The organism is Aminobacter sp. SR38 (assembly GCF_014843375.1).
Lineage (GTDB): Bacteria > Pseudomonadota > Alphaproteobacteria > Rhizobiales > Rhizobiaceae > Aminobacter > Aminobacter ciceronei.
The window spans coordinates 1580612-1635126 of sequence record NZ_CP062112.1; the positions used below are offsets into that span (position 1 = coordinate 1580612).

Annotated in this window: 61 protein-coding genes (2 of these 61 running past the window's edge); 22 read left to right on the forward strand and 39 right to left on the reverse strand. The window is 64.6% G+C overall.

What is annotated here, in order from left to right; genetic code table 11:
- Window positions 1–520 carry the start of a cytochrome c oxidase subunit I gene (ctaD, locus tag IG197_RS07715; protein ID WP_067964581.1) on the reverse strand. Its footprint begins 1130 nt before the window's first position, so only the first 520 of its 1650 coding nucleotides appear in the window; it begins with the start codon at window positions 518–520; its stop codon lies beyond the left edge, outside the window.
- Between the two features lie 37 nt (window positions 521–557).
- The gene (gene coxB / locus IG197_RS07720; RefSeq protein ID WP_067964583.1) at window positions 558–1424 is read right to left on the reverse strand and encodes a cytochrome c oxidase subunit II; all 867 of its coding nucleotides are present in this window, start codon (window positions 1422–1424) and stop codon (window positions 558–560) included.
- A gap of 414 nt (window positions 1425–1838) precedes the next feature.
- Between coxB and IG197_RS07725 the strand changes: the two genes are divergently transcribed.
- The 3 genes from IG197_RS07725 (at window position 1839) to IG197_RS07735 (ending at window position 4547) form a co-directional block, all read left to right on the forward strand.
- Entirely contained in the window at window positions 1839–2318 is a 480-nt protein-coding gene (locus tag IG197_RS07725) for an invasion associated locus B family protein (RefSeq protein ID WP_245432147.1), read from the forward strand.
- Window positions 2319–2406: 88 nt separating this feature from the next.
- The gene (gene tldD / locus IG197_RS07730; RefSeq protein WP_192318056.1) at window positions 2407–3819 is read left to right on the forward strand and encodes a metalloprotease TldD; all 1413 of its coding nucleotides are present in this window, start codon (window positions 2407–2409) and stop codon (window positions 3817–3819) included.
- Window positions 3820–3845: 26 nt separating this feature from the next.
- Complete coding sequence (locus IG197_RS07735) at window positions 3846–4547, forward strand: NAD-dependent deacylase (RefSeq protein ID WP_210346902.1); 702 nt, start codon at window positions 3846–3848, stop codon at window positions 4545–4547.
- Window positions 4548–4588: 41 nt separating this feature from the next.
- Here the strand turns inward: IG197_RS07735 and IG197_RS07740 are convergent, their stop codons facing one another.
- From IG197_RS07740 to IG197_RS07765, 6 genes are all read right to left on the reverse strand, one after another.
- On the reverse strand, window positions 4589–5830 hold the full coding sequence (locus tag IG197_RS07740) for a class I SAM-dependent RNA methyltransferase (RefSeq protein ID WP_192318060.1): 1242 nt from the start codon (window positions 5828–5830) through the stop codon (window positions 4589–4591).
- Entirely contained in the window at window positions 5830–6561 is a 732-nt protein-coding gene (locus IG197_RS07745; RefSeq protein WP_246670874.1) for a TlyA family RNA methyltransferase, read from the reverse strand. The genes IG197_RS07740 and IG197_RS07745 overlap by 1 nt, the downstream gene beginning before the upstream one ends.
- A 180-nt stretch (window positions 6562–6741) precedes the next feature.
- Window positions 6742–8655 carry a 1-deoxy-D-xylulose-5-phosphate synthase gene (gene dxs, locus IG197_RS07750; protein WP_067964591.1) on the reverse strand — a complete coding sequence of 638 codons (1914 nt, stop codon included), beginning with the start codon at window positions 8653–8655 and terminating at the stop codon, window positions 6742–6744.
- Between the two features lie 97 nt (window positions 8656–8752).
- A complete protein-coding gene (locus IG197_RS07755) occupies window positions 8753–9673 on the reverse strand; it encodes a pirin family protein (protein ID WP_067964594.1) in 921 nt (306 codons plus the stop codon).
- Window positions 9674–9721: 48 nt separating this feature from the next.
- Window positions 9722–9988: a DUF2277 domain-containing protein gene (locus IG197_RS07760; protein ID WP_154386776.1), complete on the reverse strand. Its 267-nt coding sequence runs from the start codon at window positions 9986–9988 to the stop codon at window positions 9722–9724.
- A gap of 126 nt (window positions 9989–10114) precedes the next feature.
- Complete coding sequence (locus tag IG197_RS07765; RefSeq protein ID WP_083948650.1) at window positions 10115–10486, reverse strand: MAPEG family protein; 372 nt, start codon at window positions 10484–10486, stop codon at window positions 10115–10117.
- 81 nt (window positions 10487–10567) lie between these two features.
- Here IG197_RS07765 and IG197_RS07770 point away from each other — a divergent pair, with 81 nt between their 5' ends.
- Entirely contained in the window at window positions 10568–10960 is a 393-nt protein-coding gene (locus IG197_RS07770) for a helix-turn-helix domain-containing protein (protein ID WP_192318064.1), read from the forward strand.
- Between the two features lie 11 nt (window positions 10961–10971).
- On the opposite strand, the gene IG197_RS07775 is transcribed toward IG197_RS07770, so the two are convergent.
- The 3 genes from IG197_RS07775 to IG197_RS07785 form a co-directional block, all read right to left on the reverse strand.
- Window positions 10972–11223 carry an exodeoxyribonuclease VII small subunit gene (locus tag IG197_RS07775; RefSeq protein WP_067964602.1) on the reverse strand — a complete coding sequence of 84 codons (252 nt, stop codon included), beginning with the start codon at window positions 11221–11223 and terminating at the stop codon, window positions 10972–10974.
- 3 nt (window positions 11224–11226) lie between these two features.
- Window positions 11227–12153: a histone deacetylase family protein gene (locus IG197_RS07780; RefSeq protein ID WP_182575256.1), complete on the reverse strand. Its 927-nt coding sequence runs from the start codon at window positions 12151–12153 to the stop codon at window positions 11227–11229.
- A gap of 149 nt (window positions 12154–12302) precedes the next feature.
- A complete protein-coding gene (locus tag IG197_RS07785; RefSeq protein ID WP_246765334.1) occupies window positions 12303–12914 on the reverse strand; it encodes a TetR/AcrR family transcriptional regulator in 612 nt (203 codons plus the stop codon).
- A 155-nt stretch (window positions 12915–13069) separates the two neighbouring features.
- On the opposite strand from IG197_RS07785, the gene IG197_RS07790 reads away from it, so the two are divergent.
- Complete coding sequence (locus IG197_RS07790) at window positions 13070–14290, forward strand: MFS transporter (RefSeq protein WP_192318066.1); 1221 nt, start codon at window positions 13070–13072, stop codon at window positions 14288–14290.
- Window positions 14291–14397: 107 nt separating this feature from the next.
- Complete coding sequence (locus IG197_RS07795; RefSeq protein WP_192318068.1) at window positions 14398–15606, forward strand: MFS transporter; 1209 nt, start codon at window positions 14398–14400, stop codon at window positions 15604–15606.
- Between the two features lie 45 nt (window positions 15607–15651).
- Here the strand turns inward: IG197_RS07795 and IG197_RS07800 are convergent, their stop codons facing one another.
- The 3 genes from IG197_RS07800 to aroC form a co-directional block, all read right to left on the reverse strand.
- A complete protein-coding gene (locus IG197_RS07800; RefSeq protein ID WP_154386780.1) occupies window positions 15652–16635 on the reverse strand; it encodes a hypothetical protein in 984 nt (327 codons plus the stop codon).
- 120 nt (window positions 16636–16755) lie between these two features.
- On the reverse strand, window positions 16756–17853 hold the full coding sequence (gene ribB / locus IG197_RS07805) for a 3,4-dihydroxy-2-butanone-4-phosphate synthase (RefSeq protein WP_067964613.1): 1098 nt from the start codon (window positions 17851–17853) through the stop codon (window positions 16756–16758).
- A 118-nt stretch (window positions 17854–17971) separates the two neighbouring features.
- A complete protein-coding gene (gene aroC, locus IG197_RS07810; protein WP_192318070.1) occupies window positions 17972–19072 on the reverse strand; it encodes a chorismate synthase in 1101 nt (366 codons plus the stop codon).
- Between the two features lie 262 nt (window positions 19073–19334).
- On the opposite strand from aroC, the gene IG197_RS07815 reads away from it, so the two are divergent.
- Window positions 19335–19583: a DUF1344 domain-containing protein gene (locus IG197_RS07815; RefSeq protein ID WP_067964618.1), complete on the forward strand. Its 249-nt coding sequence runs from the start codon at window positions 19335–19337 to the stop codon at window positions 19581–19583.
- 20 nt (window positions 19584–19603) lie between these two features.
- Here the strand turns inward: IG197_RS07815 and IG197_RS07820 are convergent, their stop codons facing one another.
- From IG197_RS07820 to IG197_RS07835, 4 genes are all read right to left on the reverse strand, one after another.
- Window positions 19604–20191, reverse strand: a complete 588-nt coding sequence (locus tag IG197_RS07820; protein ID WP_067964620.1) for a histidine phosphatase family protein — start codon at window positions 20189–20191, stop codon at window positions 19604–19606.
- A 21-nt stretch (window positions 20192–20212) separates the two neighbouring features.
- Window positions 20213–21031: an enoyl-ACP reductase FabI gene (gene fabI, locus IG197_RS07825; RefSeq protein ID WP_067964622.1), complete on the reverse strand. Its 819-nt coding sequence runs from the start codon at window positions 21029–21031 to the stop codon at window positions 20213–20215.
- 156 nt (window positions 21032–21187) lie between these two features.
- A complete protein-coding gene (locus tag IG197_RS07830; RefSeq protein ID WP_192318072.1) occupies window positions 21188–22138 on the reverse strand; it encodes a DnaJ C-terminal domain-containing protein in 951 nt (316 codons plus the stop codon).
- Window positions 22139–22226: 88 nt separating this feature from the next.
- A complete protein-coding gene (locus tag IG197_RS07835; protein WP_246765335.1) occupies window positions 22227–22625 on the reverse strand; it encodes an RT0821/Lpp0805 family surface protein in 399 nt (132 codons plus the stop codon).
- Window positions 22626–22733: 108 nt separating this feature from the next.
- On the opposite strand from IG197_RS07835, the gene pdxH reads away from it, so the two are divergent.
- The gene (gene pdxH, locus IG197_RS07840; protein WP_192318073.1) at window positions 22734–23351 is read left to right on the forward strand and encodes a pyridoxamine 5'-phosphate oxidase; all 618 of its coding nucleotides are present in this window, start codon (window positions 22734–22736) and stop codon (window positions 23349–23351) included.
- An 18-nt stretch (window positions 23352–23369) separates the two neighbouring features.
- Here pdxH and IG197_RS07845 read toward each other — a convergent pair whose 3' ends face one another.
- From IG197_RS07845 to IG197_RS07855, 3 genes are all read right to left on the reverse strand, one after another.
- The gene (locus IG197_RS07845) at window positions 23370–23717 is read right to left on the reverse strand and encodes an NUDIX hydrolase (RefSeq protein WP_192318075.1); all 348 of its coding nucleotides are present in this window, start codon (window positions 23715–23717) and stop codon (window positions 23370–23372) included.
- Between the two features lie 108 nt (window positions 23718–23825).
- The gene (locus tag IG197_RS07850; RefSeq protein WP_067964629.1) at window positions 23826–24578 is read right to left on the reverse strand and encodes a crotonase/enoyl-CoA hydratase family protein; all 753 of its coding nucleotides are present in this window, start codon (window positions 24576–24578) and stop codon (window positions 23826–23828) included.
- A gap of 20 nt (window positions 24579–24598) precedes the next feature.
- The gene (locus IG197_RS07855) at window positions 24599–26377 is read right to left on the reverse strand and encodes an acyl-CoA dehydrogenase (RefSeq protein ID WP_192318077.1); all 1779 of its coding nucleotides are present in this window, start codon (window positions 26375–26377) and stop codon (window positions 24599–24601) included.
- A 174-nt stretch (window positions 26378–26551) separates the two neighbouring features.
- Between IG197_RS07855 and IG197_RS07860 the strand changes: the two genes are divergently transcribed.
- Both IG197_RS07860 and IG197_RS07865 read left to right on the forward strand, forming a co-directional pair.
- The gene (locus IG197_RS07860; protein WP_154386820.1) at window positions 26552–26767 is read left to right on the forward strand and encodes a hypothetical protein; all 216 of its coding nucleotides are present in this window, start codon (window positions 26552–26554) and stop codon (window positions 26765–26767) included.
- A gap of 72 nt (window positions 26768–26839) precedes the next feature.
- Window positions 26840–28045, forward strand: coding sequence for a glycoside hydrolase family 25 protein (locus IG197_RS07865; protein ID WP_182575250.1), 1206 nt, complete (start codon window positions 26840–26842; stop codon window positions 28043–28045).
- Window positions 28046–28069: 24 nt separating this feature from the next.
- On the opposite strand, the gene purD is transcribed toward IG197_RS07865, so the two are convergent.
- Complete coding sequence (gene purD / locus IG197_RS07870; RefSeq protein WP_192318079.1) at window positions 28070–29347, reverse strand: phosphoribosylamine--glycine ligase; 1278 nt, start codon at window positions 29345–29347, stop codon at window positions 28070–28072.
- 135 nt (window positions 29348–29482) lie between these two features.
- Here purD and ubiA point away from each other — a divergent pair, with 135 nt between their 5' ends.
- The gene (gene ubiA / locus IG197_RS07875; protein ID WP_192318081.1) at window positions 29483–30466 is read left to right on the forward strand and encodes a 4-hydroxybenzoate octaprenyltransferase; all 984 of its coding nucleotides are present in this window, start codon (window positions 29483–29485) and stop codon (window positions 30464–30466) included.
- Window positions 30467–30476: 10 nt separating this feature from the next.
- On the opposite strand, the gene IG197_RS07880 is transcribed toward ubiA, so the two are convergent.
- The 3 genes from IG197_RS07880 to IG197_RS07890 form a co-directional block, all read right to left on the reverse strand.
- A complete protein-coding gene (locus IG197_RS07880) occupies window positions 30477–31043 on the reverse strand; it encodes a DUF6101 family protein (protein ID WP_067964634.1) in 567 nt (188 codons plus the stop codon).
- Between the two features lie 168 nt (window positions 31044–31211).
- A complete protein-coding gene (locus IG197_RS07885) occupies window positions 31212–32642 on the reverse strand; it encodes an FAD-binding oxidoreductase (protein ID WP_192318083.1) in 1431 nt (476 codons plus the stop codon).
- Window positions 32643–32658: 16 nt separating this feature from the next.
- Window positions 32659–33597, reverse strand: coding sequence for an L-threonylcarbamoyladenylate synthase (locus tag IG197_RS07890; protein WP_182575287.1), 939 nt, complete (start codon window positions 33595–33597; stop codon window positions 32659–32661).
- 201 nt (window positions 33598–33798) lie between these two features.
- Here IG197_RS07890 and IG197_RS07895 point away from each other — a divergent pair, with 201 nt between their 5' ends.
- Together IG197_RS07895 and IG197_RS07900 are read left to right on the forward strand one after the other, a co-directional pair.
- Complete coding sequence (locus IG197_RS07895; RefSeq protein WP_192318085.1) at window positions 33799–34212, forward strand: hypothetical protein; 414 nt, start codon at window positions 33799–33801, stop codon at window positions 34210–34212.
- A gap of 74 nt (window positions 34213–34286) precedes the next feature.
- Entirely contained in the window at window positions 34287–34670 is a 384-nt protein-coding gene (locus IG197_RS07900) for a hypothetical protein (protein WP_067964642.1), read from the forward strand.
- Between the two features lie 30 nt (window positions 34671–34700).
- On the opposite strand, the gene glyS is transcribed toward IG197_RS07900, so the two are convergent.
- Window positions 34701–36992 carry a glycine--tRNA ligase subunit beta gene (glyS, locus tag IG197_RS07905; protein WP_192318087.1) on the reverse strand — a complete coding sequence of 764 codons (2292 nt, stop codon included), beginning with the start codon at window positions 36990–36992 and terminating at the stop codon, window positions 34701–34703.
- Window positions 36993–37206: 214 nt separating this feature from the next.
- Here glyS and IG197_RS07910 point away from each other — a divergent pair, with 214 nt between their 5' ends.
- Window positions 37207–37380 carry a hypothetical protein gene (locus IG197_RS07910; protein ID WP_154386783.1) on the forward strand — a complete coding sequence of 58 codons (174 nt, stop codon included), beginning with the start codon at window positions 37207–37209 and terminating at the stop codon, window positions 37378–37380.
- Window positions 37381–37425: 45 nt separating this feature from the next.
- On the opposite strand, the gene IG197_RS07915 is transcribed toward IG197_RS07910, so the two are convergent.
- From IG197_RS07915 to IG197_RS07925, 3 genes are all read right to left on the reverse strand, one after another.
- On the reverse strand, window positions 37426–38370 hold the full coding sequence (locus IG197_RS07915) for a glycine--tRNA ligase subunit alpha (RefSeq protein WP_192318088.1): 945 nt from the start codon (window positions 38368–38370) through the stop codon (window positions 37426–37428).
- Window positions 38371–38491: 121 nt separating this feature from the next.
- On the reverse strand, window positions 38492–40495 hold the full coding sequence (locus IG197_RS07920) for a tetratricopeptide repeat protein (RefSeq protein ID WP_192318090.1): 2004 nt from the start codon (window positions 40493–40495) through the stop codon (window positions 38492–38494).
- A gap of 175 nt (window positions 40496–40670) precedes the next feature.
- Entirely contained in the window at window positions 40671–41687 is a 1017-nt protein-coding gene (locus IG197_RS07925) for a polyprenyl synthetase family protein (RefSeq protein WP_192318092.1), read from the reverse strand.
- 150 nt (window positions 41688–41837) lie between these two features.
- On the opposite strand from IG197_RS07925, the gene IG197_RS07930 reads away from it, so the two are divergent.
- The 6 genes from IG197_RS07930 to moaB all read left to right on the forward strand — a co-directional run bounded on the left by IG197_RS07930 (window position 41838) and on the right by moaB (window position 45512).
- A complete protein-coding gene (locus IG197_RS07930; protein ID WP_067964652.1) occupies window positions 41838–42062 on the forward strand; it encodes a DUF2007 domain-containing protein in 225 nt (74 codons plus the stop codon).
- Window positions 42063–42088: 26 nt separating this feature from the next.
- Complete coding sequence (locus IG197_RS07935) at window positions 42089–42859, forward strand: tRNA1(Val) (adenine(37)-N6)-methyltransferase (protein ID WP_246765427.1); 771 nt, start codon at window positions 42089–42091, stop codon at window positions 42857–42859.
- A gap of 86 nt (window positions 42860–42945) precedes the next feature.
- The gene (locus IG197_RS07940) at window positions 42946–43809 is read left to right on the forward strand and encodes a S49 family peptidase (RefSeq protein WP_192318094.1); all 864 of its coding nucleotides are present in this window, start codon (window positions 42946–42948) and stop codon (window positions 43807–43809) included.
- A 76-nt stretch (window positions 43810–43885) separates the two neighbouring features.
- A complete protein-coding gene (locus IG197_RS07945) occupies window positions 43886–44071 on the forward strand; it encodes an NfeD family protein (RefSeq protein WP_067964658.1) in 186 nt (61 codons plus the stop codon).
- Between the two features lie 10 nt (window positions 44072–44081).
- The gene (locus IG197_RS07950; RefSeq protein WP_192318096.1) at window positions 44082–44948 is read left to right on the forward strand and encodes a 4-(cytidine 5'-diphospho)-2-C-methyl-D-erythritol kinase; all 867 of its coding nucleotides are present in this window, start codon (window positions 44082–44084) and stop codon (window positions 44946–44948) included.
- Window positions 44949–44960: 12 nt separating this feature from the next.
- Window positions 44961–45512 carry a molybdenum cofactor biosynthesis protein B gene (gene moaB, locus IG197_RS07955; protein ID WP_192318098.1) on the forward strand — a complete coding sequence of 184 codons (552 nt, stop codon included), beginning with the start codon at window positions 44961–44963 and terminating at the stop codon, window positions 45510–45512.
- Window positions 45513–45563: 51 nt separating this feature from the next.
- Here moaB and IG197_RS07960 read toward each other — a convergent pair whose 3' ends face one another.
- The gene (locus IG197_RS07960) at window positions 45564–46067 is read right to left on the reverse strand and encodes a glycosyltransferase (RefSeq protein WP_067966971.1); all 504 of its coding nucleotides are present in this window, start codon (window positions 46065–46067) and stop codon (window positions 45564–45566) included.
- Window positions 46068–46214: 147 nt separating this feature from the next.
- Between IG197_RS07960 and IG197_RS07965 the strand changes: the two genes are divergently transcribed.
- Window positions 46215–47369: a PA0069 family radical SAM protein gene (locus IG197_RS07965; RefSeq protein WP_192318100.1), complete on the forward strand. Its 1155-nt coding sequence runs from the start codon at window positions 46215–46217 to the stop codon at window positions 47367–47369.
- A 145-nt stretch (window positions 47370–47514) separates the two neighbouring features.
- On the forward strand, window positions 47515–48165 hold the full coding sequence (locus IG197_RS07970) for a ribonuclease HII (protein ID WP_192318102.1): 651 nt from the start codon (window positions 47515–47517) through the stop codon (window positions 48163–48165).
- On the opposite strand, the gene IG197_RS07975 is transcribed toward IG197_RS07970, so the two are convergent.
- From IG197_RS07975 to IG197_RS08015, 9 genes are all read right to left on the reverse strand, one after another.
- A complete protein-coding gene (locus IG197_RS07975; protein WP_192318104.1) occupies window positions 48155–48574 on the reverse strand; it encodes a DUF4180 domain-containing protein in 420 nt (139 codons plus the stop codon). The two genes, IG197_RS07970 and IG197_RS07975, sit on opposite strands and share 11 nt — an antisense overlap.
- 165 nt (window positions 48575–48739) lie before the next feature.
- Complete coding sequence (locus IG197_RS07980; protein WP_192318106.1) at window positions 48740–49219, reverse strand: F0F1 ATP synthase subunit B; 480 nt, start codon at window positions 49217–49219, stop codon at window positions 48740–48742.
- 10 nt (window positions 49220–49229) lie between these two features.
- Entirely contained in the window at window positions 49230–49829 is a 600-nt protein-coding gene (locus tag IG197_RS07985; RefSeq protein WP_067964671.1) for a F0F1 ATP synthase subunit B, read from the reverse strand.
- A 61-nt stretch (window positions 49830–49890) separates the two neighbouring features.
- Window positions 49891–50115 carry a F0F1 ATP synthase subunit C gene (locus IG197_RS07990; RefSeq protein WP_067964673.1) on the reverse strand — a complete coding sequence of 75 codons (225 nt, stop codon included), beginning with the start codon at window positions 50113–50115 and terminating at the stop codon, window positions 49891–49893.
- 64 nt (window positions 50116–50179) lie between these two features.
- Window positions 50180–50929: a F0F1 ATP synthase subunit A gene (locus IG197_RS07995; RefSeq protein ID WP_192318108.1), complete on the reverse strand. Its 750-nt coding sequence runs from the start codon at window positions 50927–50929 to the stop codon at window positions 50180–50182.
- A gap of 39 nt (window positions 50930–50968) precedes the next feature.
- The gene (locus tag IG197_RS08000; RefSeq protein WP_192318110.1) at window positions 50969–51379 is read right to left on the reverse strand and encodes an AtpZ/AtpI family protein; all 411 of its coding nucleotides are present in this window, start codon (window positions 51377–51379) and stop codon (window positions 50969–50971) included.
- Window positions 51380–51618: 239 nt separating this feature from the next.
- Complete coding sequence (locus tag IG197_RS08005) at window positions 51619–52806, reverse strand: cell wall hydrolase (protein WP_192318111.1); 1188 nt, start codon at window positions 52804–52806, stop codon at window positions 51619–51621.
- Between the two features lie 148 nt (window positions 52807–52954).
- A complete protein-coding gene (gene der / locus IG197_RS08010; protein ID WP_192318113.1) occupies window positions 52955–54391 on the reverse strand; it encodes a ribosome biogenesis GTPase Der in 1437 nt (478 codons plus the stop codon).
- 10 nt (window positions 54392–54401) lie between these two features.
- Window positions 54402–54515, reverse strand: the 3' portion of a protein-coding gene (locus IG197_RS08015) for a tetratricopeptide repeat protein (RefSeq protein ID WP_115733153.1). 552 nt of this gene lie beyond the right edge of the window; only the last 114 of its 666 coding nucleotides appear in the window; its start codon lies beyond the right edge, outside the window; the stop codon is at window positions 54402–54404.

Here is a 54515-nt window from a genome sequence, read left to right on the forward strand (position 1 = left end):
GGCCCGAGGTCGAGAGCGGCGGATAGATCGTCCAGCCGCCGCCGACGCCGTGGGCGCCGGGAGCGCTCGGCATGAAGGCCGAGAGGATCAGCAGGATGAAGGCGGGCGGAAGCAGCCAGAACGAGATGTTGTTCATGCGCGGGAACGCCATGTCAGGCGCGCCGATCATGATCGGAACCATCCAGTTGGCGAAGCCGCCGATCAGCGCGGGCATGACCATGAAGAAGATCATGACCAGGCCGTGGGCCGTCGTGAACGCGTTGAACATGCTCTTGCCGGCGTCGATCGCCGAGTCGCCTTCAACGCCGTAGACCATCGAGGCCAGGCCGTGGAAGATCTGGATACCCGGCTCGGCGAGTTCCCAGCGCATCATGACGGACAGGAAGCCGCCGATGCAGCCTGCCATGATCGCGAAGATCAGGTAGAGCGTTCCAATATCCTTGTGGTTGGTCGAGTACACCCACCGAACCCAGCCCTTCGGCTTGTGGTCGTGATGGTCGTGAGCTGCAGCGCCTGCCATGTTCCGCTCCGTTCCCTGATCCCTATTCTACCGCGGCTCAGTTGCCAGCGGCCGCGACCTTGGCCGCACCGTCCGTCTCGGCCATCAGCGCCTTGTTGGCACCCGGCAGATCGGTCTTAGCGGCGGCAAGCCACGTATTGTACTGTGCGTCTGAGACGACGCGGATTGCGATCGGCATGTAGGCGTGGTCCTTGCCGCAAAGCTCGGAGCACTGGCCGTAATAGAGGCCTTCCTTCTCAGCCTTGAACCAGATCTCGTTGATACGACCCGGCACCGCGTCCGTCTTCACGCCGAAGGCCGGCATGGCGAAGGCGTGGATGACGTCGCTGGCGGTGACGAGCACGCGAACCAGCGTGTTAATCGGGACGACGATTTCGTTGTCGACGGCGAGAAGGCGCGGATACGCGGCCCTGTCTTCCTTGCCGGCCGCGGCGCGGTCAGCATCGGCGAGCATCGCCGAGTTGAAGGAGAGCGGCTCGGCGTTCTGGTACTCGTAGTCCCAGTTCCACTGGTTGGCGGTCGCCTTGATCGTCAGCTTGGCGTCTTCCGGCGGCGAATACTGCGCCGTCAGGAGCTGGAACGACGGAATGGCCAGGAACAGCAGGATGACGACCGGACCGACGGTCCAGATGACTTCGATCAGCGTGTTGTGGCTGGTGCGCGACGGCACCGGGTTGGCGCTCGCGCGGAACCTGAAGATGCAATAGGCCAACAGGAAAAGAACGAACAGCGTGATCGGAACGATGAACCACAGCGTGTAGTGCTCGAACCAGGTGATCTGTTCCATGATGCCGGTCGCGGCCGGCTGGAAAGTGGTTTGCCAAGGCGTCGGCTGAGCCGCATAGGCCGCGACGCTGGCAAGGGAAGCAGTCGCCGCGACGGCGCTAGCAAAGATCTTTCTCATCGCCCTCTGTATCTCCCATTTCCGTGCGGGCGTAGCCGCAAGGACATCGTGCCGCTCCGGGACGGGAATCCCAGAGACGTTCGGAGGTTCAAACCATACTCTCTTTATAACCGCAAGGAAGCAGAGGCTTAACCCGTGCGGCATTTTTGCGCGCAGGCGCAAAGGCTGGCGCCGCGACGCGTTTGGCGCTAGGTGAAGAACGCGCAGGCGATAGGGCAATCGCCCCGCTTGTGCTGCCATGCCCTGAAAAGGCGTCGCAATTCGGGCCAAATTGGCTTCGAATGTCTGGAAAACCTGAGATTGCAGGATGGCGAAGGCGCCGTCTTGTTATTTACTTGCTGCCTGCACGGCCTGATAGTCGTGATTCGCAATGGAGCCGTCATGAAGTCTGGGCTTTTCAAAACCGTGGCGAAGATGCTTGTCGCCGCCGCGTGCGTGGTTCCCATGCAAGCCGGCGCGCAGCAGAGCGGCACGGTCAAGTCCACCCATGGCGCATGGTCGATCATCTGCGACACGCCCGCTGGCGCGACCAACGAACAATGCGTGATGATGCAGAACGTGATTGCCGAGGACCGTCCCGAGATGGGGCTTTCGGTGGTCATCCTGCGCACCGCCGACAACAAGGCCGAGATCCTGCGCGTGCTGGCGCCGCTCGGCGTGCTCTTGCCCAACGGCCTCGGCCTCAATGTCGACCAGAAGGACATCGGCCGCGCCTATTTCGTGCGCTGCTTCCAGGATGGCTGCTATGCCGAGGTGATCCTCGACAAGACCCTGCTCGACACGCTGAAGACAGGAAAGTCGGCGACCTTCATCGTCTTCCAGACGCCCGAAGAAGGCATCGGCATCCCCGTCGACCTCAACGGCTTCGGCGAAGGCTTCGCCGCGCTGCCATAAGCGTTTGACGCCGGAGACATTGTCCGGAGCCTCCGTGTCGCCTACATCGGGGTGAATACACTCACCTTGGAATATGAGGCGACGCGCCATGACCAGCCTGCTCAGCCAGTTCGACATTTCGGAAGACCGCGTGCGCAAGATCGTCGCCGAGACGATCGAGGGCGCCGACGACGGCGAGCTGTTCGTCGAATATCGCGAAGGCGAAGCGCTGATGTTCGACAACGGCCGGCTGAAGACGGCGAGCTTCAACACCGACCAGGGTTTCGGTCTGCGCGCCGTATCAGGCGAAGCGACCGGCTATGCGCATTCGAGCGACCTGTCGGAACAGGCCCTTTTGCGCGCCTCCGATGCCGTGTCGGCGGTCAAGGGCGGCTATTCCGGCACGCTGGCCGCCGCCCCTGCCCGCACCAACACGCATCTCTATGGCGAGGAGAACCCGATCTCCTCGCCGTCCTTCGAGGCCAAGGCCAAGCTGCTCCAGGAAATCGACGCCTGGCTGCGCGACAAGGATCCGCGCGTCCGCCAGGTGACGGCATCGCTCGCCTCGTCGTGGCAGCATGTCGAGATCCTGCGCGGCGACGGCCAGGTGGTGCGCGACATCCGCCCGCTGGTGCGGATGAACGTGTCCGTCATCGTCGGCAACGGCGACCGCCAGGAAAGCGGCTCCTATGGTGCCGGCGGCCGCAAGAATTTCGACGAATTCCTGACCGACGAAAGCTGGAAGGGTGCCGCGACCGAGGCCTTGCGCCAGGCGCTGGTCAATCTCGATGCCATCCCCGCTCCTGCCGGCACTTTCGACATCGTGCTGTCGTCCGGCTGGCCGGGCGTGATGCTGCATGAAGCGGTCGGCCACGGCCTCGAAGGCGACTTCAACCGCAAGAAGACTTCGGCCTTCGCCGGTCTTCTCGGCCAGCAGGTCGCCGCCAAGGGCGTCACCGTCGTCGACGACGGCACCATCGCCGAACGCCGCGGCTCGATCACCGTCGACGACGAAGGCACGCCCAGCGCCCGCAACGTGCTGATCGAGGACGGCAAACTTGTCGGCTACATGCAGGACCGCCAGAACGCCCGGCTGATGGGCATGAAGGCGACCGGCAACGGCCGCCGCGAATCCTACGCGCACCAGCCGATGCCGCGCATGACCAACACCTATATGACCTCGGGCGACAAAACGCCGGAAGAGATCATCGCCTCGGTCAAGAGCGGCATCTATGCCGTGTCCTTCGGCGGCGGCCAGGTCGACATCACCTCGGGCAAGTTCGTGTTCGGCTGCACCGAGGCCTACATGATCGAGGACGGCAAGGTGACCCAGCCGATCAAGGGCGCGATGCTGATCGGCAATGGACCCGACGCGATGCATCGCGTCACCATGGTCGGCAACGACATGAAGCTCGACAACGGCATCGGCATGTGCGGCAAAGCCGGCCAGGGCGTGCCCGTCGGCGTCGGCCAGCCGCATCTCAGGATGAACCAGATGACTGTCGGCGGCACACGGGTCTAGGCCGAGCGCCGACAGGACGAATGCCGATGCAACGCCCCACCTCGATCGTCGTGCTCACCGGCGCCGGTATCTCTGCCGAATCAGGTGTCGACACCTTTCGCGACAAGGACGGCATCTGGTCGAAGATCGACTACCGCGACGTGGCGACGCCGGAAGGTTTTGCCCGCAATCCGGAGCTGGTTGACGACTTCTACAACCAGCGCCGCGCAGGTCTTGCCGATGTCGCGCCGAATGCCGCACATGTGGCATTGACGCGGCTCGAACGGCAGTTCCGGGGCAAGTTCCTGCTCGTCACCCAGAACATCGACGACCTGCATGAGCGGGCCGGGTCGCAGCGGCTGATCCACATGCATGGCGAACTGACCAAGGCCTTGTGCGCCCATTGCGGCACAAGGAACCCGTGGCACGGCGACATGCTGCGCACGTCCCGCTGCCCGTCATGCCAGGAGGTCGGCCAGTTACGGCCTGATGTGGTCTGGTTCGGCGAGATGCCTTATCTGATGGACGAGATCGACGAGGCACTGGCAAGTTGCGACCTCTTCGTCTCCATCGGCACCAGCGGCAACGTCTATCCCGCCGCCGGCTTCGTCGAGCAGGCGCGCCATGCAGGCGCCCGTACGGTCGAACTCAACCTCGAACCGTCGGAAGGCTGCGACCTCTTCGAACAGGCCATAAATGGCCGCGCCACCGAAATCGTACCCGAATTCGTCGAGCATATACTGGCCTAGGCACCGGTCCGCCCATCCACGGATGGACCTGACGCGTCCGCCTACCGCCGCTTCTTCGGCTTCTCCAGCAAAGCCACCGCCTCGACATGGTGCGACCAGAGGAACTGGTCAATCGGCACAACACTCTTCAGCGCATAGCCGCCGTCGATGAGGATCCTGAGATCTCGCGCCAGCGTCGCCGGATTGCACGATACGGCTGCGACGTAAGGAACATCGGAGCGGGCGATCTGCTTGGACTGGTCCTCGGCGCCGGCGCGTGGCGGGTCGAAGACGATGCCGTCAAAGGCGTTCAGTTCCTTGAACGTCAGCGGGCGGCGGTCGAGGTCACGGCGCTCGACGGTGACGCGCTTCAGGCCGCTGGCAAAGCGGAAGCCGCGGTCGAGTGCGGCCAGCGCCGGCGCCTCACCTTCAACCGCATGAACCTCCGCCCCCGCGGCAAGCCTGAGCGCGAAGGTGCCGCAGCCCGAAAACAGGTCGGCGACCTTCCTGGCCTTGCGCATATGGCCGATGACGAGCGACACCATCGCGCCCTCCGCCTCGGCCACGGCCTGGACGAAAGCGCCCGGCGGCGGGCTGACCGTCGCCGCGCCAAAGGTCAGCATCGGCTTGACCGGCTCGACGATGATCTCGCCGTCGATGGACAGGCGGGCGATCTTCGACTTGATGGCAAAATCGGTCGCGGCACGGCGGATCGCTTCGGTCGGTTTGCCGCAATCGCTGGCGGCCACGTCGAAGCCCGACTCGGTGGCCGTGACAAGGAAGCGGAACGGCTTCGAGGTATTGGCGATGATGCCGGCAAGGTGCCGCAAGGTGCCTGCCGCTTCTACGATGGCCGGCACCAGGACAGGGCACTCCTCGATGTCGACCAGGGTATGGGAAAACGCCTTGTTGTAGCCGAGATGGAGCCCGGTCTCGGTGTTCCGGGCCGTAAACGCCGCACGCCTGCGGCTGTGCTGCGGGCACGCCACCAGCTCGCCGACTGCAACGTCGATGCCCCTGCCCTTCAGCGCATGGGCGACAAGACCACGCTTCCACTCGCGATAGGCCTGGTCCTCGAGATGCTGGATCGCGCAGCCGCCACATTCGGTGAAATGGCGGCAGGCCGGATCGATGCGCTGCGGCGACGGCTCGAGAACCGAGATCAGCTGGGCGCGATCCTTGTCGCGCGCGGCTGTCACCGTCTCGCCCGGCAGCGCGAACGGGATGAAGATGTGCCCGCCATTGGCATCGACGACACCGTCGCCATGCGCGCCCAGCCGCGCAATTTCGAAACGTGTCGTCATTACTCTTTCACTCCACCGAGCAGGTATTCACGATTTCCGTCGCCGCCTTCGAGCGGCGACGGGCAGATGCCGAGCGCACGCCAGCCTGGAACGGCGTCGAGCCAGGAGCGCAGCTCTTCAGCCATGCGCGGGCCGTCCTCGACATTCCTGAGCAGGCCGCTCTTGCCGATCGCCTCGCGCCCGGCCTCGAACTGCGGCTTGACCAGGAAGACGCCCCTGGCGCCTGGTGCTGCCAGTTCGAGTGCATTGGGCAGAGCCAGCCTGAGCGAGATGAAGCTGACATCGGAGACCAGCAGATCGGGTGTCCGGCCGCCGAGATCATCCGACGTCAGATTGCGGGCGTTGAGGCCCTCCAGGCAGGTGACGCGCGGATCCGACTTCAGCCGCTCGTCCATCTGGCCATGGCCGACATCGATCGCCACGACATGTGCCGCGCCGCGCTCGAGCAGGACCTGGGTGAAGCCGCCGGTCGACGCGCCGATGTCCAGCGCCGTGGCTCCAGCCGGATCGAAGCTGAAATGGTCGAGCCCGGCGATCAGCTTGAGTGCGGCGCGCGAGACATAGGCCTGCGCCGGGTCGTCGACGGCGATTTCGGCGCTCGCCGGCACCATCTGTCCGGGCTTCTTCGCCGGTTGGCCGGCGACGGACACGGCCCCGCGCGCCACCGCGTCGCGGGCCCGCGAACGGCTGGCGAAGAAACCGCGGCTGACGAGCAATTCGTCGAGCCTCAGGCTGGTCCTGGAGCGCTGCGCGTCCGATTGGACGCGTAGCGCTCCAGCTTCTTTTGTTTGCGCATCGTGCTTACCGAAAATCGACTTCGATTTTCGGGCCGATGCGCGGGCTTGCCCAGAGTTGTCCATGGCTTTCAATGGCGAATGCGCGCCTGCAAGGCAAGCGCCCGCACGATAATGTCAGGCGCGGACGGCCTGGGCCGACTTGCCAAGGGCTGCGAAGACGGCGCGCACGATGCCGGCGGAATCGAGCCCGGCGTCGACATGCATCTTGTCGGGGCTGGCATGGTCGACGAAGCTGTCCGGCATGGTCAGTGGCCGCACCTTGAGGCCGTTGTCGAGCAGGCCGTTGCGGGCGAGGAAGTCGAGCACCTGGCTGGTGAAACCGCCGACAGAACCTTCCTCGACCATGACGAGCACTTCGTGCGAGCGCGCCAGGCGACGGATCAGGTCCTCGTCCAGCGGCTTGGCGAAACGGGCGTCGGCGACCGTCGTCGACAGGCCGGCAGCACCAAGTTCCTCGGCGGCGAGCAGGCAGTCCTTGAGGCGTGTGCCGAAGGACAGCAGCGCCACCTTGGTGCCCTCGCGCACGATCCGGCCCTTGCCGATCTCCAGCGCCTGGCCACGCTCGGGCATGTCGACACCGACGCCGTTGCCGCGGGGATAGCGGAAGGAGATCGGTCCGTCGTCATATTCGACGGCGGTGCGCACCATATGGCGCAGTTCCGCCTCGTCGGCCGCCGCCATGACGACGAAACCGGGCAGCGAGGCAAGATAGGCAGTGTCGAAGGCGCCGCAATGGGTGGCGCCGTCCGCGCCGACGAAGCCGGCGCGGTCGATGGGAAAACGCACCGGCAGGTTCTGGATAGCGACGTCGTGCACGACCTGGTCATAGGCGCGCTGCAGGAAGGTCGAGTAGATCGCGACGAACGGCTTGTAGCCTTCGGTCGCGAGGCCCGCGGCAAAGGTCACCGCATGCTGCTCTGCAATGCCGACGTCGAAGCTGCGCGACGGAAACGCTTCGCCGAACAGATCGAGGCCGGTGCCCGACGGCATGGCGGCGGTGACGGCAACGATCTTGTCGTCGTCGCGCGCTTCCTGCATCAGGCTTTCCGCAAACACCTTGGTGTAGGCAGGCGCGTTGGCAGGCGCCTTGGCCTGGGCGCCGGTGATGACGTCGAACTTGTTGACGCCGTGATATTTGTCGGCAGCCGCTTCGGCCGGGGCATAACCCTTGCCCTTCTGAGTCACGACATGGATCAGCACCGGGCCGGTGCCGTTGTCGCGCACGTTCTTCAGCACCGGCACGAGATGCTCGAGATTGTGGCCGTCGATCGGGCCGATATGGAAGAAGCCCATCTCCTCGAACAAAGTGCCGCCGGTGACGAAACCGCGCGCATGCTCGACGGCGCGGGTGATGGCGCGGTCGACGCGGCGGCCGAGATAGGAGGTCAGCTTCTTGCCGAGCTCGCGCACGCCGGCATAGGTGCGGCCCGAGGCAAGGCGCGCCAGATAGGCGCTCATCGCACCGGCCGGCGGAGCGATCGACATGTCGTTGTCATTGAGGATGACGATCAGGCGGGCATCGAGCGCACCGGCATTGTTCATCGCCTCATAGGCCATGCCGGCCGACATGGCGCCGTCGCCGATGACGGCGATGACATTGTTCTTGCCGCCGTCGAGGTCGCGTGCCACCGCCATGCCGAGGCCGGCGGAAATGGAGGTCGAGGAGTGCGCGGCGCCAAACGGGTCGTACTCGCTTTCCGAACGCTTGGTGAAACCGGAGAGCCCGCCTTCCTGGCGCAGCGTGCGCATGCGATCGCGGCGGCCGGTCAGGATCTTGTGCGGATAGGCCTGGTGACCGACATCCCAGATGATGCGGTCGTCGGGCGTATCGAAGACATAATGCAGCGCCACCGTCAGTTCGACGACGCCAAGGCCGGCGCCGAGATGCCCGCCGGTCTGCGACACCACGTCGATAAGCTCGGCGCGCAGTTCGCTTGCCAGCTGCGGCAGCTGGGCCTCGTCGAGCGTGCGCAGGTCGGAGGGCACGCGGACCTTGTCCAGCAGGGGCGTTTCAGGTTTCGCGTTCATCAATCCGCACTAACTCGGTTAACCACCCGGCAGATACGACCGCATGCTTGGAAAGTAAATGCGTGGCGGTGACGCGGGCCGGCCTCACGCCTGCCCGTCAGCTCTCGGGCAACGGAATAAACTCTTCTTCGTCACCGGGAACGATATCGAAGCGGCCGGTCTTCCATTCGTTCTTCGCCTCTTCGATGCGCTCCTTCGACGACGAGACGAAATTCCACCAGATGTAGCGCTTGGAGCCGAGCGAGGCGCCGCCGAACAGCATGAAATGCGCACCCGTCTCCGAACCCACGACGATCTCGTCGCCGGGCCTGAACACCAAAAGCCGCTCGATCGGGAAACGATCGCCAAGTATGTCGATCTCGCCCCCCAGCGTGTAGATGGCACGCTCCTCGGCGTCGGCCGGAATCTTGATCCTTGCACCGGGCGCCAGCCTGATGTCGGCATAAAGCGTGTCGGAGGCCTGGCGCACCGGCGACGTCAGGCCCTTGAACGCGCCGATCACCAGCCGCCCGCTGACCCCGTCGGCCTCGAAGGTCGGCAGCTCGGCCGCAGCCGTGTTCTCGAACAACGGCGCGACCTCTTCCTTGCCGTCGGGCAGCGCCAGCCACGTCTGCAGCCCGGACACCGACATCGGCGCGCCGCGCAGCTCTTCGGGCGTGCGCTCGGAATGGACGATGCCGCGGCCCGCCGTCATCAGGTTCACGTCGCCGGGCGCAATGACCATCTCGGTGCCGAGCGAATCCCGGTGGCGGATCTTGCCGTCGAACAGATAGGTGACGGTCGCAAGCCCGATATGGGGGTGTGGACGCACATCCAGCGCATGCCCTGCCCTGAGGATTGCCGGGCCCATGCGGTCGAAGAAGATGAACGGCCCGACCAGGCGACGCTTTGCCGTCGGCAATGCCCGGCGCACCTGGAAGCCGTCGATGTCCTTGGCGTTGGGAATGACCATCAGTTCGAGCTGGTCGCAGGAAAAGGCATCGCCCGGCGTCGGGTCTTCGGCAGGAAAGAAGCTCATGGTCGCCTCCTAGAGTGATTGCAGCACGGCGGTCACAAGAGCTGACACTCAGGCAAATCGCAGCGCCGAACGGGCCTTGGCCTTGGCGGCCTCTTCGTCGCGGTTGCGCGGATGCTGGTGCGTTTCCATCGCATGCAGCATCTCGTGCGCTGCCTCGGCGATGGTGTCGACGGCGCGGTTGAAGGCCTCTTCGTTCTTCTTCGAAGGTTTGGTCGTTCCGCTCAGCTTGCGCACGAACTGCAAGGCTGCGTCACGGATCTCGTCATGCGTCGCCGGCGGGTCGAAATTGAACAATGTCTTGATGTTGCGGCACATCGCCTGCTCCCGGGTTTTCACCAACGGTATGGGTTGTCCATAACTGGGCGCAACGTGCCGCGAGGTCAAGCCGTTCGGTCGGCCGCGACCGCCGTCAGCGAAGGGGCATCCTCCGAACGAGGGGCGTCATCCCAGGATGAGCGCCGCGGCGCCGACGAGCAGCGCGCCATAGGTGCCAACCATGCCGGGCGCGCTCAACGGCGTCCGCGCGGTCAATATGCCTGCAAGGTGGAGGCTACGGCCGATGATCAGCAGTCCGGCGATCGTCCACAGCATCGCCGCCGGCGCCTGGCGGTATTCGGCAAGGGCGAGCAGGATCAGGGCGAGCGGCACATATTCGATGAAATTGCCCTGGGCGCGGATGCGCCGCATCAGGACGACATCCTCGCTGTGGCCGAGCTTCACGCCGACTGTCTTGCGGCGCAGGCTGACCCGGATGCTGAGAACGACAAGAGCCACGGCGGCGAGTGCTGAAGTCATCGACGTTATCGGCAACATGACAGGCCCTCCCCGACGAGCATTACCGCAGCTAATCACTTCTTACTTGCATTTTGCAAGTTAAAAATCCAAAGTGCCGCCATGACCGAGTTTCGCTCCGGCTGCCCCATCGCGTCAGCGCTCGACATCATCGGCGACAAGTGGTCGCTGGTGATCGTCAGGGCGATGGTGATGGGGGCGACCAGCTATTCGGACCTGTTGTCCACGCCGGAGAAAATCTCGACCAACATCCTGGCCGATAGGCTGCGCCGGCTGGAAGATGCCGGTCTCATCAGGCAATCCTTACCGCGCCAGGGCTCCATCCGGGGCGCCTATGCATTGACTGCCAGAGGGGCTGCACTCATTCCCGTGGTGCAGGAACTGGCCCGCTGGGGCGAAAGCCAGCTGCCGGACCGCTGGACACCGCCGGATCGCTTCTACGCGGCCCGGCCCGGCGATTTCGACGTCCGCGACGGCGATGCCGCCGCGGACTGAACTGGACGGCTCTACTCGCCGTCAAGCGGCTCCGTGCCGACCGGCTTGCCGTCGCGCGACAGGCGGATCTTCTCGACCTTGTCCTCGGCGGCCTTCAGCAAGCGGTCGCAATGCGCCTTCAGCGCCTCGCCGCGCTCGTAGATCTTGATCGACTGGTCGAGCGGCACGTCGCCGCGTTCGAGGTCGTCGACGATCTTTTCCAATGCAGCGAGCGCCTGCTCGAAGCTCATCGCCTTGATTTCGTCATTGGGCTCGACGGCCATGGATCATCCTTTCATGAGGCGCGAAACGTGGGCGGCCACTGAGAAGGCTAGCCCATGCAGGTCGTAGCCGCCCTCGAGCAGGCTGACCAGACGGTTCGATGAATGGCGCGCGGCACTGTCCATCAATTGCCCGGTCGCCCAGTCGAAATCGGCTTCGGTGAGGTTGATCTCGGCCAGCGGGTCGCGATGGTGCGCGTCGAAGCCGGCCGAGATGATGATCAGGTCGGGCGCGAATCTGTCGAGCGCCGGCAGCACGCGCGAGCGGAATGCCTCGCGGAAATGGTCGCTGCCGGTGTCTGGGGCGAGCGGCGCGTTGACGATGTTGCCGACACCCGTCTCGCCTTTTGCGCCCGTGCCGGGAAACAGCGGCATCTGGTGCGTCGAGCAATAGAGCACGCTCGGGTCGTCCCAGAAGATGTCCTGGGTGCCGTTGCCGTGATGGACGTCCCAATCGACGATCGCCACGCGCTCCGCACCATGGTCGCGCTGGGCATGGCGCGCCGCAATCGCCGCATTGTTGAACAGGCAAAAGCCCATCGCGGTCGCCTTCTCGGCATGGTGGCCGGGCGGCCTCGAGGCGACGAAGACGTTGGCTGCCCTGCCGGAAAAGACGTCGTCGACAGCGGCATTGGCCGCGCCGATGGCAGTCAGTGCCGCCTGCCAGCTTTTCGGGCTGAGCGTGGTGTCGCCATCGATTCTGGCAAATCCCTCCACCGGCACCTGCCGGCGGACGCTTTCGACAAAATTCTCGGGGTGGGCGTAGGCAATCGTGCGCTCGTCGCCCGTCGGCGCCTCGACACGATCGAGCATCTCGAACGCCTCGTCGTCGAGCGCGCGCTCGATGGCGCGCAGCCTGTCGGGCCGCTCGGGATGCCCCGGCGTCGTCAGGTGTTCGAGGTAGATCGGGTGCGTGTAGAGCCGCGTGGTCATCGCCGCACCTTATCAGCAATGGCCGGACAGACCACGCATAGCTGTCAAAGCCCTGGGGAAAACGGCCGGCCGACGAGCGCGATGACCCGGTCGGAAAGAAGTTGCCGGGTTTTGCCGCGCCCCGGCATGTCCGGCCACAGCCTGAAAGATCAGTTCGCCGGCCTGCCGGCCACGAGCAGCCCTTCCATCAGGGCGCGAAACGCCTTCACCGCCTTGATCGACGTCGCGTCGGGGTCTTCCGAATTGGCGATCCATTGGGCGGCATAAAGCGAGGCGCCGCTGATCAGCCGCGCCATCGCTTCCGCATCGATGTCGCGAACAAGGCCCTCCGCCTTGAGCGCGACGAGGTTCGCGGTGATCGCCGAAATACAGGCATTGGCGTTGGGCCATTGCGCCGGATCGCCGAGCACCGCCGGCCCGTCGCGCAGGACGATGCGCTGGATTTCCGGCTCGAGCGCCATTTCGACATAAGCGATGTTTTCGTCGAGGAAGCCTTGCCAGCGCGTCTTGGCCCTGGCCGAGATCTCATTGAGGCGCACGCACATTTCCTGGTCGATCTGGGCGAGCACGGCCTCGAACAACCCTTTCTTGTCGCCGAAGTGGTGATACAGCGCGCCGCGCGTCAGCCCGGCCTCGGCAGTGAAATCGTCCATCGACGCGTTCGCATAGCCCGTCGTCGCGAAGGCCCGGCGCGCGGCAGCAATCAGCTTGGCGCGCGTTTCGGCAATCATCTCGCTGCGGGGTTTGTGTGCCGCCTTCATCGCCTCTTCCTTGTCGCGACGTCCTTCACATACGCCGCGTATATTTTTCTAGACATGGCGTCCATGGTAATTGACATACGCTGCGTATGCAATTATCTCATTGACATACGCCACGTATGTAAGTGGCGCACCCTCGAAATTCCAGGAGTGCTCCGATGCACAATCCTTATGCTGAGATATTCAGAGTTCCCGGGACCAAAGGCTTCGCGGCGGCGGCATTCATCGCCCGTCTGCCGATCGCCATGGCCCCTATCGGCATCGTCGCAATGCTGTCGCAGACACGCGGCGAATACTGGCTGGCCGGTGCGGTCTCGGCCACCTTCGCGCTGACAAATGCTTTCGCCGCACCACAGATTTCGCGCCGGATCGACAGGCTCGGCCAGACATCGGTGGCTCTACCCACCACCATCATCTCCATCCTCGCCTTTGCCGTCCTGCTCATTGCCACCCGCTATGACTGGCCGGTCTGGACCCTGTTCGTCTCGGCCTTCATCGCCGCCGCCATGCCGAGCATGTCGGCCATGGTGCGGGCCCGCTGGACCGAGATCTTCCGCGACCGCCCCGAACTCAATACCGCCTTCGCCTTTGAATCCGTCGCCGACGAAATGGTCTACATCGCCGGTGCCTCGCTTTCGGTTGGCCTGAGCGTCGCCTTGTTCCCGGAAGCCGGCATGCTGGTCAGCACGCTGTTCCTCGCCGTCGGCATGGCAGCTTTCCTGATGCAGCGGTCGAGCGAGCCCAGGGTCAAGGCGCCTGAACTTGCAAGTGTCGGTTCGGCCATCGCGCTGCGCCCGGTCCAGATCATCACGCTTGCGCTCATCTTCGTCGGTGCGATCTTCGCCACCGCCGAGGTCAGCGCCGTGGCGATCACCAAGGAACTCGGCCAGCCCACCGCAGCAAGCCTCGTCATCGGCGTCTATGCCGCCGGTTCGCTCATTGTCGGCTTGATCGTCGGCGCGCTCAATCTCAAGGCCCCGAAGCAGCGCCTGCTTGCCATGTCGATCGCGGTCGTGGCGCTGACCACGCTGCCATTGCTTGTCGCCGACACGGTGCCGCTGCTGGCGCTTGCCATCTTCGTCAGCGGTGTCGCCATCTCGCCCACCTTCATCATGGCCTTCGGCCTGATCGAGCGGCGGGTGCCGGAAGCCATGCTGACCGAAGGCATCACCTGGGTGATGACCGGCATCGGCATCGGCATGGCGCTGGGTGCCTTCGTGGCCGGCTGGGTGGTCGACAATTTCGGCGCCCAGAACGGCTTCTGGGTGTCCGTGGCCGCGGGCACGATCTCCCTACTCGTCGTCCTTCTCGGTCAGAAAGCACTCGCCGGCGAGGGCGAAGTCGAGTTGCCGCAAGCCGTACCACAAGCAGCCGAATGAGGCAGCACAGCCCCAGTCAAGCCTCTCCCATCTGTGCCAACGAGCCGCCTCTTCAGGCGGCTCGACTGTATATGAAATTTCAGATATCTGCCCTCCCGGTGATCCAAATGCGTAATCCCTACAACGAAATCTTCAAAGCGCCCGGCGCCAAGGCGTTCTCCGCCACAGGCTTCATCGCCCGGCTGCCGCTGTCGATGATCACGCTCGGCATCGTCACGATGCTCTCGGAAACCCATGGCGAATATTGGCTCGCCGGTGCGGTGGCCGCGACATTTGCATTTTCCAACGCGCTGATCGCACCGCAGGTGTCGCGCCTCGTCGATCGCTACGGCCAGCGCCGCATCCTGATCCCCGGCACCATCGTCGCCGTCGCGGCGCTCTCAAGCCTGATGCTCGCGACCCACTATCGCGCGCCGAGCTGGACGCTGTTCCTGTTTGCCGTGCTTGCCGGCACCATGCCGAGCATGAGCGCTTTCGTGCGCGCGCGCTGGACACATATCTACCGCGGCTCGCAGAAGCTGCACACCGCCTTTGCCTTCGAATCGGTCGTCGACGAGGTCATCTTCATGACCGGCCCGATCGTTGCCATCGGCCTCAGCGTCGGCCTGTTTCCGGAAGCCGGTCCGCTTGTCGCCACGACGCTGCTTGCGCTGGGCAATTTCCTCTTTGCCGCCCAGAAGTCGACGGAACCGCCGGTCCACGCCCAGGATAAATCAGGCGGCAAGTCGGTCATCCGGCTCGGCTCGCTGCAGATCCTGGTGCTGACGCTGATCGCCATCGGCGCCATTTTCGGCACCGCTGAAGTGACCGCCGTCGCCTTTGCCGAAGCCCAGGGCGACAAGGCCTCCGCAGGTTTTGCGCTGTCGGCCTATGCCGCCGGCTCGCTTGTCGCCGGCCTCGCCTTCGGCGCGCTGAAGCTCAAGCTTGCCTTGCCGCGCCAGTTGCTGCTGGCGATCGCACTGGCCGCCCTCACCACCTTGCCGCTGATGATGGTCGCCAGCATCCCGACACTGGCCGTGGTGCTGTTCGTCGCCGGCGTCGCCGTCTCGCCGACCATCATCATCTCGATGGCGCTGGTGGAAAAGATCGTTCCGTCGTCCAAGCTCACCGAAGGCATGACCTGGGCAATCACCGGCATCGGCATCGGCATGGCCGCAGGGTCCTCGGCATCGGGCTGGTTCATCGACAATCTCGGCCCGACCAGCGGCTTCTTCGTCTCGATGCTCGCCGGCTTCATCGCCCTTGCCGTCACCCTTGTCGGCCAAGCCAGCTTCCGGCGTTCGACGTCGCGCCTCGTCCCGGCTCCGGCCGAATAGACGGTTCACGGCACGGCACGCACCAGCGGGCCGTGCCTTTTGCCTTCAGACGTTCTTTGCCGACCCGTCCCAGCGCGACGCTTCGCCTGAGCCAAAAGCCTTTTCCTTGAGCTCGCGGAACTTCGACGACGCCTCTTCCAGCTTCCGGTCCCATTCCGGATTGGGCACCTGGCCTTCGATGACCTTGAAATAGACCTGCATCAGCGATGCCACGGCAAAGGGTTCGATCAGCGCCGATTTGAACGCCCAGGCAAAGACGATCGCCAGCACGAATGCCCAGCCGCCCATTTCGCCCGGCATGAAGTAGAGAATGGCGCCTGCGGGTGCCAGCATGAACAGGAAGATGAACAGCGACACGACCCAGACGACGAGCGACAGCCAGACCGCGTTCTTGATCATGGTTGAGCCGTTCTGGGCATAGAGCACCACGCCCTGCCGCGCGCTCTGCCAGGGCGAGTTGCTGCCGATGCGGATGTTGTAGCCGAGGATGATCTCGTCGACATAGGTCAGCGACATGCGGACGATGGTGTTGAGAAACCGCACCAGCCCGTCGAGGCCGGGGATCGGCAGGAAAGCGGCGATGCCGCCGATCAGCCCGGTGATGGTGCGGATCACGCCCTTCACCAGCTGGTCGAGCACAAACAGCACGCTCGCCTCGGTGAAGCGTTCGGTGACGACCTCGCGGGCATAGGAAATCTGGTTCTGGCCGCCGGGAATCTCGCGCCCGTCGATCAAATGGACCATCACGGCGATATGCCCGGCCTTGACGATGTAGAGGATGTATTCGCGGATCCAGTAGACCGCGACCGACACCACGCCGAAGCCGGCGATGCCACCCCAGACGGCGAATGAAACCGGCCCTTCAGGGTCGGTTGCGATGTGGCCGACGCCGTAGCCGACGCCGGCGCCCGCGCCCATGGCCACGATATAGGCGAGCGTGATGCCGAAATAGACGACCATGCGCAGCACGATGAACGGCCAGGTGCGTGCCATGATCGCCAGGCTCTGGCCTATGCTGAAATCCCACATACCCGACTCTCCCCTAAGAGATGGACAGGAGGATGCGCCGCATCAGGCGGATGTCAATCGTCCCGGGGATGACCCAGTCACCCCGGGAATGGGGCATCCTGCCCGGTCGCTCCGCCGAAATCAGCGGATTTCGGTCTTGGCGATGCGGATGCCGAAACCTTCGAGGCCGACATAGTGGCGTTCGCGCGAGGCGACCAGGTTGATCGACGAGATGCCGAGATCCTTGAGGATCTGCGCGCCGAGGCCGATCTGGCGCCATTCATCCTCGCGCCGGCGCGCCTCTTCGTGGTCCTCGCGCTCCGCCGACGGGCGGTTGCGGCCGAGATTGGAGACGCCGACCGAGCCCTCGCGCAGATAGACGATGACACCGCGCTTGCACTCGCCGAAGGTCTTCATGATGTCGGCAAGCTTGTTGCTGGTACCGAACACGTCGGTGACGACGTCCTCGGTGTGCAGGCGCACCGGCACTTCTTCGCCGTCGCGGATGTCGCCGAAGACGATGGCGAGATGATGCATCGAATCCCACGGCAACGTGTAGGTGATGGCCTTGGCCTTGCCGGCCGGAGTGTCAATTTCGAAGGCGTTGACCCGTTCGATCAGCGTCTCCTGGCGCTGGCGATAGGCGATCAGGTCGGCGACGGATACCTGCTGCAGCCCGTTCTTTTCGGCAAAGGACGCGACCTGCGGGCCGCGCATGACCGTGCCGTCGTCATTGACCAGTTCCGAAATCACGCCGACCGGCGGCAGACCGGCAAGCTTGCACAGGTCGACCGCGGCTTCGGTATGGCCCGAACGCATCAGCACACCGCCTTCGCGCGCGATCAGCGGGAAGATGTGCCCCGGGCGGACGAAGTCGCCGCCGCCGGCGTTGGGATTGGCCAGGTTGCGCACGGTCAGCGTGCGGTCGTCGGCCGAAATGCCCGTCGTGGTGCCATGCTTGAAGTCGACGCTGACGGTGAAGGCGGTGGTGTGGGCGGAATCGTTGTCGGCCACCATCGGCGCAAGGTTGAGGCGCCGGGCGTCTTCCTTGAGCATCGGCGTGCAGACGATGCCGGAGGTGTGGCGCACGATGAAGGCCATCTTTTCCGCCGTGCAGTGGACGGCGGCAACGATCAGGTCGCCTTCGTTCTCGCGCCCGTCATCGTCCATGACGACCACGATCTCGCCGCGCTCGAAGGCGCGCAGCGCTTCGACAACTTTCTTCTGGTCGTATGGCATGGCGTGGTCACTCGGTGCGTGTGGTTGGTGTGGAGCAGATTAGGTCATTCGGGCGGGAAGGCAGTAGGGTTTTTTGCAGCTTGGGAGAATTGCCCAGCTGCCCCGTTTCCCCTTGCCCCTAGATTCTGCCGGTCTGGCCGCGGTGGCGCAGATAATGGTCGGCGATGGCGCAGGCGACCATGGCCTCGCCGATCGGCACGGCGCGGATGCCGACGCACGGGTCGTGGCGGCCCTTGGTCATGACGTCGACGTCCTTGCCGTCCTTGTCGATCGATTTGCGCGGCGTCAGGATCGAGGATGTCGGCTTGACGGCGAAACGCGCGATCACGTCCTGTCCGGTCGAAATGCCGCCCAGTATGCCGCCGGCATTGTTGGACAGGAACAGCGGTGTGCCGTCATTGCCCATGCGCATCTCGTCGGCATTCTCTTCGCCTGTTATGCGCGCGGCCTCGAAGCCGTTGCCGATCTCGACGCCCTTGACGGCGTTGATCGACATCAGATTGGAGGCGATGTCCTGGTCGAGCTTGGCATAGATCGGCGCGCCAAGGCCGGCCGGCACGCCTTCGGCGACGATCTCGATGACCGCGCCGACCGAGGATCCGGCCTTGCGGATGCCGTCGAGATAGTCGGCGAAGACCTGCACCGAGGCGGGGTCCGGCGTGAAGAACGGATTTTCGGCGCTGCCGATGAAATCCCAGTTCCAGTTGGCGCGATCGATCGACCTGGTGCCCATCGACACCAGCGCGCCGCGCACCACCAGTCCCGGCACGATCTTGCGGGCAATGGCACCCGCAGCGACGCGCGCCGCCGTCTCGCGAGCCGAGGAACGGCCGCCGCCGCGGTGGTCGCGCAGGCCATATTTGACGTCATAGGCGTAGTCGGCATGGCCGGGTCGATACTGCCGCGCGATCTCGCCATAATCCTTGGAGCGCTGGTCGACATTCTCGATCAGCATCGAGATCGGCGTGCCGGTCGAGATCAGGGTCTCGCCGTCCTCGTCCGTGACGACGCCCGACAGCACCTTGACCTCGTCGGGCTCGCGGCGCTGGGTGACGAAGCGCGACTGGCCGGGCTTGCGCTTGTCGAGCTCGTCCTGGATGTCCTTCAGCGTGAAGCGGATGCCGGGCGGGCAGCCGTCGACGACACAGCCAAGCGCCGGCCCATGGCTCTCACCCCAGGTGGTGACGCGAAACAGATGGCCGAAGGTGTTGTGCGACATGCAAGCGGGCCTTTCCGGATATGGCCGCGTTCTAACGCATGCCCCTGAAAAGTAAAATTGCTTTTCGGCCTCAAACCCTCCCATGGCAGGCATCTTTTGTGCATCGGCATGGGCCCGAAGCGGTCAATTGGCTGCATTAACAGTGGTCAAACCGTGATCGCAGCAGTTTTAGTTTTGACACATTCGGTTGGTTTCTGCTTCCTTCCAACCGCTCGTTAACATTTTGCCTCGCCTTGCGGGGCGCAGAAAAAAGAGGACGACAATGCGTACCCTTATTGGCGCCGTTGCCGCCGTGCTGATGATGTCTGGCGCTGCGCTCGCTGCCGAAGCCGAAGGTCAGGTCAAGTCGGTCGACAAGGAAAAGTCCACCATCACGCTTTCCAACGGCAAGTCCTACAAGCTGCCGGGCGAGTTCGACGTCGAGAACATCAAGCCGGGCATGGACATCCTGCTCGCTTATGACGTGGTCGAGGGCGAGAACCTGATCACCGACATGGAACTGCCGCAGTAACAGAAATCGGGCCTCGGGCTTTACAGCCAGTCAAGGCGGCCATCCTGCACTCTCAGCACGCGGTCTTGGGGGATCTCCAGGGCCGCGGCTTTGTTTTTGGGCAGGGCTTCGACAAGCCGGAAGATCGCGCGCATCACGCCGCCATGGGTGACGCAGACCGTCGGCTGCGTAAGCTCGACGAGCCACGGACGGATGCGGCAGGCCAGCATCTCGTAGCTCTCGGCCTCTTCGCCCGGCGGAACGAAATCCCACTTGTCGTGTTTGCGCGCCGTGCTGGCGCCCGGCAGGCGTGCCTCAAGCTCGGCGAAGGTGAAGCCCTGCCAGTCGCCGAAATTCACTTCGACGAGGCGCGGATCGGTGCGGTAGGCCATGGGATCGAGCCCCATCACTGTCCGCGCCCGCTCCATGGTCTCGCGGGTGCGCCGCATCGGGCTCGCGATGAAATCGAAGGCCTTGGGATCAGCGATCAGCTCGGCAAGCCGGCGGCCGTTGCGATCGGCCTGCTCGCGCCCGACCGCATCGATGTCGATGTCGGCCTGCCCTTGCAGCCGCTGCTCGGCGTTCCATGGCGTCTGGCCATGGCGCACGACATAGAGGAGCGGGATCATGGCGATGCTGTTCGGGAAGGATCAGTCCTTCACGGCTGCGATGTCAGGCGCATCGACGGCCTTCATGCCGACGACGTGGTAGCCGGAATCGACGTGGTGCACTTCGCCGGTGACGCCGCGCGACAGGTTCGACAGGAAGTAGAGCGCAGAATCGCCGACCTCCTCGATCGAAACGGTGCGGCGCAGCGGCGCGTTGTACTCGTTCCACTTCAGAATGTAGCGGAAGTCGTCGATGCCGGAGGCGGCAAGCGTCTTGATCGGGCCGGCGGAAATCGCGTTGACGCGGATCGCCTTCGGGCCGAGGTCGACGGCGAGATACTTCACGCTCGCCTCGAGAGCTGCCTTGGCAACGCCCATGACATTGTAGTTCGGCATCACCTTTTCGGCGCCGTAATAGGTCATGGTCAGCATAGAGCCGCCATCGGTCATCAGCTTCTCGGCGCGCTGGGCGACAGCCGTGAAGGAATAGACCGAGATGTCCATGGTGCGCAGGAAGTTGGCATGGCTGGTGTCGACATAGCGGCCGGTCAGCTCGTCCTTGTCGGAGAAGCCGATGGCATGGACGACGAAGTCGAGCTTGCCCCACTTCTTTTCCAGCGTCTCGAAGCAGGCATCGATGGTCGCCATGTCGGTGACGTCGCAATGTCCGCAGACGAACGCGCCGATTTCGGCGGCCAGCGGCTCGACGCGCTTCTTCAGCGCATCGCCCTGATAGGTGAAGGCAAGCTCCGCGCCCTGGTCGGCGCAGGCCTTGGCAATTCCCCAGGCAATCGATCTGTTGTTGGCGACGCCGAGAATAAGGCCGCGCTTGCCGGCCATCAGGCCCTGTCCACCCGCCATATGAGCGCACTCCAATGCTTTGACTGTTTGGCAGAGCCTATCGCATAGGCAACCTGCACCTTCAAGCTTTCATGCGACCTTGGTCGCAGCCAGGGCCATGGACTGTTAAGATGACGCAAGCCTTGCGTCAGTCGCCTTGTGTCAGTCCGCCTTGTGTCAGTCGGGGGACTTGCGCAGCAATTCCTCAAGTGCCGCATCGCCGCCTTCCGGCAGCATGACGCGGACATGGGCATACAGGTCGCCACGGCCGCCTGCCTTTTCCGGCAGGCCGCGGCCCTTGAGGCGCAGCACCTTGTCGGAACTCGACCACTCGGGAATTTTCACCGCCAGCCGACCTGTCGGCGTTTCCACCGCGGCCTTGGTGCCGAGCACCGCTTCCTTGAGGCTCACCGGCAGGTCGACATGCAGGTCCCTGCCCTCGACGCGGTAGCGTGGATGGCGACGGAACCTGATCTTGACCAGCGCGTCGCCGGCGCCGCCAAGGCCCTGCTCGCCCTGGCCCTTGAGCCTGATCGTCTGGCCGTCCTCGACATATTCCGGCAGTTTCACTGCCATCTTGCGGCCATCGGGGAACATCGCCGTCACCTTGGGTGCGGTCGCCGCCTCCTCGATGGTGACATCAAGCGTGACATTGACGTCGCCGCCCGGCTGCGCGCGCTGGGCACCCGCGCCTCCGCCCATGCCGGCACCATGACCAGCACCGGGGCCACGCTGGCCGAAGGAATCGCCGAAGATCTGGCTGAAGATGTCGCCGGCATCGAAGGACGCGCCGCCCGGACCGCCGGAGCGGAACTCGAAGCGCGACCCGCCGGGGCCCGCCTGCTGGCGACGGAATCCACCAAATGGATCGCCGCCTGCCGCGCCTTCGAAGCCATGGAAGCGCGCCTTGCCCTCGGCGTCGATTTCGCCGTGGTCGAAAGCCGCCTTCTTCTTCTCGTCGCCGAGAATCTCATAGGCCTGGTTGGCCGCGGCAAAGCGTTCCTTCGCCTTCGGATCGTCCGGATTCTGGTCCGGGTGGTGTTTCTTGGCGAGCTTGCGGTAAGCCGCCTTGATGTCCTTGGCCGAGGCGTTCTTGGCAACGCCCAGCACCTCATAGGGGTCGCGCATGCGTCAATCCACAACAGAGAAAAAGGGTTTGTTCCTTCCTATATGCGCTTGGCTAGGAAGAAATTCCAGAGGCGGAAAGCCGCAACCGTTAGACAGGCACGAAAGACAGCATCTGCCAGGTGCCTGACCCGGCGGCGCAGACCTCGCCCTTGAACAGGCTGACCCCGTCGAAGCTCTCGCGCGAAACGGCGAATTCGCGGCATAGCACGCCACGCTCCTTGCTCTCGACAAGGGCCGAGATCGCGCCGCGCGAGCCCGTCTCGGCATTCGCCCAGGGAATCGCCTGCCCTTTCAGCTCGTCGACGTCGGCGGACGATACCGCGTTGCGGATCGTCGTCTCGTCGGACAGTCGATTCGCATCGGTGGTCCTGTTGACGTCGTCGGGAACCTTGCTTGTAACAAGGCTGCGGTCGACTTCCGCCTTTTCGAGGCTGAAGCCACCGGCGCCGCATGCGCTGATCGTCGTCAGGCCAAGCAGCAACAACACCTTGAAGGATCGGAACCCGAATTGTGGGAGGCAATGGCCCTCAAAGGCTTGCGCGAAGCGCGACAATAGGCATTCTCCCGGTCGTAAATGGCAGGTCGAGTAAAAGCTATGACGGACACAGAGTTAACAAGCAGTGACTTCACGGAGGCTGCAGAGCCTTTCCAGCTCTTTGCTTCGTGGCTGAAGGACGCCACGGCCAGCGAGCCTAACGATCCGACGGCACTGGCGCTGGCCACCGTCGACACCGACGGACTGCCTGACGTGCGCATGGTGCTGCTCAAGGGATTCGACGAACATGGCTTCGTCTTCTACACCAATTTCGAAAGCGCCAAGGGTCGCGAAATCCTTGCGACCATGAAAGCGGCGATGTGTTTTCACTGGAAATCGCTGCGCCGCCAGGTCCGTGTGCGCGGTCCGGTCGAAATCGTCACCGATGCAGAGGCTGACGAGTATTTCGCCTCGCGTCCGCGCGGCAGCCGCATCGGTGCCTGGGCGTCGAAGCAGTCGCGTCCGCTGGAAAGCCGCTTCGCGCTGGAAAAGGCCGTCGCCGAGTACACCGCCCGGCACGTCATCGGTGAAATCCCGCGTCCGCCGCACTGGTCGGGTTTCCGCATCGTACCGAGCCAGATCGAATTCTGGCACGACCGCCCCTTCCGCCTGCACGACCGCGTCGTCTTCACCCGCGCTGCCAATGGCGGCTGGGACAAGGACCGGCTCTATCCGTGACCCACGTTGCGGCGGCGACTAGCCGCCGCTGACCGCTTGCCGCTGTCTTGTGGCGCCCCCGGCGAGGCGCACATAGTCGATGTCGGCGAGGTTCGTCAGCGCGTCCAGTTCTTCCGGCGCGAACCACCTGATTTCAGTATGCTCGTCACAGACGTTTTCGGGCAGACCGCCCTTCCATGCGGTCACCGCGTAGACGTGCTGCAAGGCATCGCCATAGACATCTGGCCGACGCTCGGGCACGCAATCCAGCCACAGGAATTCAGTCGGCATGACGCCTGCTTCCTCGTGCACTTCCCGCCTCATCGCGTCCTCAGGCGATTCATCAGGTTCAACACGGCCGCCGATCGCATCCCAGTGGCCGGCCACGCCTTCTTCCAGTCGGCACGCAGGCCAAACAGCACCTGCCCGCTCTCGTTCACCAGAAGTGCGCTGGCTGTGACAACCGGTTCCGACACCTTTTCCCCGAGGCGGCCTTCAGCCCTTCTTGCGCGTCATGAAGGCGACAAGTGCGGCGCGGGCCTCATCCGACTTGAGGCGGGCGCGGAAATGCGCTCCCTCTTCCTTGATGCGCTCGACGAGTTTGGTCCGGTCGCCGCGCATCAGGTCGCGTGCGATCTTGAGCGCCTCGGGCGGCTTGGCCGCGATTTCACCGGCAGCTGCCAATGTCGCTGCTTCGAGCTCGTCTTCCGCCACGACCTTGTAGATCAGCCCGGCAGCGAGCGCGCGTTCGGCCGGGAAGCCCTCGCCCAGACCGAGCAGGGCAAAGGCACCCTGCAGGCCGAGCAACTGCGGCGCGATCAGGCTCGAGCCTGCCTCGGGCACCAGCCCGAGATCGACGAAGGGCGTGCGGAACATCGTGCGCGGCGTGGCGAAGGTCAGGTCGCAATGCAGGTTGATCGTCGTGCCGATGCCCACCGCAATGCCGTCGACGCCCGAGACGACAGGCTTTTCGGTGCCGGCCAAAGCGAGCAGGAACTCCCACACCTCGCCGCCGCCCTCACCGCCCGTGGCGATCGCCATGAAGTCGGCGAGGTCATTGCCCGACGAAAACGCGCCCGGCACGCCCAGGAAGACGTGGCAGCGCACGGCCGGATCTTTGTCGCCGGCGACGAGTGCCGCCGCCATCTCGGCATACATCGCGCGGGTGATGGCGTTCTTCTTGTCCGGACGGTTCATCCGGATGATCTGCACGGCGCCCTGCCGTTCGATGAGAATGTGGTCGGTCACGTCGGTCCTCGTCCCAGAAGCTACGCCGAGATCAGCGCTTTGGCGGCGGCGGCAAGGCTTGCCGTGCCGCCGGTGATACGGTCCTTGAGTGCTGCGGTCTCGCCAAGCAGGTTTTCGGCAAAGAACCGGCACAGCGAGATGCGCCGCTCGTCTCCGTCGGCGAGTGCGGCGCGCGCCAGATAAGCGCCACCGGCAACCAAGGAGAACAGCCGGAGATAAGGCGTGGCCCCGGCTAACGCATCGTCCGTTCGGCCGTCGCCAAGCTGCTTCTGCAGATGACGCGTGACGCTCTGGAGGTCGTCGAGCGCCTGCTCGAGAATGAGCGCCGTGCGGCCATAGGCCTCGCTGTTCATCGCAGCGACGGCAATGGCTATGCCATCGAGTTCGCCGACATAGCCGAAGACATGCTCGCCATTGCCGAGCGGCAGCTTGCGGGTGACGAGGTCGATCGCCTGGATGCCGTTGGTGCCCTCATAGATCGGGGCGATGCGGGCATCGCGCAAAAGAGCTGCCGCACCCGTTTCCTCGATGAAACCCATGCCGCCGTGGATCTGCACGCCAAGCGAAGCAACGTCGACGCCGACATCGGTGGAGAATGCTTTCGCCAGCGGCGTCAGCAGATTGGCACGGTCCTGCCAATGCGCCTTGTCGGCGCCGGCCGACACCCGCGCCATGTCGATGGCATGGGCGCAGGAATAGGCGATGGCGCGTGCGGCCTGGGTCAGCGCCTTCATCGTCAGAAGATTGCGCTGCACGTCGGGGTGATGGACGATCGGCGCCATGCCTTCGCCCGAGTAGGACGACGCCTTGCCCTGGCGGCGTTCATTGGCATAAGCGAGCGCCTTCTGGAACGCCGTCTCGGCAACCGCCACGCCCTGAATGCCGACCAGCAGGCGGGCATTGTTCATCATCGTGAACATGCAGGCGAGCCCGCGGTTTTCCTCGCCGATCAGCCAGCCGACAGCGCCCGGTTCGCGGCCCTTGGCGAAGCCGTCGCCATAGATCATCGTGCAGGTCGGAGAGGCGTGGATGCCGAGCTTCTCCTCGATACCAGAGCAGAACACGTCGTTGCGCGCACCTGGCGTACCGTCTTCGTTGAGCAGGAATTTCGGCACCAGAAACAGCGAGATGCCGCGTGTGCCGGCCGGCGCATCGGGCAACCGCGCTAGCACCAGATGGACGATATTGTCGGTGAAGTCGTGCTCGCCATAGGTGATGAATATCTTCTGGCCGTAGATGCGATAGGTGCCGTCGCCCGACCGTTCGGCGCGGGTGCGCAAGGCGGCCAGATCGGAACCGGCCTGCGGTTCGGTCAGGTTCATCGTGCCCATCCACTCGCCGGAGACGAGCTTTGCCAGATAGGCCGACTTCAGGTCCTCCGATGCGTGCTTTTCCAGCGCCTCGACCGCGCCCATCGACAGCGTCGGTCCGATGCCGAAAGCCATCGAAGCCGAGTTCCACATTTCGAGCGTCGCCACGCCCATCATCGTCGGCAGGCCCTGCCCGCCATATTCCTCGGGGCCGTTCAGGCTGTTCCAGCCGCCTTCGGTCCAGTGCCTGTAAAGCTCCTTCCAGCCCGGCGGCATGGTGACGGCCCCATCGCGGAGCTTGGCGCCGGTGCGGTCGCCGACCTTGTAGAGCGGCGCGACCTCCTCGCTGGCGAAACGCCCGGCCTCGCCAAGGATGGCGTCGACCAGATCCTCGCCAAGGTCGCCGAAAGTGCCGGCATCCATGGCGGCCTTGAGGCCGGCAACATGCTTCAGCGCGAACGCTATCTCTTCCACCGGGGCGCGGTACATGATGCTTCCTCCTGCACCTGACGATCTGCTTGCGGCCTCACCACCGCTTGGCCTCCACACTAGCCGCCTTCCCGAGCCGAGGGGAAGTGACTTTTTACGTAAACGTCAAATTTCATCACACTTTGCGCCAAGGCGTGCGGCTTGGTAGAACCGGCAAAAATCATCGAGGACGCCATGCTCGCCCGGCCCGACACCTTCAGCTGCATCGAATGCGGCCTGCCCTACCGTTCCGAGGGCTTCTGGTATCACGGCGGCAAGATCGAAGACGGCGCCGCCTACTGGACCGATCGCGGCATACTGTGCTCGCCGAAATGCTCGCTTGCCCATCACCGCAAGCGCGCGGCCGAAGGCACGCTGCCGACCAAGCCCGCCCCCGATCCGTTCGAATAACGCCTCAATCGGCCCCAAAAGCGCTTGCTTTCAACCTGCAGGCGGTGGAGCCGCATCAGCATTTCCTTAACCATGGCGGTCCACGATCTGATATCGATCACCGAGGATCGCCTTTTGAGGGGACTGGCGTCTAGATTTCATCGCCTCGCGCTCGCAGCGCTGACCGCCGCTTGGGTAAACCACATCCCCGCGCCGGCTGCGGCCTCCGACTTCTCCGAACCATGGAAGAAGTCCGACCGGGCGCTGGTCATCGACGCCTACGAATACAATTCCATCGACTGGCAGAAGCTGTCGGGCGACAAGCGCATCGTCGGCTTCATCAACAAGGCCTCCGACGGACTGCCCCCGGCCTATTCCTGCTCCGGCGACGAAACCGCCTACAGGCTGTGCAAGGCGCTGTGGAAACGACATGCGGTTGCCCGCGAACTGTTCCACACGCGCAAGGTCGTCGCCAAGGCGCTCGGGCTGAAATGGGGTGCCTACCACCTTGCCCGTCCCGGCAACCCGATCGAGCAGGCCGAGAACTTCCTCGATTTCGCCGAACCCGGCCCCGACGATCTGATGGCGATCGACATCGAGGAAAACGATCCGACCAAATGGATGTCGCTCGAGGACGCCGAGTTGTTCGTGCGCCATATCTTCCTGCGCACCGGCCGCTATCCGATCCTCTACACCAACGGCACGACCTCCAGATACATCGCCGACAACCGCTATCGCTACCGGCTGCTGTCGCGGCTGCCGCTCTGGTATGCGCGTTACAAGCCCGAGATCGGCATCCATTTCCCGAAGGGCAACTGGCAGCGCTATTCGCTGTGGCAGTTCTCGGCCCAGGCCAATTGCGGAGAACGCCGCTGCCCCTACCGCGTCGCCGGCACGCCCAACGACATAGATGTGAACGTCGCACCAATGGACGCCGAAGGCCTGCGCCAGGTCTGGCCGTTCGGCCAGCTTGTCGAAACGACAGACGACTTCATGCTCAATGTGCCGCTGCCGATCGCCAGGGATGAGGGGCTGAAGGGCGAAAGCCGCATCACCTATGCCTCGGTCGCCTATCCGGTGCGTCTCGACCTGCTTGCCGAGACGCTGCGCTCGAGCTGGGACAAGGCCGTGCTCGGCGCACTTCCGGCGTTCAGACCGGCACCCAGCCGCTACATCAACGGCATGGCGGAATTCGCAGCACTGAGGCGCGACGAAGTGGTGCGTGTGGCCAGCCAGAACGCCGCAAGGCTCGATCCGGTCGCCACCGCTTCGACCGAGAGCGACCGCGCCGAGCGCTAGTCGGTCGCCCCGGCGTCCAGCCGACTATTTCTGCTGTTCGCGCTCGACCGCACGCCAGCCGATGTCGCGGCGGCAGAACCCTTCCGGCCAGTCGAGCCCGTCGACAGCCGCATAGGCCTTCTGCTGCGCTTCGCTGACATCGCTGCCCGTGGCGGTGACGTTCAGCACGCGGCCGCCATTGGCGACGATGTTGCCGTCGCTGACGGCGGTGCCGGCGTGGAACACCTGCGCGCCGGCAGCTTCCGCCCTGTCGATGCCCGAGATGACGGAGCCCTTTTCCGGCGTGCCCGGATACCCCTTGGCCGCCATCACCACCGTCAGCGCCGCCTCGTCGCGCCAGCGCGCCGAGACATGGGTGAGTTGGCCATCGGCGGCGGCATTGAGCAGCACGAGAAGGTCTTCCTTCAGCCGCATCATCAGCACCTGGCATTCGGGGTCGCCGAAGCGGGTGTTGTATTCGATCAGCTTCGGACCCTGGTCGGTCAGCATCAGGCCGGCAAACAGCACGCCCGAGAACGGCGCACCCATTTCAGCCATGCCGCGCATCGTCGGCTCGATGATTTCGCGCATGGTCTGTTGGATCAGTTCGGGCGTCATGACGGGCGCCGGCGAATAGGCTCCCATGCCCCCGGTGTTCGGTCCAACATCGCCGTCGCCAACACGCTTGTGGTCTTGCGCGGTTCCGAACGGCAGCGCCGTCTTGCCGTCGCAAAGACAGAAGAAGCTCGCCTCCTCGCCGGTCATGAATTCTTCCACCACGACAGATGCGCCGGCACCACCGAAGGCACCCTCGAAACAGGCGTCGACAGCTTCCAACGCTTCGTCCAGCGTCATCGCAACCGTCACGCCCTTGCCGGCGGCGAGGCCGTCGGCCTTGATGACGATCGGCGCGCCCATCTTCTCGACATAGGCACGGGCGTCGCCGGCATTGTCGAAACGGCCATAGGCAGCTGTCGGAATGCCGTAGCGGGCACAAAGATCCTTGGTGAAGCCCTTCGACCCCTCGAGCTGTGCGGCCACCTTGGAGGGACCGAAGACACGAATGCCGGCGGCGCGCAGATCGTCGCCGATGCCGGCGACCAGCGGGCCCTCGGGGCCGACAACGACGAGGTCGATCGCCTTGTCCTTGCAGAAGGCTGCGACGGCGGCGTGGTCGGCAATATCGAGCGCCACCAGTTCGGCTTCCCGGGCGATGCCGGGATTGCCCGGCGCGGCATAAAGCCTGGTCAGCATCGGCGAGGCCGCAAGCTTCCAGGCCAGTGCGTGTTCGCGGCCGCCGGAACCGATGAGCAGGATGTTCATGCGCTTGACCTCTTGCCGATGCTTGACGTGATGCACCCGCTAGTGGCCGGGAGGGACGAGGTCAAGCTGCAGCGCTGCCAAACACGGACAAATCGTCGGCTTGACGCCTGCCCACGCCGCTGGCACTCCCATGACATGGAACAGATCCAATCAAAAGCCGGCCAGGGCCGGGTCGCCGATGCTCCCAGCGGTCACTGGGTCTACCGTGCCTTGCCACGTGGGCTGTGGCCTTACGCCCAGCTCGCGCGCTGGGACCGGCCGATCGGCTGGGTGCTGCTTCTGTGGCCATGCTGGTGGTCGGCGGCGATGGCGGCGAGCGCTTATGCGCGGCCGGGTGACAGCCTGATGTCGCTTTTGCCTTCGCCTTCGTTCCTGGTGCTGTTCCTCATCGGAGCGGTGGCGATGCGCGGCGCCGGCTGCACCTACAACGACATCGTCGACGAAGGCATCGACGCCCAGGTCGAGCGCACGCGTTCGCGCCCCCTGCCCTCGGGCCAGGTCAGCCGCCGCCAGGCTTGGGTGTTCCTGGTGCTGCAGGCGCTTGTCGGACTGGTCGTGCTGTTGCAGTTCAACAGCTTCACCATTCTGCTCGGCATCTCGTCGCTGGCGATCGTTGCGATCTACCCGTTCATGAAGCGCATCACCAACTGGCCGCAATTCGTGCTTGGCCTCGCCTTTTCCTGGGGCGCGCTGATGGGCTGGGCAGCCGAATTCGGCGACATAGACGGCCCGGCCGTGCTGCTCTATTTCGGTTCGATCATGTGGGTGATCGGCTATGACACGATCTACGCCCACCAGGACAAGGAAGACGACGCGCTTGTCGGCGTGAAGTCGACCGCGCGCTTCTTCGGCGAAAACACCAAGTCATGGCTGTTCGGGCTTTATGCCGGGGCGTTGATGCTGGTTGCGACGGCCTTTGCCATCGCCCAGGTGCCGATGCCGGCACTCGCCGGCCTTGTCGCCGCCGGCGCACACATGATCAGGCAGATCGTCGTGCTCGACATCGACAATCCCGACCAGTGCCTCAGGCTGTTCAGGTCGAACGGCCAGATCGGCTGGATCATCTTCATCGGCCTGATCTGCGGCGGCGCCTGGGTGGCGCTGAAGCCGCTGATCTAGATTCTCTGCGTCACGCCCGGGCGATGATCTCTTCGCCGTCGATGACGAGGCGGACACCGAGCGCGCCCGACTTGCGGCGGGCGAGGAAACGCGGCCTGCGCATCCTGGAGACGCGCCCCTTGCGTCGGTCCTGCGCCGGCAGGGTCTTGATCGCCGCGCCGAGCGACTCCTCGAGCGTGCGGGCAACGCCGTCCGCCTCGATCAGCAGCATGGGCAGGCTGTAATAGTCGGCCCAGGCGCGCCAGTCGGCGGCAACGTCGTCGAGATCGTCGGCGACCAGAAGCGGCACAGACAGCATCGGATCGTTGTGCAGCAGTTCCAGCGTCACCGTGACGTTCAGGTCCTCGTCTTCCATCGCACGGGCCGCAACGCCGCGGAACGCGCGCGCCGGCAGCGCAATCGTCGCCGGCAGCCCGCTGAGCGCCAGCAGGCGGCGGATCACCGCGCCGCGGTGATCGATGGTGAAGGTGACGTCGCCAAGGTCGTCACGCGTCGCGTAGCTGACCATCTGCGGCAAGCGGAACGGGTCGAGGCGCATGTTGCGTCCCGCCCAGACTGGCTTCAGTCCGGTGTTCATGGTGTGCCTTCCTGTTATCTCCTGAGAGCCGGTTTCCGGTCTCTCCGGACCAGTTTTCCCGGTCTCGTTAGGAAGGACACTAGCGGGGTGACCTTACCGCCCCGCTTAAGAAATTGGGTTAAATTTTGCTGATCTCGGCGATGGTTATCGGAATACCACCAGAGACGTTCAAATCGTCTTGCCGGGGTTCATGATGCCGGCGGGATCGAACGCCGCCTTGACGCGGCGCATCAGCTCGATGGCGATCGGCGGCGCCGTGGCAATGAGCTCATCGCGCTTGAGCTGGCCGATGCCATGTTCGGCCGAGATCGAGCCGTTCATGGCGCGTACGACGTCGTGCACCGCCTTGTTCATGTCGCGGTAGAGCGCCAGGAACGCGTCGGCTGCCATGCCGACCGGCTGCGAGACGTTGTAGTGCAGATTGCCGTCGCCCATGTGGCCGAAGCAGACAACGCGCGCCTCCGGGCAGACGCTGGCAACAGCGACAGCACCTTGTGCGATGAAGGCGGGGATACTGGCGATCGGCACAGAGATGTCGTGCTTGATCGACGCGCCTTCCACCTTCTGCGTTTCCGGCAGCATCTCGCGCAGGCGCCAGAACTCGTTGGCATGGGCAACGCTTGCGGCAATCGCCGCATCGCCGACCTGCTCGGCCTCGAAGCCGGCCGAGAGGATGTCCTCGATCAGCGCGCGCGCGTCCTCGGCCGAGCGGCCCGAGGAGATTTCCATCAGCACCTGCCAGGGCCAGTCGCCTTGCAGCGGCGGCCGCGCATCGGGAATGTGGCGCATGGCAAATTCCATCGGCCGGTGGCCGATCAGCTCGAACGCCGTCAGCGCGCCGCCGGCCATGTCCTGGGCGCGGTCGAACAAGGCGAGCGCTGCCTCTGGCGACGCCAGCCCGACCCAGGCGACTTCGCGACCCTTGGGCTTGGGATAGAGCTTCAGCACCGCCGCCGTAATGACGCCCAGCGTGCCTTCGGCGCCGACGAACAGGTTCTTGAGGTCGTAGCCGGTGTTGTCCTTCTTCAGCTTGCGCAGGTCGTCGAGCACCTCGCCGGTCGGCAGAACCACCTCGACGCCAAGGCACAGCTCGCGCGCATTGCCATAGGCCACCACGCCGGTGCCGCCGGCATTGGACGACAGATTGCCGCCAATCTGGCAGGACCCTTGCGACGCCAGCGACAGGGGATAGAGCCGGTCGACCTCGTCGGCTGCCTTGTGCAGCACGTCGAGCACGACGCCGGCCTCGGCAATGACGGTGTTGGAGACCGGATCAATCTCGCGGATGCGGTTGAGGCGCGACAGCGACAGCACGATCTGGCCGCCCGAACGATCCGGCACCTGGCCGCCGACGAGGCCGGTATTGCCGCCCTGCGGCACGATCGGCGTCCCCGTTTCGGTGGCGAGCCTCATGATCGCGCTCACCTCCTCGACATTTGCCGGGCGTAGCACCAGCGAGCTGGCACCCGTGAACAGGCCGCGCGGCTCATGCACATAAGGTTCGATGTCGCCTTCCGCGCGCACCGCATGACGCAGGCCGACGATGGCAGCGAAGCGCTCGGCAAGCGCGGGATCGAGGCCGGGAAGATTCTGGGTCATATGACGGAAGCTAAGTTCAGACGTGAGGATTGTCACGAGGGGCAGCGGCGCGCGCCAGCCTGTCGTTGATCGCCTCGCCGAGTTCGTCGAACGGTATCGGCTCGACGGCGATCAGCTCGGCGCCGCTGCGGTCGAGCGCCTGGAGATGCGCAAAGAGATTTGTCGCCGCTTCGCGCAGGTCGCCTGTCTCGGACAGATTGAGGAAGGCGCGGGCCTGTTGCCAGCCATCGGCACGGCGCGGGCCAAAACCCAGCAGCGCCTCGCCTGCCGCGACAGCGTCGGCATTGAGCCGCATCGCAGCACCCGGCGCGTAGTGCGAGGCAAGCATGCCGGGCGCTTCGATGCCGGCGGTCACGCCGCGCAGCAGCGGCGCACCGGCCACCTCTTCGATGTCACCTGCCGGAACGCCGCCGGGGCGCAGCAGCCGCACGCGGCCGTCCTCGACCTTGACGATCGTCGATTCCAGCCCGACCGGCGTCGAACCACCGTCGACGACGAGCGGGATACGCGCCCCGAGATCGCTGGCCACCGCCTCGCCGCTGGTCGAGCTGATCTTGCCCGAGCTGTTGGCGCTGGGGGCCGCCAGCGGCCGGCCGAGCCGTGATATCAACGTGCCGCCGAACCCCTTGGGCATGCGCAGCGCAATGGTCTCGAGCCCTGCTGTAACCAGCGGATGAATGCCCGAACCGGGACGCAGCGGAACCACCAGCGTGAGAGGTCCGGGCCAGAATTGTTCCGCCAGCTTGCGCGACAGCGGGTCGAACACGCCGATGCGCTCGGCCATGGCCATGTCGGCAACGTGGGCGATCAAGGGGTTGAAGCGCGGGCGGCCCTTGGCCTCGAAGATGCGGGCGACGGCCTCGCCATTGGTCGCGTCACCTGCCAGGCCATAGACGGTCTCGGTTGGTATGGCCACCACCTCGCCGGCGCCGAGCAGCGCCAGTGCCGCGTCCATCGCCTTGTCGGCTGCGATCAGTTCCGCCACGTCTCAGCTTCCTGTTGCATGCCCGGTCCCTACTCCGCGCCGCCTCATGCGACAAGTGCGCCACCGCCAAGATTTCCGGCATTGCCTAAAATGCACCGCATCTTCGAAATCGGGCTGCAACCGCCCAGCTGTTACATTGCGCCTTGAAGTTGATTCAACTCCGAGGGTCATATGCGCCTTTGCGCTGCGTTTCTTGTTGCCGGCATCGCCGTGTCCTGTACGGCTCACGCATCTTCGATCGTCATCGTCGAAGCCAGTGCGGCCAGCCCGTCATCGGTCAGCGTCGACGCCAAGAAATCGGCCAGCAGGTCGATCGTCGCGCTCGGCGCTGCCCAGGTCGACGCCGGCAAGGTCGCGGCGATCGAAGCCGAACCGACAAGGACCAACCATAAGATGGGGCCTGAGCTGATGGTCATCCGCGGCGGCGAGGTTGGTTCAGCGTCGCCTGATACGTCGGCTGGCGAGCCCGTTGCCGCGGAAGCCGTGCCCGCCCAGCAGGCCGCGACCGGCGACCAGTCGCCCTTGCCTGTTGCGCCCGACGGGACCCCGATCGACCCAGCGCCAGCCCATGTCAAAACCGAATAGTCCGGCTTGACCGTCACGCCGTCGTTGTGCACCGTCGCGGCAACATATCGGCAATCTGGGCAAGGGGTTGATCCATGAAGGCAGGTCGCAGCATCGCAGCGGGGCTCCTGGCCATGCTGCTTTCCGGTACAGGCGTGGCACAGGCCGATCAGCTGCTCGGCACCTATGTCGCGCGGATCTCCGAGAAGGACCATCAGGCCAGCGATGGCTATGCCCTGGACAGTGCCGCCCAGGTCGTGCGGCAGGACCGCGCCAATGTACATCGGCACATCCAGACCGACGAGGAAGACGACCTCGACGACTGGTTCACCAGCAATGCCAAGCGTGCGCGCTTCGAGCAGCTGTTGAACAAGCCTGGCGCGATGAGCAACTCGACGCGCAGCGCCATCCTCCACGGCGAGCCGCTGATCGAGGTCCAGGTCTATCGCCAGAGCGTCAAGGTTCGCCTGCTCGACTGAGTGAAAAGGGCGGCTTTGCGCCGCCCCAGCCTATCCCGCGATCTTGGAGAAATCGGCGACCTGGTCGGTCGCCGCACGGATGCGCGCGAGCAGCGCCAGGCGGTTGGCACGCACGGCGACGTCGTCGTCGTTGACGAGAACTTTCTCGAAGAATGAATCGACGGGTTCACGCAACACGCTGAGGGCGCGCATGGCGCCGGAAAAGTCTTCTTTCCGAATCGCCTGGCCGGCTTCGCTGACAGCCTGATTCATCGGCGCGAACAACGCCTTTTCCGCCTCTTCGCGGAAGAGAGCGGGGTCGACGGCGTCGGCTACGGCGGTCCCCTTCTTCTCTTCGGCGGCCAGGATGTTGGCGGCGCGCTTGGTGCCGGCGAGCAGGTTCTTGCCATCCTCGCTGTCGACGAAGTGACCCAGTGCTTCGACACGCCGGGTGATGGTCAACAGGTCGTCGGCCTCCGGCGTGATGACGGCGTCGATAAGATCGTGGCGCGCGCCAAGCTCGCGCAGATAGACCTTGAGACGGTCATGGAAGAAGGCGATCAGGTCGGCCTTGAGCGGCGCGGCACGGTCTATCGTTTCCTTGCGCAGCTCCGCTTCATAGGCAGCCAGCGCATTGTCGACGTCCTGCTCGCCGTCGACATCGCCGCTGTCGATCGCGTCCTGCTTTGCCTCGAACGCGGCGAGCTTCTTGGCGATGGAGCTCTCATCGAGCTGACGCAGCGCCGCATCGAACAACGCCTGCAGCGGCAGCTTGCCGCGCGCCGACAGGATGATCCTGACGATGCCGAGTGCGGCACGACGAAGCGCATAGGGGTCCTTCGACCCCGTCGGCTTTTCGTCGATGGTCCAGAAGCCGACGAGCGTGTCGAGCTTGTCGGCCAGCGCCACCGAAACCGAAACCGGGTCGGCGGGCACGCGGTCGGAGGGACCCTGCGGCTTGTAGTGCTCCTCGATCGCCGCTGCCACCGACGGGCTTTCGCCCTGCAGCAGCGCATATTTGCGGCCCATGGCGCCTTGCAGTTCGGGGAACTCGCCGACGACCTCGGTCTGAAGGTCTGCCTTGGCGAGCACTGCGGCGCGGTCGGCCAGCTTCGGCTCGGCACCGACAAGCGGCGCGATCTCACGGGCGAGCCCGCGGATGCGCTGGACGCGCTGCCCTTGCGTGCCGAGCTTGGCATGAAAGGTCACGCCAAGATGGTCGAGGCGGGCCATGCGCTGGTCGAGCGGCTTGTGGATATCGAGGCCGAAGGCTTCGGCCGACTGCTTCAGCGTATCGAGATCGGGCAGGTCGCCCTGGTCCGTCTTCCAGAAATAGAGCGCGTCCGAAAGGCGGGCGCGCACCACCTTGCCGTTGCCATGCGCGATCTCCTTGCCGCCATCCTTGGCCTCGATGTTCGAGGTCAGGATGAAGTGGTTGGAAAGCGCGTCCTCGCTGCCCTGCGGCCGCGTGACGAAGCACTTCTGGTTGGCGCGGATGGTCAGCCGGATGACTTCGGCCGGGATCTCGAGGAACGTGTCCTCGAAAGTGCCCATCAGCACCACAGGCCATTCGACGAGGCCGGAAACCTCTTCGAGCAGCCCTTCATCCTCGACGAGTTCGAGGCCATTGGCAAAGGCGAGGTTGCGCGCATCGGCGGAGATCATCTCCTTGCGGCGCTCGGCATCGATGACGACCTTGGCGGCCTCGAGCTTGGCGGCGTAGTCGTCGAAGCGGCGAACGGTGATTGCCTCGGGCGCATGGAATCGATGACCAAAGGTGACGTTGCCGGAACGGATGCCGTCAACCTCGAAGTCGACGACCACCGGCTCCTCGGTCTCGGGGCCGAAGGTGCAAACGATCGACTGGAGCGGGCGCACCCAGCGCAGGCTGCCCGGCTTGGCCGAGGCCGGGCCCCAGCGCATCGACTTGGGCCAGGGGAAGGTCTTGACGATCGCCGGCACCAGCTCGGCGATGATCTCCTCCGCCGAGCGGCCGGGCTTGGAAATATGGGCTACATAGAAATCGCCCTTCTTGGGATCGCTGTGGACATGCGCCTGGGATATCGAGCTCAGGCCGGCGCTGCGCAGAAAACCCTGGATCGCCGCTTCCGGCGCCTTGGTGCTCGGGCCCTTGCGGTCTTCATGGATGTCCTTGGAGCGGGCCGTCAGCCCCCTGATGTCGAGCGTCAGACGGCGCGGCGTCCAGTATTCGCGTGCCGCCTCATAGGTCAGACCCGCCTCGACAAGACCGTCGGTCAGCATCTTCCTGAGGTCACCCGCCGCCTTGCGCTGCATGCGCGCGGGGATTTCTTCGGAACGCAACTCTAAAAGCAGATCGGGCATCGGACGGGCTCACGCGGAAATGGTCCGCGCGGCATAGCAACTCAGCCGCCCGCTGTCACTTCCCGAACGCGATCGGCCCGAACGCGATCGGCAAAATTCCGTCGAGCTGTCGGACCGTCGCCGGGACAATCGTCCTAGGGAAGAAGATTTCCATGAACCGGATGCTGCGCTGGAGCGACCCACGCTCAGACAGACACCTATTGGCCGAACGACAATGAAAACCGCCTCTGCCCTGCTCCAGATCTTCAGCCTCAGCGCCCTGCTCGCCATGCATGTGGCGGCCCCGGCCGAATTCCGGATGCCCGGCGTGCGCAAGGCGTTGCAGACGATCAATGGCGAAACGCTGCAACCCCGCCTTCCGGAGGGGCTGGAACTCGCTGCTGCCTGATGGCCACTTCACGGCGACCTCCCCCGACAAGGGAAGGTAAAGCCGTCAAGCCGCCAGGCCGCCGGCTTCGGTCAGCAGGAAAGCCTCGCCGCAGGCCTTGGACAGGTTGCGGACGCGCAGGATGTAGCTCTGGCGTTCGGTGACCGAGATCACGCCGCGCGCGTCGAGCAGGTTGAAGACGTGGCTCGCCTTGATGCACTGGTCGTAGGCCGGGAAGACCATCCTGTGCTGGGCCAGATTGCCGCCATCGGCCGGCGCGCCGGCAGCGAGCAGCGCCCTGCATTCGGCTTCGGCATCCTCGAAATGCTTGAGCAGCATCGCGGTGTTGGCATGCTCGAAATTGTGCCTGGAATATTCCTGCTCGGCCTGCAGGAAGACGTCGCCATAGGTAACCTTGTCGTCGCCTTCGAGGCCGTTGAAGTTGAGGTCATAGACATTGTCGACGCCCTGCACATACATCGCCAGGCGTTCGAGACCATAGGTCAACTCGCCGGCGACGGGCGCGCATTCGATGCCGCAGACCTGCTGGAAATAGGTGAACTGCGACACTTCCATGCCGTCGCACCAACATTCCCAGCCGAGGCCCCAGGCGCCCAGCGTCGGGCTTTCCCAGTCGTCCTCGACGAAGCGGATGTCGTGGACAAGCGGATCGATGCCGATCGCCTTGAGCGAGCCGAGGTAGAGCTCCTGAAGGTTGGACGGGTTCGGCTTCAGGATGACCTGGTACTGGTAATAGTGCTGCAGCCGGTTCGGGTTCTCGCCGTAGCGGCCGTCCTTTGGGCGGCGCGAAGGCTGTACATAGGCTGCGTTCCAGCGCTTGGGTCCAAGCGCGCGCAACGTCGTTGCCGGGTGGAACGTGCCCGCGCCCACTTCCATGTCGTATGGCTGCAGGATGATGCAACCGTGTTCGGCCCAGTAATTGTGCAGCGTCAGGATCAGGCCCTGGAACGAGCGGCTGGGGTGCATGTGGGCGGGCATGGTGTCGGTCACGGGCAAAGCTCGATCATTGGCGCGCGCCCCGCAAGAAAACGGGGCCACAGAAGGCCCCGTCCTATTCCGCCCGATAGTTAGGGTCAAGCTGCGGTGCAAAGACGACCGCCGCGCAATCGGCTCACTTGCCCGGCAGCTGAAGCTCCTGGCCGGGTGCCAAGCGCGCGGGATCGCCGCGCAGCTGCGGGTTGAGATCGAGAATCTCGCGATAGCGGTCACCATTGCCGAGCACGTCATTGGCGATCGACCACAGCGATTGCCCACGCTGGACCTTGTAGGCGGCTGGGATCACCTGGGCGGCCGGTTCGACTGCAGGCGTTTCCAGTTCGCTCTTCTTCTGGCTGTCCTGGGCAGGGGCTGCCGGCTTGACCGAGATCGGCTTGGCAGGGGCTTCCAGCGCCGTCGGCTTCTCCGGCAGGTCCGGCAGGCCCTTGGCGAGCTTCTGCTCGACATCGGCCAGGATCTTCGGCTCCGGCTTCATGTCGCGGGCATGGCTCCACTGGAATGTCGCTTCGAGCTTGCGCCCGACACGCCAGTAGGCGTCGCCGAGATGGTCGTTGAGCACCGGATCGTCAGGCTTCAGCGACACCGCGCGCTCGAGCTCGCGCACCGCGTCCTCGAACTTGCCGAGGCGGTAGTAGGCCCAGCCCAGCGAATCGATGATGTAGCCGTCGCTCGGGCGCAGGTCGGCGGCCTGCTTGATCATCCCGAGGCCTTCCTCGAGATTCATGTTCATGTCGACCCAGGAATAGCCGAGATAGTTCAGAACCTGCGGCTGGTTGGGGAACAGCTTCAGCGCTTCACGGAAATTCGGTTCTGCCTTGGGCCATTCCTTCAGCCGCTCATAGGCGATGCCGCGCTGGTAGAAAACGTTCCAGTTGGTGTTGGTTGGCGTCTTCAGCACGCTGACTGCCTTGTCGTAGACATCGGCTGAGGCGCGGTAATTGTCGGTCGAGGCATAGACCCCGCCAAGCGCGAGATAGCCGCGCATGTCGTCGGGGTTGGCGTCGACCAGTGCCTTGAGATGCTTGATCGCCTCGTCATGGCGCTTGAGATCGGCGAGGTTGAGGCCGAGCTGCAATTCCGACAGCCGCTTGAGCGGCGAGGTTGCGGGCACGCGGCGGTAAAGCGCGATCGCCTCTTCGCCATTCTGCTGCTGCTCGGCAATGGCTGCGAGCTGCACCAGAAGCTCGTCGCTCTCCGGCTTCAGCGCAAGCGCATATTGCAGATAGAGCCGGACGAAGGGTTCGCCGCCGCCACGGTTCAGCGCCGTCGACAGGTTGAGCAGGATTTCGGCAGCGCCATCCTGCGGATTGGCGACCAGCGGGCCGATCTTCTCGCCCTTGGTGATTTTGTCGCGCAAGGAAGCGATCGGCAGCTTGCCGGGGGCAAACTCGTCGGCGCGGTCGAGGATGGCCAGCGCCTCGGTCTTCTTGCCGGTGCGGGCCAGGAAACCGGCATAGGATTCGGCGGCGCGCATCCAGGTCTCCGGTGCCGCGCTGCCGGCGCCGAGATTGTCGATGGTGGCGCGATAGATCTCGTCCGCCTTGTCCTTCTGGCCGGCGGTCTCGGCGATCAAAGCGCGGTGGTAGGTCTTGAACAGCTCGTACCATTCCGGGCCTTCGAGCTTGTCGAGGAACTGCAGCCCGTCGCCGGCCTCGCCCTCGCCCTGCTTGGCCCAGGCGGTCATGACGCCTGTGATCAGCCGGTCGAGGTCGGATTCGAGCGCCAGCTTGAGCCACTTCTCCGCGCCCTCGTAATCCTTCTTGCGGAAGGTATCGACGGCAAGCGCCAGACGCGAGAAACGCTCCACGTCGGGAACTGTCTTCAGCATCTCGGCATAAGGCAGCGATTCATCGAAGCGGCCTTGCGCGATCAGCGCCAGCATCAGGCTCTGCTGCAGGGCGGCATCTTCGGGATCGAAGGCCAAAGCGCGCTTGTAATAGGCGATGGCGCTATCCAGGTCGTCGTCGGCCTCGGCGGTGCGGGCCGCGAGATAGGCGCCGGAAAACGAACTGATCTCGACCGGTTCGGTGAGCTGTTTGGCATATCCAGGCTGGGTCAGGGCGGTAAAGCCCGCCAGAGCCGCAAGGCCCAACAGCCAGATCGCGCGTCGCTGCCGCATGAAAATCCTTCCTACCAAGGTCCTACGGTCGTCCAGCCGGTGGCCGGGTCGCAACCGCTTGTCGGTGCCAAGCATGGCCTTTTTGGGGTCACGCTTCAATCCGCACCGGCTTCACAATACGACAGGCGGCTCAACGAATTCACAATGTTGAACCAACGGCAGGTGGAATCCTGCCTCAAACGACGCGGCTGATGCAGAAATCGATGACGTCGATGAGGGCCGACTTCTGCGGCGTCTGCTCCAGCGGGGCCAGCGCATCGCGGGCAATCTCGCCGAAATGGCTGGCGCGGCCGATCGTGTCGGCGATGGCGCCGTGGCGCACCATCAGGCCGACAGCCTTCTCCAGCGCCGCATCGTCGGTCTTGCCCTCCTCGATCGCGCTCTTCCAGAAGGCGCGTTCGGCAGACGTTCCGCGGCGATAGCTCAGGATGACCGGCAGCGTGACCTTGCCCTCGCGGAAGTCGTCGCCGACATTCTTGCCGAGGTCCTTGCTCGACCCGCCATAGTCGAGCGCATCGTCGATGAGCTGGAAGGCAAGGCCGAGATTCATGCCGTAGGAGCGCAGTGCTGCCTTGTCGTTCTTCGACGCGCCGGCAATGACCGGACCGACTTCGGCGGCGGCCGAGAACAGGGCAGCGGTCTTTGCCTTGATGACGGCGAAATGTTCGTCCTCGGTGGTGTCGAGGTTCTTGGCGGCGGCCAGCTGCATCACCTCGCCCTCGGCGATGATCGAGGCAGCGGAGGACAGGATGTCGAGCGCTTCCAGCGAACCGACCTCGACCATCATGCGGAAGGCCTGGCCGAGCAGGAAGTCGCCGACGAGCACGCTCGCCTGGTTGCCCCAGATGGTGCGCGCCGTCTTCTTGCCGCGGCGCAGGTCGCTTTCGTCGACGACGTCGTCATGCAGCAGCGTCGCCGTGTGCATGAACTCGACGGAGGTCGCGAGCCTGACGTGGTTTTCGCCGGCGTAGCCGAACATCTGCGCCGCAGCGAGCGTCAGCATCGGGCGCAGGCGCTTGCCGCCGGAGGAGATCAGATGGTTGGCCACCTCGGGGATCATCTCGACGTCGGAGCCGGCCTTGGACAGGATCAGCTCGTTGACCCGCCCCATGTCGGCGGACGTCAGGTCGATCAGGTCCTTGATCGACGCAGCGTCCCGCTTTCCCTTCTCGATGTTGAGAACGACACCCAAGGCCAACACTCCCAAATTACACAGGCGCGTGGTCGCGCGCGTAGCTCTTAGGCGATTCTAGGGCGGCATGCACCGTGCCCGCAAGTGGCGAATTGGCGCGGTGCAACAGGCAGCGTTTACTTCGCCGCTCCAAACTGCGAATTTCCTGAGATGATCGAACTCATCCGCACCAATGACGCCGTCATCATCTCCTTCGTCGAGGCACTGCTGCGCGACGCCGGCATCGGCAGCTTCACCGCCGACGAGAACATGAGCGTGCTCGACGGTTCGATCGGCATCCTGCCGCGCCGGATCATGATCGATGCCGACGACGCCGACGAAGCACGGCAGCTTCTTACCGACGCCGGCATCGAGCACGAAATTCGCCGGAAGTGACAGCCGAACCGCCACCCGCAAAACATCTGGACTTGCCACCGCATACGGTGGACGCATTCCATCGCGGCGACTTCTGGCTGGTGCAGCCCAGCGACAGCGGCCACCGCGCCGGCATGGACGCCTTGATGCTCGCAGCCGCCGTGCCGGGCACGTTCGCCGGCCGGCTTGCCGATTTCGGCGCAGGTGCGGGTGCTGCCGGCCTTGCGGTTGCGTCGCGCTGCAGGCAGGCCAAGGTGCAACTTGTCGAGCTCACCACTGAGATGGCGCGCTTCGCCGAGGCGACGCTCGCTTATCCCGGCAACGCCTCGCTGCGCGAGCGAGCGTCGGTGCTCGTCGCCGATGTCGGCCTTTCCGGCAAGACACGCACCGAGGCAGGCCTTGCCGACGCCTCGCTCGACTTCGTCATCATGAACCCGCCCTTCAATCCTGCGCATCACCGGCCGACACCGGACGCGCTGAAGCGGCAGGCGCATGTCATGGAGGACGGGCTGTTCGAAAGCTGGCTCCGGAGTGCTGCCGCCATGGTCAAGCCGCGCGGCGGCCTCGCCATCATCGCCCGGCCGGAGCAGCTCGCAGCGATCCTTACGGCCCTCGAGGGTCGCTTCGGCAAGGCCGAGATCGTACCGGTGCATCCGCGCGCCGACGCGGCCGCGATCCGTATCATCGTGCGGGCGGTTCGCGCCTCGCGGGCGCCGTTGACGCTCTGCCCGCCGCTGGTCCTGCGCGATCCCGGCGACAGCTTCTCGCAACGCGCCGACGACATAAGCAACGGCCGCGAGTCGCTTTTCGGCGATTGAAGCTTTTCGGCGATAGAACTGGGCCGAAGCATTGCGCTTGTCGCGGGAATACATACATCCGCATGACCAGAGACCGGAGAGATTACGTGAAGAACCTGTTCCGCCGCCTGCTGCCGAGATCTATGCGAGGCGGCGAGATCGTCATCCCCGTCATCAGGCTGCAAGGCGCGATCATGTCGGGCGGCAGCCAGTTCCGGCCGACGCTTTCACTGGCAAGCACAGCCGGGGTGATCGAAAAGGCCTTCTCGATTTCCAGCGCGCCCGCCGTCGCCATCTCGATCAATTCGCCGGGCGGTTCGCCGGTACAGTCGCGCCTGATCTTCAAGCGCATCCGCGACCTTGCCGCCGAGAAGAACAAGAAGGTGCTGGTCTTCGTCGAGGACGTCGCCGCATCGGGCGGCTACATGATCGCCATTGCCGGCGACGAGATCTTCGCCGACCCGTCCTCCATCGTCGGCTCGATCGGCGTGGTATCGGCCTCGTTCGGCTTCACCGACCTGATCAAGAAGATCGGCGTCGAGCGCCGCGTCTACACCGCCGGCGCCAACAAGGCGACGCTCGATCCGTTCCAGCCGGAAAAGGCCGAAGACGTCGAGCGGCTGAAGAAGCTGCAGCTCGAAGTGCACGACACCTTCATCGACATGGTCAAGGAGCGCCGCCGCGGCAAGCTCAAGGACGACCCGGACCTGTTTACCGGCCTGTTCTGGTCGGGCAAGAAGGGCCTCGAACTCGGTCTCGTCGACGCGCTGGGCGACATGCGCACCGTGCTCAAGGACCGCTATGGCCCCAAGGCCGAGCTCAAGCTGATCACAGCACCGCGCGGCCTGTTCGGCCGCAGGCTCGGCCTCGGCTCATCCCTCGGCTTCACGCCTGAGGCAGCCGGCGCGGTTGCCACCGGCCTGGTGGATGCGGCGGAAGAACGCGCATTGTGGAGCCGGTTCGGCCTTTGAAAAAGCCGAAACGGCGGATTATCATGTCGGGACAGCCCCGGCCGGCCGGAAACGGCACCGAAGGGAGGAGAATGAAATGCCGCAGCTCATCTTTTTCGCGCTTGTCGGCGTGGTCGCCTATATCGGCTACCGCTCCTTCATCAAGGAGGCCGAACGGGTGACTGCCAAGGTGCGGCGCAACGAGAAGCAGCGCCAGACCGGCGCCAACGGCACGCTGGTCAAGGATCCCGAAACCGGCGAGTACCGGCTCGAGAAAGACTGACGCCCCGCCCGTGACCTTCAACAGCGTTCCGCTCGCCGAACTCGCCCCGGCCAAGATCAATCTGGCGCTGCATGTCACCGGGCGGCGCGATGACGGCTACCATCTGCTCGAAAGCCTCGTCGTCTTTGCCGATCTTGGCGACCGCATCACCGTTGCGGCGGCAACAGAGGACAGTTTCGTCGTCAATGGCCGCTTTGCCGCCGATGTGCCGGTCGATGGCGGCAACTTGGTGCTCAAGGCCCGGGACGCGCTGCGCGCTGCCTTTCCCCACCACACCACCCAGCCGGTCGCCATAGCGCTCGAAAAGAACCTGCCGGTCGCCTCGGGCATCGGCGGCGGTTCGAGCGACGCGGCTGCCGCGTTGCGCGCCCTGAACCGCCTTTGGCGCCTGCCGGCCGATGCCGCAACCCTTGCCCGCCTCGCCTTGCCGCTTGGCGCCGACCTGCCGATGTGCCTGGCTGGGCATCCGCTGGTCGCCCGCGGCATCGGCGAGCAGCTCGCCCCGGTCAGGCATTTTCCTTCGCTACCGATGGTGCTGGTCAATCCCGGCATCGCGGTGGCGACACCGAGCGTCTTCCGGGCGCTGGCCTCACGTAAAAATCCCCCGCTCGCGCCGCTCGACAGCGCCGATACCGTGCTCGACTGGCTGGCAACCAGCCGCAACGACCTTGAGCCTGCAGCAATGTCGATCGAACCCTCGATTGTCGCGGTGCTGACCACCCTTCGCAATTCGGGTGCCGCCTTCGCCCGCATGTCGGGATCAGGCGCCACCTGTTTCGGCATCTTCGACAGCAACGCTGCCGCCGCGCACGCGGCAACGGCGATCTCGGCAGAGCGCCCCGGCTGGTTCAGCGCCGCCACAACGACCCGGACCTAGGAGCCCAACATAATGGCCAGCGAGCCCCGCCCCTTCGTTCCCGTCCGCATCGCGGTGCTGACCGTCTCTGACACCCGCGCGCTGGCCGAGGACAAGTCGGGCCAGACGCTGGCCGACCGCATCACCGAGGCCGGGCACGTGCTCAAGGCGCGCGACATCGTCACCGACGACAAGGACAAGATCCGCGACCGCGTCATCGCCTGGTCGCTCGATGCCGAAATCGACGTGATCATCACCACTGGAGGCACCGGCTTCACCGGCCGCGACGTCACGCCGGACGCGCTGGAGCCGATCTTCGAAAAGCGAATGGACGGCTTCTCGGAGGTGTTCCACCGCATTTCCTACGACAAGATCGGCACGTCGACGATCCAGTCGCGCGCCACCGGCGGCGTGCTCAACGCCACCTTCGTCTTCGTGCTGCCGGGGTCGCCAGGGGCGTGCCGCGACGCCTGGGACGGCATTCTCAAGGCGCAGCTCGATTACCGCCACATGCCGTGCAATTTCGTCGAGATCATGCCGCGGCTCGACGAGCACCTCAGGCGTGGCGGCACCAAGTCAGCCTGAAGCCAGGGCGTCTTTCGCAATTTCCGACGAAATGTCGCTGCTGGAATTGCCCTAGCGCGGCGCGACGACGATTTCGGCATCCAGCGTCTTCATGGCAAGTCCGCGCGCGATGCCTTCGGCGTCCGCCCCGTTGCGACCCAGAACAGCTGCCTGCTTCCTGGTGATGACCAGCCCCTGCTCCAGAGCGCGCGGCCGCGACGTCACCCGTTCCCAGAACGGACGGTTGCTCGCCCGCGACCGGGTGAAGCGCGCCGCCATGGTCAGTCGGCTCATGTGGCGAACAGCATCCTCGGTCCAGCCTTCGGCCAGCCGCGCGCCCGGCTCGAGCAGCAGCAGCCAGTCGCTCCTTGCCTGCGCGATGCCCGCCTGGATGCCGCCCTTGGCGAGATAGGCGCAGCCGGCATGTTCGGCGACATAATGGGTCTGGTCGGTGGAGCCGAGGTCACAGACGATCACCTCGCGCACGACACCCTCGACGGCGCCGCCGACCAGCGCCGCCAGCGTGCGGGCCAGTCCCTCCTCGTCGTCCCTGGTCTCGATCAGAACGCTCAGCATATCCAGCCGCATATCGGAAAGCCGGCCGAAGCGCCAGCCTCGCGGCCCGGAGAACAAAGTTCTTGCTTTGTTCTCTTTTCCAAAATAGGAATAGTTTCATGCCGAACGAATCGACGGGCGGCCTCTTTCCCTCGGGGAGATAGCGAAATGGAACCCATCGCACGGGCCGATATTGCCGCTTTCAAGGGTGGTGGAGCCGGAATGGCCAATGCCATGATCGAGGAAAGCGGCCTGCGCATCAACCATGAGCGCCGACGCGGCCGCGGTGCCGGCGTCAACCCGTCGGGGCGCTACGAGCCGGTCAGCCGCCATGTCTTCGACGACGGCTGGAGCACAATCGAGGAGCTGCCGCCGTTCAAGACCGAGGTCCAGGTCGAGAAGCCGCGCACCATCATCACCCGCAACGAGTCGCCCGACATCTCATTCGACCGCTCGATCAATCCCTATCGTGGTTGTGAGCATGGTTGCGTCTACTGTTTCGCCCGCCCCACCCACAGCTATATGGGCCTGTCGGCCGGGCTCGATTTCGAATCCAAGCTGTTTGCCAAGCCGGATGCGGCGCGGCTGCTCGACCGCGAACTGTCGAAGGACGGTTACCAGCCGCGCACCATCGCCATCGGCACCAACACCGATCCCTATCAGCCGATCGAGAAGCACTGGCGCATCATGCGCGAGGTGCTCGAGGTGCTGGAGGCGCGCAACCATCCTGTCGGCATCGTCACCAAGTCGGCAATGGTCACACGCGACATCGATATCCTCAGCCGCATGGCCGAAAAAGGCCTGGCCAAGGTGGCGCTGTCGGTGACGACGCTCGACCGCATGCTGGCGCGCACGATGGAGCCTCGGGCCGCGACGCCGACGAAGCGGCTCGAAGCTATCCGCCAGCTCTCCGATGCAGGCATTCCGGTCTCGGTGATGGTCGCGCCGATCATCCCAGGCCTCACCGACCAGGAGATCGAGCGCATTCTCGATTCGGCCATGGCCGCAGGTGCCACCAGCGCCGGCTACGTCATCCTGCGCCTGCCGCTGGAAGTCAGCCCGATCTTCAAGGACTGGCTGCTGCGCCATTATCCCGACAGCTATCGCCACGTGCTGTCGTTGATCCGCTCGATGCGCGACGGCAAGGACTACGATTCGGAATGGGGCAAGCGCATGAAGGGCAAGGGGCCCTATGCCTGGCAGATCGGCCGCCGCTTCGAGATCGCGGCACAGCGCCTGGGCCTCAATTCGGTGCGCACCCCGCTCCGGACCGACCTTTTCGAAGCCGGCCCCAAGGATCAGCTGCAATTGACGCTGCTTTGAAAACTCTGGCGGCGCCACCGTCCCAGAAAAGAAATTCCGTCCGGCCGTTCCCCGTGGCCAGTTGACGGTGCCTTCCCGAGCCGCCGCCCTAATCGGCCGGGAAGGTCTTGCGGAGGATCGGGGCCGATGCGAGCATCGCCGCACCATGGCTCGCCCGCGCTCCGATTCTCCGCCCCTCTTCGAATTCATCGACAAGCCCGACTTCGCCTTCGAAACGAAAGCGATATCGGGTGGCCTGTGGCCATGCGCGGGCCTCGACGAAGCCGGACGCGGCCCCCTCGCCGGCCCGGTTGTCGCTGCCGCCGTGGTGCTCGACCCCGGCAACATTCCATCGGGGTTGGACGATTCCAAGCGCCTTACAGCCGCCCAGCGCGACGCGCTGTTCGACGAAGTGCTGTGCAAGGCCCTTGGCGTCGCCGTGGCGTCGGTTTCGGCCGACAGCATCGACCGCAGCGATATCCGCAAGGCGAGCCTGGAAGCGATGCGCCGGGCGCTTGCGGGCCTGCCGGTGGCGGCGAAGTCGGCGCTGGCCGACGGCCGCGACGTGCCACCCGGCCTCGCCTGCACCTGCCGCGCCCTTGTCAAGGGCGACCAGCGCTCGCAATCCATCGCCGCCGCCTCGATCGTCGCCAAGGTGACGCGCGACCGCATGATGTCTGTCTGCGGCTCGAACGACAACCGCTACGGTTTCGAAGTCCATATGGGCTACGCCACCGCGCGCCACAGGGCGGCGATCATCGAGCACGGCGCATCGCTTCGGCTGCACCGCATTTCCTTTGCCCCGTTCAGGGACTAACCACGGCAGAAACGCCTGGCGCATAACCCTGCCCACTCTGAAGCGGCGACGTCCCGAGCCTGACGTCAAGTTCGGCAACATCCGCAACGAACCAGATCGACTTGCCCTTGTTGGTCTCGCGCACGAAGTCACGCAGCGCACCGCTTGCTTCCAGCGCCTGCGTGATGTCGCCGACGATCACGCAGCCCAGGCCGTAATTCACAAACTTCTGAAACACCTCGCCGGCAATGCCGGTGCTGAGCTTGAGAAAATCCGGGGCAAGCCTTTCCACGGGGATGGCGAGGACTTCGGCCTCGTTCGACCACGCCTCGCTGATGAAGTCATTGGCGTCGCTGGGCGCGCGCAGCAACGAGCCGCTCCGGCTGAAAAGAAGCACGCGGGATTTGCCGATTTCGACGATCTGGATCATGTGACCCGGCTAGCAGCGGCCGCGGCAAGGTGCAAGCCGCACCGGAGCAGCTCCTGCCAAACGAAAGACAGTCGCCCCTGGCTGTCCTGAAAACAAAAAAGCCGCCGGAACTTCCAGCGGCTTTTTCAAATCTGCCCGGCTGCCTGACTTAATTGGCGGCTCGACTTAGTTGAGCTTGGCCTTCAATTCCTGAACCGAGCCCTTGAACAGGTCGGCGTTGGTCTTGGCGTCGGCCTTGCCGGCGAAGATCTGGCGAGCTGCCTCGACCGCGAGGTCGACAGCGTTGGCGCGAACTTCGTTGACAGCGTCGCGTTCGGCCTGGCCAATCTTGAGCTCGGCAAGTGCGGTCCGGCGAGCAACGTACTCTTCGGTCTTCTTGTGCGCTTCTTCGGCGAGAAGGCCGGCTTCGCGCTTGGCCAGATCGACGATGTCGGCGGCCTCCTTCTCGGCTTCCTTGCGCTTGCGCTGGTACTCGGCGAGCAGCTGCTGGGCTTCTTCACGAAGCCTGCGTGCGTCTTCGAGTTCGGCGCGGATGCGTTCGGCGCGCTCGTCGAGCGACTTCGAAAGCATGCCCGGCACCTTCAGGTACAGGACGACGCCGACGAAGATGATGAGAGCGACTGTGGCCCAGAATGTTGCGTCCATGGCCCCTCTCCTACTTGCTCGCTGCCTTGACGGCGGCGGCGATGTCAGCCTTGTCGACCTTGCCTGCGCCCAGTGCCTGGACGATCGCGGCAGCGGTGTCCTCGGCGATGGTGCCCACTTCCTTCATGGCATTGGCCTTGATGGTAGCGATGCGTGCTTCCGCAGCGGTCAGCTTCTGGTCGAGCCCGGCTTCGACTTCCTTGCGCTTGGCTTCGGCTTCCGCCTTGGCTTCGTCGCGTGCTTCCTGGCCGATGGCGTTTGCCCTGGCCTTGGCCTCGGCAAGCTCCTGCTCGTATGCGGCGACCGCCGCATCCGCCTCGGACTTCATCCGGGCAGCCTGGTCGAGATCCCCGGCGATGCGATCGCGGCGCACCTCGAGGATGCCGCCGACACGCGGCAGCACGACGTTCTTCAGGAAGAGATAGAACAGGCCGAAGGTGATCGCGAGCCAGAGCAGCTGCGACGGATAGTTCGACGTATCGAAAGGCGGAAACAACCCACCACCGCCATGCTCCGCACCCGTTTCCGTGTGCGCAGTGGTGGCGTCGGTAGAATGAGCTTCCCCGGCCGCAGGTGCGACTTCCTCGGCGTAACCCGGCGTGACAAACATCTCTATCCCCTGTCATCCCACCGGCCGCAACACGCGGCCGGTCAACTCGCTTGCGCGGCTCTTATGCGAAGAGCAGGAGCAGAGCGATGAGGAGCGAGAAGATGCCCAGAGCTTCGGTAACGGCGAAGCCGAAGATCAGGCGGCCGAACTGGCCGTCAGCTGCCGACGGGTTGCGCAGGGCACCCGACAGGTAGTTACCGAAAATGGTGCCCAGGCCGATGCCTGCGCCGCCCATGCCGAGACAAGCGATGCCTGCGCCGATTGCCTTTGCTGCTTCAACTTCCATTGTCCAACTCCTTGTGGATCGAAATTTAGTTGCGGTATCCAAGACGGCGGCAGCCGCCGTCGAATTAGTGGCCCGGGTGCAGGGCGTCGTTGAGGTACATGCAGGTCAGCACCGCAAACACATAGGCCTGCAGGAACGCGACCAGGACTTCCAGGCCGGTGATCGCGACCGTCATGAACAGCGGCAGGATCGAGCCGACGACGCCGACAGCACCGAATGCGCTGAGCGAAGTGACGAAACCAGCGAAAACCTTGAGCGTGATGTGGCCGGCCAGCATGTTGGCGAACAGACGAACCGACAGGCTGATAGGACGCGACAGGAACGAGATCACTTCGATCAGGACGACCAGCGGCACCAGGATGCCAGGCACACCGTGCGGGACGAAGAGTTTCAGGAAGCCGAAACCGTGCTTCATGAAGCCGTAGACGATGACCGTACCGATGACCAGCAGCGCCAGCGCGAAGGTGACGATGAGATGGCTGGTGACGGTGAAGAAGTAAGGGAACAGGCCGATCAGGTTGGCGACGAGCACGAACATGAACAGCGAAAACACCAGCGGGAAGAAACGCATACCCTGGGAACCCGCCGCGTCTCGTAGCATCGAGGCGACAAATTCATAGGACATCTCCGAAACCGACTGCAGGCGGCTCGGCACCAGGCCGCGGCTCGACGTCGTCAGGAACAGGAAGGCGCTGGCGGCGATCACGGTGGCAACCATGAAGGCGGACGAGTTGGTGAAGGAGAAGTCGAGGCCGCCGATCTCGATCGGAATCAATTTCGAGATCTGAAACTGATGAATTGGATCGTTGGCCACGCTGGCCCCCCTTCGCCTAAATTGCGCCTTGCGGCGCTGCTATTTCTTTTCCGGTTCGTCCGACTTCTTGTCGGGCGACCTGATACCGGCCTCAGTAACCATTCCTGCCGAACGCAGGACATTGAGCACACCGGCGCCGAAGCCGAGCAGCAGAAACACGATCAAGCCCCATGGCGACGTGCCTGCCATCCGATCGATGATCCACCCCAGACCGACACCAACCGCGATCCCGGCGATGAACTCGCTGGACAGCTTGAGTGCCTGGCCGTAGCCGGTCACACCATTCGACCCTGTACTCTTTTCCCCCTCGCGGGCAGTCTGGCGTCTTGTCGCAAGCGTTGCTTCAAGCTGTTGCCGACGGCGCTCGAGTTCGTCGTCGCGGTGATCGTTCTCGGCTCGATTTTCAGGCCGGGAGTTTCCATTTCCGCCTGGGCCCGAAGGCTTGGCCATTGCAAACTCCCACCCGGTCCGAGCGTATCCGTTCGTCCGCTTCAAAGTCGCCGGCAACATAGTTAGAGGGCCCCTGCCCGTCAAGCCACGGGGAGGCCCATCTAACTAAGTATTTTATGTAGGAAAATCAGCTAGTTGTCGAAGTGCGACATCCTGCCCGTGGCTCCGCTCGGTGATCGCCCGCCGAATCCGCGTGCAATCCGGCGACTGGCCGACTCCATGAGCCCGGTCGGAAGCGATCAGCTCCAGCCGCCGCCATAGGTGCGGTAGAAGATGTGCAGGCCGATCTTGGTCATCTTCTTCATGCCGCGCGCCCAGCCGGGATTCACGTAGTTGGCGTAGTAGTGGGTCGAGGAGCCGACTTCCGGGATGAAGATCTTTCCGGCGGTCACCGCCATGGCGACGTCCTGCGCGGTCTTGTAGTGCGAGGGACTGGTGACGCGGTCCTTGATGCCGTCGCAGGCAAACGAGAACTGGCAGCGGTTGAACCAGCCGTCATTCTGATAAACGACGCCGCAGATGGTGCCCGGATAGGCCGGGTTGCGGACGCGGTTGAGGATGACCTGGGCGACCGCTGCCTGGCCGCGCACCGATTCTCCGCGCGCCTCGAAGTAGATGCCGTTGGCGAGGCAGGCCTGCTCGGCCTTGGAGAAGACGCCTGCCGGCAGCGGATTGGCCAGCCACCAGTGGTCGCCCTTGCCCATCGGCGGGATGAAGCGGCCGCCGGCCTCGTCGTCGTCGCGCAGCAGCGCCTCGAAGGGCGAGGCCTTGGCATAGTCGGGCGCGGCCGGTGCGTAAGCTGTCGCCAGGATGTCGGCCTTGTCGTTGTTGACCAGCGAGGCCAACATGGCCGGCACGCCGCGCGTCGCGCGCTTTTCGGTTTCCTTGACGTGGAAGGAGCCGGCGATCTGGACTTCCTTGCCCTTGATCTCGGGCTTGGCGAAGGTCAGCTTGAGGCCGCTGTCGAGGGCGGGGCGCAGAAGCGAACTGGTGCGCTCGAACACCGAGCCGGCGGTGAAGTTCTTCGGCGGACTGACCCTTGAGATGTTGACGATGCGGGCCTTCTTGTCGACGCGGACGATGCGGTCCTCGTCAGGCAGGTCGGACGACCCGAACTTCTTGCCGCGAAACGCGACGGTGCCGACACCGGCGATCTTGACGCCCGAGCCCGAGATCGGACCGGTGATGATGCCGTCGACGAACGGCATTTCAGCGGCATGGACCGAGCCGGCGGCAGCTTTCTCGACATAAGCGCCCCAGCGCGTGTCCTTGTTCTCAAGGCCGGAGACGAGGCTGGTCATGTCCTGATAGGCGGCAACGGTGGGAAAGCCGAGCCAGATGCCCAGGCCGATGACGGCCGGCGCCAGGAACGAACGTCTTCCCTCGCGGGCAGCAGCAAACCGCCGCTTCACAACACCTCGATGCACGGAAACTCTCCAGGACGCAACACACCCTACTGGAGAGGAAAATGATGCATTAACCTTGATGGAGCGTTAACGGGCGCAACCTTGGCGCAATGCAAGAAGGGAGAGGCGCAATGCAAAAAGGGCCCGCTTGCGCGAGCCCTTCGATGTCTCATTTCTTTTTCTTGGCCCGCCCGGCAAACGGATTGTCGGAGGCGCGCAGCGCCATGCGGATCGGCACGCCGGGCATGTTGAAGGCGTCGCGCAGGTTGTTGACCAGATAGCGCACATAGGACTGCGGCATCACGTCGGGGCGCGAGCAGGACAGGACGAAGCCAGGCGGCCGGGTCTTTGCCTGGGTGATGTACTTGATCTTGAGCCGGCGGCCGGCGACGGCGGGCGGCGGATGATGGGCGAGGATGCCCTCGAGCCAGCGGTTGAGCTTGCCGGTCGAGACACGGCTGTTCCAGACCCGGTGCGTCTTCATCACCGCGTCCATCAGCTTTTCCAGCCCGCGGCCGGTCTCCGCCGACATCGGCACTGCCTGCAGGCCACGCGCCTGCGGCAACAGCCGCTCGGTCTTCTCGCGCAGTTCGGCCAGCGTCTCCTGCGGGTTGTCGATGAGATCCCACTTGTTGAAGGCGATGACCGGCGCCCTGCCCTCGCGGATGATCAGGTCGGCGATCTGCAGGTCCTGCTTCTCGAACGGAATCGTCGCATCGAGCACGATGATGACGATCTCGGCAAAGCGGATGGCGCGCAGGCCGTCCTGCACCGACAGCTTCTCGAGCTTTTCCTGGACCTTGGCCTTGCGGCGCATACCGGCCGTATCGAACATCTTGATGCCGCGACCCTGCCAGTCCCAGTCGACCGAGATCGAATCGCGGGTGATGCCGGCCTCGGGCCCGGTGAGCAGGCGTTCCTCGCCGATCAGCGCATTGATCAGCGTCGACTTGCCGGCATTGGGCCGGCCGACGACGGCGATGCGCAGCGGCTTGGTCTCGTCATAAGCAGGCGCCTCTTCGGCGTCGGGATCGGCGATATCCTCGCCGATCAGCACGTCGCTTTCGGCGACGTCATCGGCCTCGTCCTCGTCATCGGCGAAGACGACTTCCTTGCCGAGCGCTTCGACGACGGCATCGCGCAGGTCGGGCATGCCAAGACCATGCTCGGCCGAGATCTGCACCGGTTCGCCAATGCCGAGCTCCCACGCTTCGAGCGCGCCGCCCTGGGCACCGCGCGCCTCGGATTTGTTGGCGACGAGCACTACCGGCTTGCCGGACCGGCGCACGATCTCGACGAAGGTGCGGTCATCGGGCGTGAGACCCGCCTTGGCGTCGACCATGAAGAAGATGAGATCGGCCTCCTTGATGGCGATCTCGGTCTGCGCCCGCATGCGACCCTGGAGCGTCGCAGCACCGGCGTCCTCGAAGCCAGCGGTGTCGATGACGTCGAAGACGAGATCGTAGAGCTTGGCTGCATGCACGCGGCGGTCGCGCGTCACGCCGGGCGTGTCGTCGACAAGGGCGATCTTCTTTCCAACCAGGCGGTTGAAAAGGGTGGATTTGCCGACGTTGGGCCGGCCGATTATCGCGATCTTGAAAGCCATCGGGCCCGCATCACGACGCGTTGCCGGAACCGCGGATCAGTTCGGCCAGGAGGTTGGAGCGCTGACGCGCATTGCGCGGCGCGCCTTCGTCGGAGGAAATCTGCTCGAACAGCTTGAGCGCGTC

Bases quoted from the DNA above. Each gene is read 5' to 3' on its own strand.
- coxB (WP_067964583.1), bottom strand. From the start codon at position 1,424: ATGAGAAAGATCTTTGCTAGCGCCGTCGCGGCGACTGCTTCCCTTGCC.
- IG197_RS07725 (WP_245432147.1), top strand. From the start codon at position 1,839: ATGCTTGTCGCCGCCGCGTGCGTGGTTCCCATGCAAGCCGGCGCGCAG.
- tldD (WP_192318056.1), top strand. From the start codon at position 2,407: ATGACCAGCCTGCTCAGCCAGTTCGACATTTCGGAAGACCGCGTGCGC.
- IG197_RS07735 (WP_210346902.1), top strand. From the start codon at position 3,846: ATGCAACGCCCCACCTCGATCGTCGTGCTCACCGGCGCCGGTATCTCT.
- IG197_RS07740 (WP_192318060.1), bottom strand. From the start codon at position 5,830: ATGACGACACGTTTCGAAATTGCGCGGCTGGGCGCGCATGGCGACGGT.
- dxs (WP_067964591.1), bottom strand. From the start codon at position 8,655: ATGAACGCGAAACCTGAAACGCCCCTGCTGGACAAGGTCCGCGTGCCC.
- IG197_RS07755 (WP_067964594.1), bottom strand. From the start codon at position 9,673: ATGAGCTTCTTTCCTGCCGAAGACCCGACGCCGGGCGATGCCTTTTCC.
- IG197_RS07760 (WP_154386776.1), bottom strand. From the start codon at position 9,988: ATGTGCCGCAACATCAAGACATTGTTCAATTTCGACCCGCCGGCGACG.
- IG197_RS07765 (WP_083948650.1), bottom strand. From the start codon at position 10,486: ATGTTGCCGATAACGTCGATGACTTCAGCACTCGCCGCCGTGGCTCTT.
- IG197_RS07770 (WP_192318064.1), top strand. From the start codon at position 10,568: ATGACCGAGTTTCGCTCCGGCTGCCCCATCGCGTCAGCGCTCGACATC.
- IG197_RS07775 (WP_067964602.1), bottom strand. From the start codon at position 11,223: ATGGCCGTCGAGCCCAATGACGAAATCAAGGCGATGAGCTTCGAGCAG.
- IG197_RS07780 (WP_182575256.1), bottom strand. From the start codon at position 12,153: ATGACCACGCGGCTCTACACGCACCCGATCTACCTCGAACACCTGACG.
- IG197_RS07785 (WP_246765334.1), bottom strand. From the start codon at position 12,914: ATGAAGGCGGCACACAAACCCCGCAGCGAGATGATTGCCGAAACGCGC.
- IG197_RS07790 (WP_192318066.1), top strand. From the start codon at position 13,070: ATGCACAATCCTTATGCTGAGATATTCAGAGTTCCCGGGACCAAAGGC.
- IG197_RS07795 (WP_192318068.1), top strand. From the start codon at position 14,398: ATGCGTAATCCCTACAACGAAATCTTCAAAGCGCCCGGCGCCAAGGCG.
- IG197_RS07800 (WP_154386780.1), bottom strand. From the start codon at position 16,635: ATGTGGGATTTCAGCATAGGCCAGAGCCTGGCGATCATGGCACGCACC.
- ribB (WP_067964613.1), bottom strand. From the start codon at position 17,853: ATGCCATACGACCAGAAGAAAGTTGTCGAAGCGCTGCGCGCCTTCGAG.
- aroC (WP_192318070.1), bottom strand. From the start codon at position 19,072: ATGTCGCACAACACCTTCGGCCATCTGTTTCGCGTCACCACCTGGGGT.
- IG197_RS07815 (WP_067964618.1), top strand. From the start codon at position 19,335: ATGCGTACCCTTATTGGCGCCGTTGCCGCCGTGCTGATGATGTCTGGC.
- IG197_RS07820 (WP_067964620.1), bottom strand. From the start codon at position 20,191: ATGATCCCGCTCCTCTATGTCGTGCGCCATGGCCAGACGCCATGGAAC.
- fabI (WP_067964622.1), bottom strand. From the start codon at position 21,031: ATGGCGGGTGGACAGGGCCTGATGGCCGGCAAGCGCGGCCTTATTCTC.
- IG197_RS07830 (WP_192318072.1), bottom strand. From the start codon at position 22,138: ATGCGCGACCCCTATGAGGTGCTGGGCGTTGCCAAGAACGCCTCGGCC.
- pdxH (WP_192318073.1), top strand. From the start codon at position 22,734: ATGACGGACACAGAGTTAACAAGCAGTGACTTCACGGAGGCTGCAGAG.
- IG197_RS07855 (WP_192318077.1), bottom strand. From the start codon at position 26,377: ATGTACCGCGCCCCGGTGGAAGAGATAGCGTTCGCGCTGAAGCATGTT.
- IG197_RS07860 (WP_154386820.1), top strand. From the start codon at position 26,552: ATGCTCGCCCGGCCCGACACCTTCAGCTGCATCGAATGCGGCCTGCCC.
- IG197_RS07865 (WP_182575250.1), top strand. From the start codon at position 26,840: ATGGCGGTCCACGATCTGATATCGATCACCGAGGATCGCCTTTTGAGG.
- purD (WP_192318079.1), bottom strand. From the start codon at position 29,347: ATGAACATCCTGCTCATCGGTTCCGGCGGCCGCGAACACGCACTGGCC.
- ubiA (WP_192318081.1), top strand. From the start codon at position 29,483: ATGGAACAGATCCAATCAAAAGCCGGCCAGGGCCGGGTCGCCGATGCT.
- IG197_RS07880 (WP_067964634.1), bottom strand. From the start codon at position 31,043: ATGAACACCGGACTGAAGCCAGTCTGGGCGGGACGCAACATGCGCCTC.
- IG197_RS07885 (WP_192318083.1), bottom strand. From the start codon at position 32,642: ATGACCCAGAATCTTCCCGGCCTCGATCCCGCGCTTGCCGAGCGCTTC.
- IG197_RS07890 (WP_182575287.1), bottom strand. From the start codon at position 33,597: ATGGACGCGGCACTGGCGCTGCTCGGCGCCGGCGAGGTGGTGGCCATA.
- IG197_RS07895 (WP_192318085.1), top strand. From the start codon at position 33,799: ATGCGCCTTTGCGCTGCGTTTCTTGTTGCCGGCATCGCCGTGTCCTGT.
- IG197_RS07900 (WP_067964642.1), top strand. From the start codon at position 34,287: ATGAAGGCAGGTCGCAGCATCGCAGCGGGGCTCCTGGCCATGCTGCTT.
- glyS (WP_192318087.1), bottom strand. From the start codon at position 36,992: ATGCCCGATCTGCTTTTAGAGTTGCGTTCCGAAGAAATCCCCGCGCGC.
- IG197_RS07910 (WP_154386783.1), top strand. From the start codon at position 37,207: ATGAAAACCGCCTCTGCCCTGCTCCAGATCTTCAGCCTCAGCGCCCTG.
- IG197_RS07920 (WP_192318090.1), bottom strand. From the start codon at position 40,495: ATGCGGCAGCGACGCGCGATCTGGCTGTTGGGCCTTGCGGCTCTGGCG.
- IG197_RS07930 (WP_067964652.1), top strand. From the start codon at position 41,838: ATGATCGAACTCATCCGCACCAATGACGCCGTCATCATCTCCTTCGTC.
- IG197_RS07945 (WP_067964658.1), top strand. From the start codon at position 43,886: ATGCCGCAGCTCATCTTTTTCGCGCTTGTCGGCGTGGTCGCCTATATC.
- moaB (WP_192318098.1), top strand. From the start codon at position 44,961: ATGGCCAGCGAGCCCCGCCCCTTCGTTCCCGTCCGCATCGCGGTGCTG.
- IG197_RS07960 (WP_067966971.1), bottom strand. From the start codon at position 46,067: ATGCTGAGCGTTCTGATCGAGACCAGGGACGACGAGGAGGGACTGGCC.
- IG197_RS07965 (WP_192318100.1), top strand. From the start codon at position 46,215: ATGGAACCCATCGCACGGGCCGATATTGCCGCTTTCAAGGGTGGTGGA.
- IG197_RS07970 (WP_192318102.1), top strand. From the start codon at position 47,515: ATGGCTCGCCCGCGCTCCGATTCTCCGCCCCTCTTCGAATTCATCGAC.
- IG197_RS07975 (WP_192318104.1), bottom strand. From the start codon at position 48,574: ATGATCCAGATCGTCGAAATCGGCAAATCCCGCGTGCTTCTTTTCAGC.
- IG197_RS07980 (WP_192318106.1), bottom strand. From the start codon at position 49,219: ATGGACGCAACATTCTGGGCCACAGTCGCTCTCATCATCTTCGTCGGC.
- IG197_RS07985 (WP_067964671.1), bottom strand. From the start codon at position 49,829: ATGTTTGTCACGCCGGGTTACGCCGAGGAAGTCGCACCTGCGGCCGGG.
- IG197_RS07990 (WP_067964673.1), bottom strand. From the start codon at position 50,115: ATGGAAGTTGAAGCAGCAAAGGCAATCGGCGCAGGCATCGCTTGTCTC.
- IG197_RS08000 (WP_192318110.1), bottom strand. From the start codon at position 51,379: ATGGCCAAGCCTTCGGGCCCAGGCGGAAATGGAAACTCCCGGCCTGAA.
- der (WP_192318113.1), bottom strand. From the start codon at position 54,391: ATGGCTTTCAAGATCGCGATAATCGGCCGGCCCAACGTCGGCAAATCC.